At 37.4% G+C, this 57,671-nt stretch carries 53 protein-coding genes, 11 tRNA genes, 3 rRNA genes, 1 pseudogene and 2 riboswitches (2 of these 70 cut by a window edge); of the genes and pseudogenes, 14 read left to right on the top strand and 54 right to left on the bottom strand.

Annotated features, from left to right (window positions below):
* Window positions 1-29: the 3' portion of a hypothetical protein gene (locus AXY_RS02170; protein WP_015009137.1), read on the top strand. Its footprint begins 316 nt before the window's first position; only the last 29 of its 345 coding nucleotides appear in the window; its start codon lies beyond the left edge, outside the window; it ends in the stop codon at window positions 27-29.
* A gap of 102 nt (window positions 30-131) precedes the next feature.
* On the opposite strand, the gene AXY_RS02165 is transcribed toward AXY_RS02170, so the two are convergent.
* Window positions 132-983 (bottom strand): DUF72 domain-containing protein, encoded by an 852-nt coding sequence (locus AXY_RS02165; protein ID WP_015009136.1) that lies wholly within the window; start codon window positions 981-983, stop codon window positions 132-134.
* A 486-nt stretch (window positions 984-1,469) separates the two neighbouring features.
* On the opposite strand from AXY_RS02165, the gene AXY_RS02160 reads away from it, so the two are divergent.
* The 3 genes from AXY_RS02160 (at window position 1,470) to AXY_RS02150 (ending at window position 4,770) form a co-directional block, all read left to right on the top strand.
* Window positions 1,470-2,207, top strand: a complete 738-nt coding sequence (locus tag AXY_RS02160) for an SDR family NAD(P)-dependent oxidoreductase (protein ID WP_015009135.1) — start codon at window positions 1,470-1,472, stop codon at window positions 2,205-2,207.
* 216 nt (window positions 2,208-2,423) lie between these two features.
* Window positions 2,424-2,525: riboswitch (purine riboswitch) on the top strand.
* A gap of 111 nt (window positions 2,526-2,636) precedes the next feature.
* Entirely contained in the window at window positions 2,637-3,215 is a 579-nt protein-coding gene (locus AXY_RS02155; RefSeq protein WP_015009134.1) for a xanthine phosphoribosyltransferase, read from the top strand.
* Window positions 3,216-3,246: 31 nt separating this feature from the next.
* On the top strand, window positions 3,247-4,770 hold the full coding sequence (locus tag AXY_RS02150; protein ID WP_015009133.1) for a uracil permease: 1,524 nt from the start codon (window positions 3,247-3,249) through the stop codon (window positions 4,768-4,770).
* Between the two features lie 781 nt (window positions 4,771-5,551).
* On the opposite strand, the gene yfcE is transcribed toward AXY_RS02150, so the two are convergent.
* From yfcE to AXY_RS02115, 6 genes are all read right to left on the bottom strand, one after another.
* Complete coding sequence (yfcE, locus tag AXY_RS02145) at window positions 5,552-6,100, bottom strand: phosphodiesterase (protein WP_015009132.1); 549 nt, start codon at window positions 6,098-6,100, stop codon at window positions 5,552-5,554.
* 91 nt (window positions 6,101-6,191) lie between these two features.
* A complete protein-coding gene (guaA, locus tag AXY_RS02140) occupies window positions 6,192-7,727 on the bottom strand; it encodes a glutamine-hydrolyzing GMP synthase (protein WP_015009131.1) in 1,536 nt (511 codons plus the stop codon).
* 94 nt (window positions 7,728-7,821) lie between these two features.
* Window positions 7,822-7,923: riboswitch (purine riboswitch) on the bottom strand.
* Between the two features lie 30 nt (window positions 7,924-7,953).
* Window positions 7,954-10,158 (bottom strand): transglutaminase-like domain-containing protein, encoded by a 2,205-nt coding sequence (locus tag AXY_RS02130; RefSeq protein WP_015009129.1) that lies wholly within the window; start codon window positions 10,156-10,158, stop codon window positions 7,954-7,956.
* The gene (locus tag AXY_RS02125; protein WP_015009128.1) at window positions 10,158-11,405 is read right to left on the bottom strand and encodes a DUF58 domain-containing protein; all 1,248 of its coding nucleotides are present in this window, start codon (window positions 11,403-11,405) and stop codon (window positions 10,158-10,160) included. Before AXY_RS02125 ends, AXY_RS02130 begins: the two co-directional genes overlap by 1 nt.
* Window positions 11,405-12,355: an AAA family ATPase gene (locus AXY_RS02120; RefSeq protein WP_015009127.1), complete on the bottom strand. Its 951-nt coding sequence runs from the start codon at window positions 12,353-12,355 to the stop codon at window positions 11,405-11,407. The genes AXY_RS02125 and AXY_RS02120 overlap by 1 nt, the downstream gene beginning before the upstream one ends.
* A 128-nt stretch (window positions 12,356-12,483) precedes the next feature.
* Window positions 12,484-13,845 (bottom strand): TrkH family potassium uptake protein, encoded by a 1,362-nt coding sequence (locus AXY_RS02115; RefSeq protein ID WP_015009126.1) that lies wholly within the window; start codon window positions 13,843-13,845, stop codon window positions 12,484-12,486.
* A gap of 134 nt (window positions 13,846-13,979) precedes the next feature.
* On the opposite strand from AXY_RS02115, the gene AXY_RS02110 reads away from it, so the two are divergent.
* Window positions 13,980-14,741 carry a PAS domain-containing protein gene (locus tag AXY_RS02110; RefSeq protein ID WP_015009125.1) on the top strand — a complete coding sequence of 254 codons (762 nt, stop codon included), beginning with the start codon at window positions 13,980-13,982 and terminating at the stop codon, window positions 14,739-14,741.
* A 97-nt stretch (window positions 14,742-14,838) separates the two neighbouring features.
* Here AXY_RS02110 and AXY_RS02105 read toward each other — a convergent pair whose 3' ends face one another.
* From AXY_RS02105 to AXY_RS02090, 4 genes are read right to left on the bottom strand one after another with little or no spacing between them, the layout of a single operon-like run.
* Window positions 14,839-15,807 (bottom strand): sugar phosphate isomerase/epimerase family protein, encoded by a 969-nt coding sequence (locus AXY_RS02105; protein ID WP_015009124.1) that lies wholly within the window; start codon window positions 15,805-15,807, stop codon window positions 14,839-14,841.
* A gap of 22 nt (window positions 15,808-15,829) precedes the next feature.
* Window positions 15,830-16,861, bottom strand: coding sequence for a Gfo/Idh/MocA family protein (locus tag AXY_RS02100; protein ID WP_015009123.1), 1,032 nt, complete (start codon window positions 16,859-16,861; stop codon window positions 15,830-15,832).
* Window positions 16,858-17,589, bottom strand: coding sequence for a ThuA domain-containing protein (locus AXY_RS02095; protein ID WP_015009122.1), 732 nt, complete (start codon window positions 17,587-17,589; stop codon window positions 16,858-16,860). Before AXY_RS02095 ends, AXY_RS02100 begins: the two co-directional genes overlap by 4 nt.
* A 2-nt stretch (window positions 17,590-17,591) precedes the next feature.
* Complete coding sequence (locus AXY_RS02090) at window positions 17,592-18,635, bottom strand: Gfo/Idh/MocA family protein (protein WP_015009121.1); 1,044 nt, start codon at window positions 18,633-18,635, stop codon at window positions 17,592-17,594.
* Window positions 18,636-18,779: 144 nt separating this feature from the next.
* On the opposite strand from AXY_RS02090, the gene AXY_RS02085 reads away from it, so the two are divergent.
* Window positions 18,780-19,547 (top strand): helix-turn-helix domain-containing protein, encoded by a 768-nt coding sequence (locus AXY_RS02085; protein ID WP_015009120.1) that lies wholly within the window; start codon window positions 18,780-18,782, stop codon window positions 19,545-19,547.
* Window positions 19,548-19,601: 54 nt separating this feature from the next.
* Here AXY_RS02085 and AXY_RS02080 read toward each other — a convergent pair whose 3' ends face one another.
* The 3 genes from AXY_RS02080 to AXY_RS02070 all read right to left on the bottom strand — a co-directional run bounded on the left by AXY_RS02080 (window position 19,602) and on the right by AXY_RS02070 (window position 22,699).
* On the bottom strand, window positions 19,602-20,423 hold the full coding sequence (locus tag AXY_RS02080; protein WP_015009119.1) for a carbohydrate ABC transporter permease: 822 nt from the start codon (window positions 20,421-20,423) through the stop codon (window positions 19,602-19,604).
* On the bottom strand, window positions 20,423-21,283 hold the full coding sequence (locus AXY_RS02075; protein ID WP_015009118.1) for a carbohydrate ABC transporter permease: 861 nt from the start codon (window positions 21,281-21,283) through the stop codon (window positions 20,423-20,425). Before AXY_RS02075 ends, AXY_RS02080 begins: the two co-directional genes overlap by 1 nt.
* Window positions 21,284-21,403: 120 nt before the next feature.
* Complete coding sequence (locus tag AXY_RS02070; protein ID WP_015009117.1) at window positions 21,404-22,699, bottom strand: ABC transporter substrate-binding protein; 1,296 nt, start codon at window positions 22,697-22,699, stop codon at window positions 21,404-21,406.
* Window positions 22,700-23,281: 582 nt separating this feature from the next.
* Between AXY_RS02070 and AXY_RS02065 the strand changes: the two genes are divergently transcribed.
* Window positions 23,282-24,190 (top strand): aldo/keto reductase, encoded by a 909-nt coding sequence (locus tag AXY_RS02065; RefSeq protein WP_015009116.1) that lies wholly within the window; start codon window positions 23,282-23,284, stop codon window positions 24,188-24,190.
* A gap of 77 nt (window positions 24,191-24,267) precedes the next feature.
* On the opposite strand, the gene AXY_RS02060 is transcribed toward AXY_RS02065, so the two are convergent.
* Complete coding sequence (locus tag AXY_RS02060; protein WP_015009115.1) at window positions 24,268-24,729, bottom strand: 8-oxo-dGTP diphosphatase; 462 nt, start codon at window positions 24,727-24,729, stop codon at window positions 24,268-24,270.
* A 148-nt stretch (window positions 24,730-24,877) separates the two neighbouring features.
* Here AXY_RS02060 and AXY_RS02055 point away from each other — a divergent pair, with 148 nt between their 5' ends.
* Window positions 24,878-25,711 carry an amidohydrolase family protein gene (locus tag AXY_RS02055; protein WP_015009114.1) on the top strand — a complete coding sequence of 278 codons (834 nt, stop codon included), beginning with the start codon at window positions 24,878-24,880 and terminating at the stop codon, window positions 25,709-25,711.
* Between the two features lie 143 nt (window positions 25,712-25,854).
* Here AXY_RS02055 and AXY_RS02050 read toward each other — a convergent pair whose 3' ends face one another.
* Complete coding sequence (locus tag AXY_RS02050; protein WP_015009113.1) at window positions 25,855-26,661, bottom strand: histidinol-phosphatase; 807 nt, start codon at window positions 26,659-26,661, stop codon at window positions 25,855-25,857.
* A 295-nt stretch (window positions 26,662-26,956) separates the two neighbouring features.
* Between AXY_RS02050 and AXY_RS02045 the strand changes: the two genes are divergently transcribed.
* The 3 genes and pseudogenes from AXY_RS02045 (at window position 26,957) to AXY_RS02035 (ending at window position 28,972) form a co-directional block, all read left to right on the top strand.
* Window positions 26,957-27,343, top strand: a complete 387-nt coding sequence (locus AXY_RS02045) for a response regulator (protein WP_015009112.1) — start codon at window positions 26,957-26,959, stop codon at window positions 27,341-27,343.
* A gap of 116 nt (window positions 27,344-27,459) precedes the next feature.
* Window positions 27,460-28,383, top strand: a pseudogene (locus AXY_RS02040) (IS30 family transposase).
* Window positions 28,384-28,474: 91 nt separating this feature from the next.
* Window positions 28,475-28,972, top strand: coding sequence for a hypothetical protein (locus tag AXY_RS02035; RefSeq protein ID WP_015009109.1), 498 nt, complete (start codon window positions 28,475-28,477; stop codon window positions 28,970-28,972).
* Between the two features lie 277 nt (window positions 28,973-29,249).
* Here the strand turns inward: AXY_RS02035 and AXY_RS02030 are convergent, their stop codons facing one another.
* The 3 genes from AXY_RS02030 to groES all read right to left on the bottom strand — a co-directional run bounded on the left by AXY_RS02030 (window position 29,250) and on the right by groES (window position 31,578).
* Window positions 29,250-29,462, bottom strand: a complete 213-nt coding sequence (locus tag AXY_RS02030) for a hypothetical protein (RefSeq protein ID WP_197536011.1) — start codon at window positions 29,460-29,462, stop codon at window positions 29,250-29,252.
* A 159-nt stretch (window positions 29,463-29,621) separates the two neighbouring features.
* Window positions 29,622-31,247 (bottom strand): chaperonin GroEL, encoded by a 1,626-nt coding sequence (groL, locus tag AXY_RS02025; RefSeq protein WP_015009107.1) that lies wholly within the window; start codon window positions 31,245-31,247, stop codon window positions 29,622-29,624.
* Window positions 31,248-31,293: 46 nt separating this feature from the next.
* Window positions 31,294-31,578 (bottom strand): co-chaperone GroES, encoded by a 285-nt coding sequence (gene groES / locus AXY_RS02020; RefSeq protein WP_015009106.1) that lies wholly within the window; start codon window positions 31,576-31,578, stop codon window positions 31,294-31,296.
* 216 nt (window positions 31,579-31,794) lie between these two features.
* Between groES and AXY_RS02015 the strand changes: the two genes are divergently transcribed.
* Both AXY_RS02015 and AXY_RS02010 read left to right on the top strand, forming a co-directional pair.
* Window positions 31,795-32,490 (top strand): CPBP family intramembrane glutamic endopeptidase, encoded by a 696-nt coding sequence (locus AXY_RS02015; RefSeq protein WP_015009105.1) that lies wholly within the window; start codon window positions 31,795-31,797, stop codon window positions 32,488-32,490.
* Window positions 32,491-32,505: 15 nt separating this feature from the next.
* Window positions 32,506-32,709: a YdiK family protein gene (locus tag AXY_RS02010; protein ID WP_015009104.1), complete on the top strand. Its 204-nt coding sequence runs from the start codon at window positions 32,506-32,508 to the stop codon at window positions 32,707-32,709.
* 23 nt (window positions 32,710-32,732) lie between these two features.
* Here AXY_RS02010 and AXY_RS02005 read toward each other — a convergent pair whose 3' ends face one another.
* A complete protein-coding gene (locus AXY_RS02005) occupies window positions 32,733-33,377 on the bottom strand; it encodes a redox-sensing transcriptional repressor Rex (protein ID WP_015009103.1) in 645 nt (214 codons plus the stop codon).
* A gap of 174 nt (window positions 33,378-33,551) precedes the next feature.
* Between AXY_RS02005 and AXY_RS02000 the strand changes: the two genes are divergently transcribed.
* The gene (locus AXY_RS02000; RefSeq protein WP_015009102.1) at window positions 33,552-35,489 is read left to right on the top strand and encodes an ABC-F family ATP-binding cassette domain-containing protein; all 1,938 of its coding nucleotides are present in this window, start codon (window positions 33,552-33,554) and stop codon (window positions 35,487-35,489) included.
* A 234-nt stretch (window positions 35,490-35,723) separates the two neighbouring features.
* Here the strand turns inward: AXY_RS02000 and tsaD are convergent, their stop codons facing one another.
* From tsaD to AXY_RS01830, 34 genes are all read right to left on the bottom strand, one after another.
* Entirely contained in the window at window positions 35,724-36,755 is a 1,032-nt protein-coding gene (tsaD, locus tag AXY_RS01995; protein WP_081585479.1) for a tRNA (adenosine(37)-N6)-threonylcarbamoyltransferase complex transferase subunit TsaD, read from the bottom strand.
* Window positions 36,752-37,198, bottom strand: a complete 447-nt coding sequence (gene rimI, locus AXY_RS01990) for a ribosomal protein S18-alanine N-acetyltransferase (RefSeq protein ID WP_015009100.1) — start codon at window positions 37,196-37,198, stop codon at window positions 36,752-36,754. Before rimI ends, tsaD begins: the two co-directional genes overlap by 4 nt.
* Complete coding sequence (gene tsaB / locus AXY_RS01985; protein ID WP_015009099.1) at window positions 37,191-37,886, bottom strand: tRNA (adenosine(37)-N6)-threonylcarbamoyltransferase complex dimerization subunit type 1 TsaB; 696 nt, start codon at window positions 37,884-37,886, stop codon at window positions 37,191-37,193. Before tsaB ends, rimI begins: the two co-directional genes overlap by 8 nt.
* Window positions 37,883-38,332: a tRNA (adenosine(37)-N6)-threonylcarbamoyltransferase complex ATPase subunit type 1 TsaE gene (gene tsaE, locus AXY_RS01980; protein ID WP_015009098.1), complete on the bottom strand. Its 450-nt coding sequence runs from the start codon at window positions 38,330-38,332 to the stop codon at window positions 37,883-37,885. Before tsaE ends, tsaB begins: the two co-directional genes overlap by 4 nt.
* 9 nt (window positions 38,333-38,341) lie before the next feature.
* Window positions 38,342-39,313: a thiamine-phosphate kinase gene (gene thiL / locus AXY_RS01975; RefSeq protein WP_015009097.1), complete on the bottom strand. Its 972-nt coding sequence runs from the start codon at window positions 39,311-39,313 to the stop codon at window positions 38,342-38,344.
* A gap of 144 nt (window positions 39,314-39,457) precedes the next feature.
* Window positions 39,458-39,534, bottom strand: a tRNA-Asp gene (locus tag AXY_RS01970).
* Window positions 39,535-39,579: 45 nt separating this feature from the next.
* Window positions 39,580-39,656: transfer RNA gene (locus AXY_RS01965), tRNA-Met, on the bottom strand.
* A gap of 28 nt (window positions 39,657-39,684) precedes the next feature.
* Window positions 39,685-39,797: ribosomal RNA gene (gene rrf / locus AXY_RS01960) — 5S ribosomal RNA — on the bottom strand.
* A 90-nt stretch (window positions 39,798-39,887) separates the two neighbouring features.
* Window positions 39,888-42,810: ribosomal RNA gene (locus AXY_RS01955) — 23S ribosomal RNA — on the bottom strand.
* Window positions 42,811-43,299: 489 nt separating this feature from the next.
* Window positions 43,300-44,869: ribosomal RNA gene (locus AXY_RS01950) — 16S ribosomal RNA — on the bottom strand.
* The 16S, 23S and 5S rRNA genes sit together here with 11 tRNA genes alongside, the layout of an rRNA operon.
* 100 nt (window positions 44,870-44,969) lie before the next feature.
* Window positions 44,970-45,046: transfer RNA gene (locus tag AXY_RS01945), tRNA-Ile, on the bottom strand.
* Between the two features lie 6 nt (window positions 45,047-45,052).
* A tRNA-Gly gene (locus tag AXY_RS01940) sits at window positions 45,053-45,126 on the bottom strand.
* A gap of 116 nt (window positions 45,127-45,242) precedes the next feature.
* Window positions 45,243-45,326, bottom strand: a tRNA-Leu gene (locus AXY_RS01935).
* Between the two features lie 17 nt (window positions 45,327-45,343).
* A tRNA-Lys gene (locus tag AXY_RS01930) sits at window positions 45,344-45,416 on the bottom strand.
* 111 nt (window positions 45,417-45,527) lie between these two features.
* A tRNA-Gln gene (locus AXY_RS01925) sits at window positions 45,528-45,602 on the bottom strand.
* 8 nt (window positions 45,603-45,610) lie between these two features.
* A tRNA-Asp gene (locus tag AXY_RS01920) sits at window positions 45,611-45,687 on the bottom strand.
* A 32-nt stretch (window positions 45,688-45,719) separates the two neighbouring features.
* Window positions 45,720-45,794, bottom strand: a tRNA-Glu gene (locus tag AXY_RS01915).
* Window positions 45,795-45,807: 13 nt separating this feature from the next.
* Window positions 45,808-45,900: transfer RNA gene (locus AXY_RS01910), tRNA-Ser, on the bottom strand.
* Window position 45,901: 1 nt separating this feature from the next.
* Window positions 45,902-45,976: transfer RNA gene (locus AXY_RS01905), tRNA-Asn, on the bottom strand.
* Window positions 45,977-46,120: 144 nt separating this feature from the next.
* Entirely contained in the window at window positions 46,121-46,573 is a 453-nt protein-coding gene (locus AXY_RS01900) for a SprT family protein (RefSeq protein ID WP_015009096.1), read from the bottom strand.
* An 88-nt stretch (window positions 46,574-46,661) separates the two neighbouring features.
* Window positions 46,662-47,594 carry a carbamate kinase gene (gene arcC / locus AXY_RS01895; RefSeq protein WP_015009095.1) on the bottom strand — a complete coding sequence of 311 codons (933 nt, stop codon included), beginning with the start codon at window positions 47,592-47,594 and terminating at the stop codon, window positions 46,662-46,664.
* Window positions 47,595-47,810: 216 nt separating this feature from the next.
* Window positions 47,811-49,982 (bottom strand): Tex family protein, encoded by a 2,172-nt coding sequence (locus AXY_RS01890; protein WP_015009094.1) that lies wholly within the window; start codon window positions 49,980-49,982, stop codon window positions 47,811-47,813.
* 84 nt (window positions 49,983-50,066) lie between these two features.
* A complete protein-coding gene (locus AXY_RS01885) occupies window positions 50,067-50,660 on the bottom strand; it encodes a SpoIIE family protein phosphatase (RefSeq protein ID WP_015009093.1) in 594 nt (197 codons plus the stop codon).
* Window positions 50,660-51,448 carry an RNA polymerase sigma factor SigB gene (gene sigB, locus AXY_RS01880; RefSeq protein WP_015009092.1) on the bottom strand — a complete coding sequence of 263 codons (789 nt, stop codon included), beginning with the start codon at window positions 51,446-51,448 and terminating at the stop codon, window positions 50,660-50,662. Before sigB ends, AXY_RS01885 begins: the two co-directional genes overlap by 1 nt.
* A complete protein-coding gene (gene rsbW, locus AXY_RS01875) occupies window positions 51,423-51,896 on the bottom strand; it encodes an anti-sigma B factor RsbW (RefSeq protein ID WP_015009091.1) in 474 nt (157 codons plus the stop codon). Before rsbW ends, sigB begins: the two co-directional genes overlap by 26 nt.
* Window positions 51,893-52,231 carry an STAS domain-containing protein gene (locus AXY_RS01870; protein ID WP_015009090.1) on the bottom strand — a complete coding sequence of 113 codons (339 nt, stop codon included), beginning with the start codon at window positions 52,229-52,231 and terminating at the stop codon, window positions 51,893-51,895. Before AXY_RS01870 ends, rsbW begins: the two co-directional genes overlap by 4 nt.
* 58 nt (window positions 52,232-52,289) lie before the next feature.
* On the bottom strand, window positions 52,290-53,300 hold the full coding sequence (locus AXY_RS01865; protein ID WP_015009089.1) for a PP2C family protein-serine/threonine phosphatase: 1,011 nt from the start codon (window positions 53,298-53,300) through the stop codon (window positions 52,290-52,292).
* Window positions 53,301-53,317: 17 nt separating this feature from the next.
* The gene (locus AXY_RS01860; protein ID WP_015009088.1) at window positions 53,318-53,716 is read right to left on the bottom strand and encodes an anti-sigma regulatory factor; all 399 of its coding nucleotides are present in this window, start codon (window positions 53,714-53,716) and stop codon (window positions 53,318-53,320) included.
* Window positions 53,717-53,718: 2 nt separating this feature from the next.
* The gene (locus tag AXY_RS01855; protein WP_015009087.1) at window positions 53,719-54,075 is read right to left on the bottom strand and encodes an STAS domain-containing protein; all 357 of its coding nucleotides are present in this window, start codon (window positions 54,073-54,075) and stop codon (window positions 53,719-53,721) included.
* Between the two features lie 4 nt (window positions 54,076-54,079).
* Window positions 54,080-54,949, bottom strand: coding sequence for an RsbT co-antagonist protein RsbRA (locus AXY_RS01850; RefSeq protein WP_015009086.1), 870 nt, complete (start codon window positions 54,947-54,949; stop codon window positions 54,080-54,082).
* Window positions 54,950-55,133: 184 nt separating this feature from the next.
* Window positions 55,134-55,484, bottom strand: coding sequence for a type II toxin-antitoxin system PemK/MazF family toxin (locus tag AXY_RS01845; RefSeq protein WP_015009085.1), 351 nt, complete (start codon window positions 55,482-55,484; stop codon window positions 55,134-55,136).
* A 4-nt stretch (window positions 55,485-55,488) separates the two neighbouring features.
* On the bottom strand, window positions 55,489-55,752 hold the full coding sequence (locus tag AXY_RS01840) for a hypothetical protein (RefSeq protein WP_015009084.1): 264 nt from the start codon (window positions 55,750-55,752) through the stop codon (window positions 55,489-55,491).
* A gap of 134 nt (window positions 55,753-55,886) precedes the next feature.
* The gene (gene alr, locus AXY_RS01835) at window positions 55,887-57,023 is read right to left on the bottom strand and encodes an alanine racemase (RefSeq protein ID WP_015009083.1); all 1,137 of its coding nucleotides are present in this window, start codon (window positions 57,021-57,023) and stop codon (window positions 55,887-55,889) included.
* Between the two features lie 110 nt (window positions 57,024-57,133).
* Window positions 57,134-57,671 carry the 3' portion of a LolA family protein gene (locus AXY_RS01830; RefSeq protein WP_015009082.1) on the bottom strand. 485 nt of this gene lie beyond the right edge of the window, so the window shows 538 of its 1,023 coding nt (coding positions 486-1,023); its start codon lies beyond the right edge, outside the window; the stop codon is at window positions 57,134-57,136.

Here is a 57,671-nt window from a genome sequence, read left to right as displayed (position 1 = left end):
TCCGCAAAATAATACCAAGCCATACCTAATTTATGAATTATAGTAGATCAAAAAAGAACAAGGCGTTCAGTTTATACTGGATCCTTGTTCTTTTATAGGCATCACTTCTCAACTTATTAGTTAACTAATCATTAAAATAAACTAAGCTGTTTTGGCGATAATCCGTCATAGTCAATGTCTAACATTGCTTGTAATGTCTTCGCATTCCCAGCGGCATCTCCGCCTGAGTTATTATTGAACAGAATATACACATCCTTTGATTGTTTGGCAATTTGCAAAACCCGATCACGCCATTCCGTTAATTCAGCTTGATTATATTTGTATAGGTATCTAACTTCACGCCAATTGGTTTCTTTATCTTTTGGACGATTCCAACCATATACATTCCGACCATGAAATCGAATTAAAGTTTTCTCTGTATTTGTCACTACTGGAACAATTGGAATCGAGCCATCTCCTACTTGTGGTTCATCTACAATTGTATGAATCCAATTATCTTGCTTCATCAAATCAATTGTTTGCTGATAATTTTCTGCACTGTACCATGAACGATTTCTCAATTCAAGCGCAATCGGAATACCTCTCATCCTCTGAACACAGTAACGTAAATATACGATATGGTCTAAAGTACAATTAAACCATGGTGGAAATTGAAAGAGCACCATCCCTAATTTATTCGCCTCGATAAGTGGCTGAAGTGACATTTTAAACTGTTCAAACATCTCTGTCTTCGATTGATAAGGCTCGTTAGATTTCTTATGACCTGTCATGCCTTGATAAGCTTTCACGACAAAGCGAAAGATTTCTGGTGTATCTTTCACCCACTTTTCCATATTACGAATTGGTTGAATCGCATAGTATGACGCATCAAGCTCGACAATTGGAAAATGACTACTATATTCTAATAGACGCTGATGATTTTTAGTTTCTGCTGAGTAAAGTTCAGGATGATCACGCCATCCAGTAACACCAATGTAGATCAAATGAACCACCTACTTACTTTACATTTTTTCTTATTTTACCAAACAAGATACACATTGTCAGGTTAATAATTTTTCATAATATTATTGATATTGATTAATAAGTGAATGAATTTCATAATGACTTAATTGGCTATAAAACACGAACAATTGGGTTACAGGTGACGCGGTGATTTCCACTCTAGGCGGACGCTTTCCGCGGGATCGGCCTCAGCTAATTGATAAAAGCTTTTCAAGCTTTTATCACTGGATCTTCGGACACGATTGTTCCCGCTGGAGTCGCCGCCTGCCGTTCCAATCACTTGATTAGGCTTCTTTATTTACGTATTATATTGTATTTTCATTTGTAATTGTTCGTGTTCTTAACTAGATTTTTGTATTATGAAATTGACTCAAGTAGAATTTTATAATTGATTAATTACTTTTGTATTTATGCGAAGTGTTTCACATTTAAGAAGTGTACAATAAATATATTTGGAGGTTTCTGAGATGGGGAGAGTACAGGACAAAGTAGTTATTGTAACAGGTGGCTCACAGGGGATTGGAGAGGCAATCGTTCGTCGACTAGCTGAAGAAGGAGCTAAAGTTATCATTACTGACATTTCAGTCGATCAAGGTGAAAATTTAGCTAAAGAACTTGGCGAGAATACGACATTCATTAAGCACGATGTCTCAAATGTCGATGATTGGAAAAACGTTCTAAACAAAGTTGATGAAAAGTATGGAAAAGTGGATGTTTTAGTCAATAATGCCGGTATTTCTATCTTAGGATCCGTAGATGAAATGTCTGAAGAAGATTACATGAAAAACATAAATGTTAATCAACATTCAGTATTTTATGGCATGAAGCTAGTTAAGCCGTTAATGGATAAAGCCGGTGGCGGATCTATTATCAACCTATCTTCGATTGCTGGTATTATTGGTAGTCAAGGCGGAACAGGTTATAATGGATCTAAATTTGCAGTCCGCGGAATGACTAAAACTGCTGCATTAGACTATGCAAAAGATAATATTCGAGTTAATTCGATTCATCCAGGCCTTATCGAAACTCCTATTTTGAGCGTTCTTTCTGATGAATACAGGGAAATTCTAAACAATTCTATTCCTATGGGACGTATAGGTAAACCTGAAGAAATTGCTAACTTAACCTTATTCTTAGCCTCTGACGAATCAACTTATTGTACAGGTGCTGAATTTGTTGCAGATGGTGGATTTACTGTCCAGTAATTTTTAATACTTTTATTATGAGAAGTCGTGTAATAATCAACATTCGATTATTACATGGCTTTTTTTATTTATGAAAACTAATAATTTATGTCATCCTTTAAGTATGAGAAAAACATTAAAATACGAACATTTTTATTAAATTAGGTAATTTTGTTCGTAATATCAAAAAATAACACTTCACAAATCTACAAAATTGTTTTATACTTACTTTTGTACAAAAATAAAAAAATTATTACTCGTATAATCGTGGTGATATGGACCACAAGTTTCTACCGGGCTACCGTAAATAGCCTGACTATGAGTGAAGATTAGCATTGTTGCTTCAATATTTTGAAGGAACTAGTTTCGGATTGCCGAATGTTATGATCACTTATTAGTTATGAAGTGGTCTATACATTCGGTTTTTTAGTTTTTTAGGAGGATGTCAATTTGGAATCACTTAAGCAAGCCATTTTAGAGCGAGGAAAAGCATTATCTGATCAAGTATTAAAAGTAGATGCTTTTCTAAATCATCAAATCGATCCACAACTAATGATTCAAGTAGGTCAAGAATTTGCCGATCGTTTTAAAAATGATCAGATTACTAAAATTTTGACAATTGAATCATCTGGAATTGCCCCAAGCTTTACAACAGCGGTCGAGCTTGATATTCCACTCGTTTTTGCTCGAAAAAAGAAATCTCTAACAATGAGTGACAACGTATTTGTAAGTCAAGTTTATTCATTTACTAAAAAAGAAAGTAATACCATAACGGTCTCAAAGAATTTCATTGAAGAAGGCGATTGTGTTCTAATCATTGATGACTTTTTAGCAAATGGACAAGCAGCACTCGGTTTAATCGACATCGTCAAACAAGCTCAAGCATCAGTAGCGGGTGTTGGAATTGTAATCGAGAAATCATTTCAACCTGGTAGAAAACAGATTGAAGAATTGGGTTATCGCGTTGAGTCACTTGCCCGAATTAAATCACTTGATACAGGTCAAATCAGTTTTATAGAAGAAAATTAATCAATCAAAACTAAGGAAAAGAGGCAAAACCATGTCAAAAAAAGCATTCCACTACCCTTTATATAAAAAAGAAGATACTGACGCATTTTTTGCTTTATTTCAAAATAACCTCGCAAACTTTGTCGTCATAACAGTTACCATGCTCGGAATGGGCTTCCCATCTAGCATTGTCTTTGGTAAAGTTATTCCCGGTTCAGCAATTGCCGTAATGGTTGGTAATTTATATTATGCTTATATGGCTAAAAGACTTGCAGTAAAAGAAAAAAGAACTGATGTAACAGCACTATCATACGGGATTAGTACCCCTGTAATGTTCGTCTTCTTATTTGGCGTTTTAGCTCCTGCGCTTGCGATTACAAATGATCACGAACTTGCGTGGAAAATTGCAGTAGCAGCAGCATTTTTAAGCGGAGCAGTTGAAGCATCAGTAAGTATTATTGGTAATAAAGTGCGTAAGTTTTTACCACGTCCAGCTTTATTTGGCGCTCTTGCTGGTGTTGCCTTAACATTTGTTGCTGGTGAAATGCTATTTAACACTTTCGCAATCCCTGTTGTCGGTCTCGTTTCCTTAGCCATTATCCTTGTTGGTTTTATTGGTAAGTTAACAATGCCTTTTAAAATTCCTACATCACTTTTTGCTATTATTATTGGTACAATTCTTGCATTTGTCATGGGCTATCAATCGCCAGATTCAATTGCAGAAGGACTTAAGCATGTTGGTTTTTATCCGATTCTTCCTTCTTTAGCAGCATTTCAAGGTTTGGAGTATTTATTCGGTCCGTTAATTGGACTACTTGCTATATTAATTCCGATTACAATATATAACGCGATTGAAACAATGAATAATGTCGATGCAATGGAAGCAGTTGGAGATTCATATCATGTAGGGGAATGTCAGGCTGTAGATGGTATTGGCGCAATGATTGGTGCGCTATTCGGTGGTCCATTCCCAACAACAGTTTATATTGCAACTGTTGGATCCAAAGAAATGGGTGCAGGTCGCGGTTATAGTATCCTTAATGCCATTGTCTTTGGTATTACTGCAGTTACTGGGGTTATCGCAGCATTAGCCGCAATCATTCCACTTGCAGCAATTGCACCAATTCTTGTATTCACAGGAATGTCATTAATCGTTTCATCATTCTCTTCAAATGATAGGAAATACTATCCTGCCGTTGCTATTGCAATCTTGCCTTATCTAGCTAATTATATTATGACTCGTTTCAACAACAGTGCTGGAGAGGTTGTAGCTGGAATATCAGAAGGGATTGTCCCATTAGGAAATGGTGCGATGTTTACCGCTATTCTACTCGGTGCAATAACGGTTGCTATAATTGATAAAAACTTTAAACGAGCAAGCCTGTTTTCTATCATTGCAACAATTTTATCATTCGTCGGCTTTATGCATGCACCTTCACTAGCTCTTAATGCTGCACCTGATTATACGATTGGTTATTCAATTATTGCGCTTTTCTTTATCTATTGTGGCTATAAGGTAAAAGCATCAAATACGATCAGCCATGTCGACTTAAACATTAAAAAGATTGCTAGTTAAATAAATCATCTATAAATTCAGGAAGGGATAAACTCCTTCCTGATTTTTTATTTCCCTGGAAATCTACGGATTTTTACTCAAATTAAAATATCAACGACCTTGAATGTTTTTTCAATCAAAATAAAAATCACTACATTATTATGTTTTAAATAATGAAGTTAAGTGTATTTATGGGAACTTGTGTGTATTCTCGAAAACTTGTGTGCATTTCTGAAAACTTGTGTACATTTCACGGAACTTGTGTGTATTTTGCGGAACTTGTGTGCATTTCCGCGAACTTGTGTGTATTTTCGAAAACTTGTGTGCATTCTCGCGAACTTGTGTGTATTTTCGAAAACTTGTGTGCATTTCGCCGAACTTGTGTGTATTTCTAAAAACTTGTGTGCATTTCAATGAACTTGTGTGCATTTCACGGAACTTGTGTGTATTTCTGAAAACTTGTGTGCATTTCGCCGAACTTGTGTGTATTTCTAAAAACTTGTGTGCATTTCAATGAACTTGTGTGTATTTTGCGGAACTTGTGTGTATTTCCGCGAACTTGTGTACATTTCGCGGAACTTGTGTGTATTTCTGAAAACTTGTGTGCATTTCAATGAACTTGTGTGCATTTCGCAGAACTTGTGTGTATTCTCGAAAACTTGTGTGTATTTCTGTAAACTTGAATGCGTTTTGTAAAAGGTGATAATAGAAATAGACAAATAAAAAATGGCTTTAAACAATTTTTTGTTTAGAGCCATTTTCTATACTTTCTTGGTTAGTTATATCCTAGCCTCTTTATTCGCTATTGATTGAGTTTGATTTTCTTTATTGCCTGATGTCGATCCATATCCCACAAAATTATTTCATCATTTTCATAGTAAGCGTATGAGCGACTGCCATCTTTAGGAATGGTCGTACTCCCTGGATTGAGTACAATAATTCCATCTTTCTTTTCAAGAACTTTTACATGGGTGTGTCCGGAAATAACTACATGACAGCCAAGCGCTTTTGCCTGTTCAATTCGTTCTTCCTCTGTTTCCTCATAGCCATGTACTAAGTAAAAACGATATCCATCAAAAGTAATCACATCCGATTTCTTCGACAGATCATGTTCAATTACCATCTGATCAACATCTGCATCACAGTTACCACGAATATAGATAATATTATTCCGTGCTTTTAGCAACTCAGCTAATGCTTTAGGATTATAGCTTGCCGGAAGATCATTACGTGGCCCATGATAGAGTACATCACCAATATGAAGAATTTTTCCTGCATCTTTCAATTCTTCTAAAGCTTGAACCGTATCGTCTAACCCTCCGTGTGTATCACTAATCACACCTAATTTCATCCTTAATCACCTCAAAATTATTCTACTACATACCGAAAAAAATACAAAAGAGCTATAGCCCTTGATAAACTGGACTTAAGCTCTTTGTGATTTACTCCCACTCAATCGTTGAAGGTGGCTTGCTTGTAACGTCATACACGACGCGGTTAACATTCTGAACTTCACTTGTAATTCGTTGTGAGATTTTCTCTAATACATCCCATGGGATTTGTGCCCAATTTGATGTCATACCATCTACTGAATGAACTGCACGAATACCGACCGTATGATCATATGTTCTTTCACCATTCTTAACTCCAACGCTTTGGATACCTGGTAGAACAGCAAAGTACTGCCAAATATGACGATCAAGGCCTGCACCTGCAATTTCCTCACGTAAGATCGCATCTGCTTCTCGAACAATCTCTAGTTTCTCTTTTGTAACTTCACCAAGAACGCGAATACCTAAGCCTGGTCCTGGGAAAGGTTGACGCCAAACCAGTGTTTCCGGAAGACCTAGCTCAATACCAACTGCACGAACTTCATCTTTAAATAAACTCTTTAATGGCTCAAGTAATTTAAATTGCATATCCTCTGGCAATCCACCAACGTTATGGTGTGACTTCACCATTTTCCCATCTTCTGTACCTGATTCGATAACATCAGAGTAAATTGTTCCTTGCGCAAGGAATTCAATATCTTTTAATTTTGCAGCTTCATCATCGAATACGTAAATAAATTCATTTCCGATTATTTTTCGTTTTTGTTCTGGATCAGATACACCAGCTAACTTACTTAAAAATCTTTCTTCAGCATCTACTCTAATAATATTCATATTAAAGCCGTCTTTGAATGTTTTCATGACCAAATCGCCTTCATTTTTACGAAGTAGACCATGGTCAACAAAAATACATGTTAGTTGGTCACCAATCGCCTTATGAACAAGTCCAGCTACGACAGATGAATCGACACCGCCACTTAATGCAAGTAATACTTTCTTGTCGCCAACAGTTTGACGAATTTGCTCAATTTCCTTTTCAACAAAATAAGCAGCTGACCAATTAGCATCACACTGGCAAATTTCATGAAGGAATTTTTTCAAGATTGCTTGTCCATTTGTTGTCTCTTGTACTTCAGGATAGAACTGAATCGCAAAAATCGGCTTATCATGATGGCGAATGGCAACTACTTGTGAGTCATTTGTCGCTTCAATGGCAAAGCCTGGAGCGACCGTATCAATTTTATCGCGTTTACTTAACCAAACCGTTTCCTTAGCAGGTGCTGTAGGGAATAGCTGTGCAGCTTCTGCAACATCTACTTCTACTTGCGCATATTCTTGCAGATCAGATTGTTCAATTTTACCTCCGAATAGCTCATTAAGTGCGTGCATGGCATAACCAATTGCTAATACAGGAATGCCTAAATCAAAGATCCCTTCATTAATAGGCAATCGATCTGAATCAAATACACTTCGTTGGCCACCAGCCAACACGATTGCTTTCGGATTAATTTGCTTAATTTCATCAATTGTTAATCGATGGGAGTGTAACTCACTGTATACACCTAAATCCCGGATTCCTCTAGTCAGCGCTTGACTATGTTGACTGCCATAATCAAGAACTAAAATTAGTTCATTATCTGTTTTCACTCTTGCCAACTCCTCCGTCTAGCTAAAAATTTTAAGAAAACATTCATTAAGCCAAAACAAAAGCCTCTGTCAATAAAGACAGAGGCAGAATAATCTCCACTTATTCTGCCTCTATAGTCAGGAATTTTACGGATTCCCGGTAGAAACTCTCGGTCCTTATCACCGAGGATATACAGAGGTGCTAGGTTTAATAATGTTACTATTTTATCAATCGTCACTTTATCGGTCAAGTTATGACTCGCTTAATGAGTTGCTGGTAACAATCATACAAACTAGCTAAATCTGTCAATTGATATCCTTTACGATAAATCAGTTGAGCATATTCATTCGTCAATTGTGTCATTGAATCCATCTGCAACACTTTATCAACTTCTTTCGCAAATTGATGGAGTGTTTGCTCTGGTTTTCGCTTTAGTTGCTTGAATCTTAATAACATCATTAAGCTACGGTATGCCTTTGTAAAATCAGCAGCTGTTTCAAAAGGTCGATGATAGAAAAAGATTAGCTTTGTTAAAATTAACTTCCACTTAACCATTCCCATTATCACTAAAATTAATGTCACAATAATGATAATAAATGATGGAGAAATTAATAAAGCTTTTGATGAGCTCGGCGGATCAACTTCATGATCAGGACTATCCTGATCACTGTCTAATTCATCTTCTTCCAATAACTCATGTTCCTCTTCTGTTGTTTGTTGATCTTGTTCATCCAACTCATCTACTTCAGCTTGAGCATCGTCATGATCAGTAAACTCACTTCCACTAAAGCCTATCGTCGGTTCAAATGGTATCCATCCTATTTGCGGAAAATATACCTCAACCCATGAATGGGCATTACTATCTGTAATTTGATAACGATATAGGTCTTGATCTACTGTTGATAGATCTTCAACAATTGTACCACTTGTAAAGCCCTTAACCCATCTCGCTGGAATACCAACTGTTCTTAATAAGACGACCATTGCCGTTGAGAAATTGTCACAATAGCCATACTGTGTTTCAAATAAAAATTGATCAACATAATCTTGATCTAGAGCAGGATAAGGTACATCCTCAATCTGATAACGGAAATGACCACTAGAAAAATAATTTTCAATCGCAACTGCTCGATCATAGCGTGACTCAATTCCCTCTACAATTTCTGATCCGAGCTGATAGACACGATCAGGTAGTGTATTTGGGAGTTGTAAGTATTGTGATGCAATTTTATGCGGAATCGCTCCATTTGCTGCTCTTAGTTGATCATCAGATACATTTGGATACGCATACGTGAGCTCAAACGGTTCATTATAGACTAATTGAAGATCTTGCTCCGCTAATTTAATTTTCCCTGTTATTGATTCATATTCCATCATATCAACGTGCGGATGACTAATATCTGATACCCCATAAGGATAAATGACATTAGCAAAATTAATTTTGTCTGTATATTGAACCTTTGCATGAGTTAATTCATTTGTAGAGTTGAACTCGGTCAATTCTAAGGCCCCAGCATCGTATGCTTGATATCGCATCGGATGATTCGCTTTCCACCCCTTCCCTGTATAAAAATCTTTCGATTCAATGCGCCAATAATGTTCAAGCGACGTTTCAGTATAAAGTATTGGCGTGTCGTCCATCTGAAATGTCCCGCCAAGTCGACTATCATCTTCACTATAACCGAATTTTCCACCTTGACTAGACTGATCGCTATCCGTAATTTGCTCACCTACTTTAACAATAAATGGGACAGGATCCGGCCAAATCGGACGTGACTTTGGTGCAAAATAACCGATTGCCAAGATCGTCACCATCGTCAATGTTAATGGTAATCCAACTCTAATCATCCATCTCGACAAATTTATTGTTAGTTGTTTTTCAGTGATCCGTTTTAAATACGTGTTAAGTGCAAGTATTAAAATACTCAGGATTGCTAGCCGAATAATCGCTTGATTGGCCTGATAATCTGTAAATGTATCCATTACAGTCACATACAAAACAGTTAGACCAATATAAACTAGTACTCGTTTCATTTGCACAAGCCAGAAATACAATAAATAACTGACTAACGCAATAATAATTAAGAAGATAATCGTTTGAAATAAGTCAGTAAATTGATGCCAATTTCGAGCAACGATTGCAGCTGAATTAACCTGGATTTCACTTTCAATAAAATTTCGCCAAGCATCACCAAAAACCGGCTCTGGTAAGAATATCAGTTGAACAATCACAATTATAACAACTGCTTTTATCATTGCCGTTATCCAACTTGGTAGGTTAACGATCATAATGAAAAAGCAAAACACAGCGAAAATAATAAATAGATAGAGATAATCAAAGCCGACAATTTGATTTAAAGAATATACCCATTCAAAGAACATCGCTAAACCAAGAAAATAGATAATCGTAGACAAGACTTTAAAAGTAGTTGTTTCTTGCTTGTGGTTCATTAAATCGTCACCACCCCTCGCTGTTGCTTAATTTCTGCTTCAGACATCGAGTAGACATTTATACGAGCATTCCTTAATTCTAATTCTAATCTTGCCTCATCGCCCATTTTTCCATTTCGAGTACGTGTAACATATATAGTCAATTTTCTTTGTTGTGTAGATAGGAGCTTAAGTTGACGAACGATTTGATCTGTCAATCGATCAGTAAATACGACAATAAACGTTCCTTTATCATAAGTGCTTTGATAACGATCAAATACTGATTGGACGATTGACTCTGTCGCACCTGCCTTTAACTGAGTAAAAAAGTCAGTTAAACTCTCATGACTGCTTCCATTTGACAATGATACTGATTTGTCCCCTCCAAATAGACAATCTACGCGTAAGTTTTTTAGCTTCATTATTGATAAAAGCATTTGACATACGGATAAATTCCATTCGAACGCTGGGTGATTATTAAAACCAAACAACAAAATGGTACCATCACAATTAAATTCCTGATCAAAATCCTTAGTCATCAATGAAGCTGTTTTAGCTGTAGCCTTCCAGTGAATTGACGAAAGTCGATCTCCTGGCATATAAGGTCTAGCACCAGAAATAAGATTTGACCGATTTGCGTGCATTGTCGATACATGCTTATCGCCTAATTCTTGTCTATATGTACTAAAATCCAGCTGTACATTTATTTTTTTCGGTGTAACATAAAACGTTGTTTGAACAGGAAGCTCTACTGTCTTTTTAATAAAGCCAAATATATCTGAAACGGTAATCGAGACAAATTGCATCGTATGTATACCCCGAGGTAAGTTCGTTAATTGATACTGATAAGATAAATGCTTACGAAAATTAGGATATAAAAGATGTCGCTCATTCATATCACGCTTATTAAATTGACCTTGTGTTAATATCTCCGACCAATGGTATGGATTAAAGACATGACTCAACGATTTTGGCACAGTTTCTTCAATGATTAAGTATGAGATTGGAAATCGTAAGCGGCGCTTGAAATTTAGTGTAACTCGAATTGAATTTCCCGCTTCAATTTTTTCATCATTGAGAATGCGCTCCACTTGCCAATCCCTAATCGGGTAAAAGATAAAACAGAGAAAATAAACTAAGAATGGAACAGATATATAAAATAGAAACCAGCTAGTAAAACCACCTTGAAACATCGCATAGCTAAAAAAGCTTAACGATAAAATGATGAGAATCATTAACTTCATCAGCAAATAGACCACTCGTCGCATTAATATATTTCCTTTCGAACAGGTACCTCAACTTGTCCCAAAATTGACTCAATAATTTGCTCTGGTGAGCTTCCATCATATTTAGCAGATTGTGTTAAGATTAGTCGATGCTTAAGTACAAATGGTGCTAAATATATAATATCGTCTGGAATACAATAATCGCGACCATTAATGTACGCATACGCTTTTGCCGCTTTCATCAGACCAATTGCCCCACGTGGACTAACGCCTAAATGAACTTGCGGATGTTCACGTGTCGTTCGAACAATCTTGACAATAAATGCTTGGATTACCCGATCTAAATATACTTGATTTACCTCTTCTTGCATCGTGACAATCGATTGGCGATCGACCACAGATGTCAGTGTTTCAATCGGATGAACCCCTCCTGTTAACTCTAACATCTCAACTTCTTCACTTTCAGTTGGATAGCCCATGTTTAATTTTAATAAAAACCGATCAATCTGAGCTTCTGGCAAAGGATATGTCCCTTCATACTCGATTGGATTTTGTGTAGCCATAACAAAAAACGGATGATCAATTACAATCGTTTGTCCATCTACTGTTACACTGTTCTCTTCCATTGCCTCTAATAAAGCAGATTGCGTTTTTGGAGAGGTACGATTGATCTCATCCGCTAGAATAATATCACCAACAATAGGACCTGGCTTATATTCGAATTGATGCTTTTGCGGATGATAAATTGACACACCTGTCACGTCAGACGGTAATAAATCAGGAGTAAATTGAATTCGACTAAAAGAACAATTCATTGATTTAGCTAATGCACGAACTAGCATTGTTTTCCCTACCCCTGGAATATCCTCGAGTAAAACATGTCCTCGTGCTAATAATGCAGTTAAAGACAAAATAACCGTATCTTCTTTTCCGATTATGACTTTATTTATATTATTAAGTAATTTATTTATTTTCAGCTGATGATCATTCATATCAGAGAAAAACCTCCTTATTTGTCAACTATTTCTCTTATCTTCTATACTATAGATTTTATCTATAAAAATAAACATATAACAACAAGAAAAGACGTTTTCTAATGAAAACGTCTCTGTTTGTCCGACTAGCCGATTAACATTCGCGCTTTTGGATAACTATAGCGATCTTTTGTTGGTGGGCTACTGATTAAGAATAGGAATGAGAAAATGCCAATTCTTCCGATAAACATCATCATCATAATGACAATGCGCCCAATTACCGAAAGCTCTGAAGTAATCCCTAAGCTTAAGCCTGTCGTTCCAAAAGCAGAAAATACTTCAAAGGTAATTTCTAAAATTGAATGAGATTCCGTGATTGCTAAAATAAAGATTGAGATAAACGTAAGTGCAATAGCTGTTGTTAAGACAACAAACGACCGAATCGTATCTTGATGACTAATTTCTCTGCGGAATATTTTTATCGACTGTCTACCTTTTGCATAGTTATAGACAGCTAATAACATAACCGCAAAAGTCGTCGTTCTAATTCCACCGCCCGCACTACTTGGCGAAGCACCAATAAACATTAAAAACGCCATAATAATTAATGTTGCGGTAGAATAGTTTGCAATATCAATTGTAACTTGTCCCCCACTCCTTGTCGAAACCGATTGAAATAAGCTTGAAAATAAAGCCTGATACCATGGTTGATTAGCAAACATATGATTATTCTCTAATAGAAATATGACAATTGTACCAAAAATAAGTAAAATGAAGTAAGTTGACACAGTTAACTTCATAAATGTTGTAAAACGAAAATGACTATTTCCACTTTTTCTATTCTTCAGCCATTGTTGAAGCTCGATTAAGACAGGAAAACCGATCGCTCCTAATATCATCAAAATGATATGAACGAATTGAACGAAATAATCATCAGCAAATAAAGCGAGTGACGTGCCTGTTATGTGGAACCCCGCATTCGTCGTCGCACTCACTGAGGCAAAATACCCTTGTAATAAAGCCTCTTGCCAAGTATCAAAATAATTGAGGTAATAAATACTTAGAACAATCATACCTACCAGTTCAATTGTCAAAATTGTCTTTAAAATCTTTTTTGTCAATCGAACAAGACCAGATAGCGTTGCTTGATTATGATCAACTGATATAAGTTGTCGCTCGCGAATGCCTATTTTCTTACCGATCAGCATATAGATAGCAGTTCCTAAAGTCATAATGCCAATACCACCGAGCTGAAAAATAAAAGACAGCACGAAATAACCTGCTGTATTGAATACTTCATCAATGGCAACAACAGATAGACCAGTTACACTAATCGCGCTAATTGAGGTAAATAGACCATCAAATACTGTCACCGACTGTCCTTCTCGCCAAAATATTGGCATGTTTAGTAGAGCAGTTGAAATAATGATCGCTAAAAAATAAAATAAAACAATTAACTTAACCGGTGATATGGCATGTTTATTATGCACTCGATAGATCAAGCTCATATAATTATCTCCCTTATCATTACGATGTGTATTATTATATATTAGAGATTTCAAGAGAACAATTGATTTAGAGTGTTCCTCAATCACTTACAGTCTAAAACTTATTATTGATTATTTAAGGAGTGATATATTCAATGGTGACACAATTAAATGATGCATTTTTTAGAGAAGCACTTAATCATACAAATGTTGGTCTTATTATAACAGATCCGAACCAAGATCATCATCCAATCATATTTGCGAATAAAGGTTATGCTAATTTGACTGGTTATGAGATTGACGAAGTAATCGGAAAAAATGGTCGACTACTTCAAGGAGAAGAAACTGATCCTAAAGTAATCAATACCTTAAAGCAAGCAATTAAAGCAGAACAGTCAATTACAGTTGAAATTTATAATTACAAGAAAAACGGTGAGGGGTTTTGGAATAAGCTCACGATTGATCCAATGTGGGTTGATGGGAAATTGTATTACGTCGGTGTTCAAAAAGACATTACAGAGACAAAGCGAAAGGAAAAGCTGTTACAAGAGGCACTAACTGAACTTGAGGAGCTATCAACGCCAATTGTGCCAATTGACGACCATATCGTTGCCTTGCCATTGATAGGCAAAATTAGCCAGAGACGCTTTGAATTATTGACAGAGAAAATTTCAAACTTTCTATCTTTAAATAAAAATGATTACCTCATATTAGATTTATCCGGCCTACTTAATATTGAACCAGAAGTTGTCGATTCATTTTTAAAACTGCAAGATCTCACTCAAATTATCGGCACACAATTAGTGATTACTGGTGTGAGACCTGATCTCGCATTAAAAGCACGTCATTTTACGCATCAACTCATCGGCTTAAAAACTTACTTAACGATTCAAGATGCCATTAAGGCCCTATCTTAAAAAGAAAAGACTTTCATCAATTTTGTTCTGATGAAAGTCTTTTCTGTTAAAGTTATGATCCATATGATCTTTTTACTTTAGATCACTTTTTATTACTTTAAACCCACCACATATCAGCGGCTTTTTCTGAAATATTAATACTCTTTAAATTTTGAACAGCTTTCTTGAAGCCTTCTTCAACTGACATGATCGGATCCTCATGCTCAATACTAATAACATAATCATAACCATAAGTTCTTAATGCGCTAACAATGTCAGTCCAAACTTGCATACTGTGACCATATCCAACTGAGCGGAACGTCCATGCACGTGTCTGAACATGATCGTACGGTTGCATATCAGTTAAGCCATACATATTAACATTATCTTGATCAATATACGTATCTTTAGCATGGAAGTGATGAATCGCGCCTGCCTTTCCTAAAATTTTAATTGCAGCTACAGGATCAATTCCTTGCCACCAAAGGTGACTTGGATCAAGGTTCGCTCCAATTGCCGGTCCAGTTGCTTCACGTAATTTTAACATCGTATACGGTGTATGAACGAGGAATCCTGCATGTAGCTCAATCCCAATCTTCACATTATTTTCTTCAGCTAGTTGGTTGATTTCTTTCCAGTAAGGAATGAGTTTTTCTTCCCATTGCCACTTCAAAATATCACTATATTCGTTTGGCCATGGTGTGACAGGCCAGTTTGGATATTTAGCATTTTCACTATCTCCTGCCGTACCAGAGAATGTATTAACAACTGGAACACCCATAAGGCCAGCTAATTTAATTGTTTTACGTAAAACTTCATCTGATCTACGAGCATATTCTTTATCCGGTGAAATCGGGTTATCATGACAACTGAATGCACTGATCGTCAAACCACGTTCCTTAACTTTAGCTAAATACGCTTCACGTTCAGATTCACTAGCTAATAGTTGATCAAGCTTAGCGTGTGCATCACCTGGGTTACCCCCTGTCCCAATTTCAATTGCTTCTAGTCCTGCATCACTTACATAATCAAGCATTTCTTCAAATGATTTTTCTCCAAATAGAACGGTAAAAACACCTAATTTCATTGAAATATCCTCCTTTATGATTTTACTGTTTAATTTTTATTCTCTTGCCTGTCTCACTAGATTCTAAAGCTGCTAGAATAATATTTAATGATTTTAGTCCTTCCTCACCTGTAATGAGTGGATCACGATCTGCTTGAATTGATTCGATAAAGTGATCAATCACGTGAGAAGTCGTCTGTCCACCAGCGTCATTAGATTGAATTTGGCCTAACTCATATTTAACAGTTTGTCCGTTTGTATAGCTTGCAATTAGACTATAATCTGGGTCATCTTCAAGACGTAGTGTTGCTTTCTCACCATAGATAACTGTTGAGTTGTCTTCACTTGAATTGTAAGCCCAGCTAGCAGTTAACGTTCCAATGATACCTGACTCACTTCTTAGTAAACAAACGGCATTATCATCAACGTCTGAGTCAGTCTTTGCATTCCCTTCAACAATTGCTGCTACTTCAGTAAATTCTTCACCTAATATATAACGAATTAAGTCTGATTTATGGACGCCTAAATCACCCATTGCACCGATAAATGCTTGATCCTTTTTAAAGAACCAGCTATCTTTACCATCAATGCTCCATCCTTCTGGACCACCATGACCAAATGCTGTTCTAAAACTATAAATCTTACCTAATTCTCCAGCTTCAATTAAATCTTTTGCTTTCTGGTGTGAAGCTACAAAGCGTTGGTTATGTGCGATCATTAATTTACGATTATTTTCCTTTGCTGCCTTAATCATTGCTTCACCTTCTTCAGCTGATGTCGCCATAGGCTTTTCACAAAGAACGTGCGCTCCTGCTTCTAATGCAGCGATTGATACAGGTGCGTGTAGATAGTTTGGTAAACAAACACTAACAATGTCAGGTTTAACTTGATCAAGTAATTCTTGATAATCTGTAAATGCTTTTGCACCATATTGAGCTGCAGTTTCTTCTACACGCTCAGGTACAATATCACAGACAGCCACAATCTCAACATGCGGATTTGCCTGATACTCAGGTAAATGACGCATTCTTGCAATACTTCCTACTCCGATAACAGCTACACGATACTTTTTCATGATAATGACTCCTTTTTCACGATATTTTCAAGTGGTTCAGCTTGGCCATATTGATGCTGAGGTCCTTTTGATGACACAACCCAATTGACTGCGTTTTTAATTACTTTTTGAATATTTTCATTATGATATGTTGGATATGTTTCATGACCTGGTCGGAAATAGAAGATCTTTCCGTTTCCTCGTCGATACGTTACACCGCTTCTGAAGACTTCTCCACCTTCAAACCAACTAACAAAAATTAATTCATCTGGAACTGGCACATCAAAATGCTCACCATACATTTCTTCTTGTTCAAGTTCAAAATATGAATCAAGTCCAGATACAATTGGATGTGTCGGGTCAATTACCCATAAACGTTCACGTTCGCCGACTTCACGCCATTTTAAATCACAGCCGGTTCCCATTAGTTGCTTGAATATTTTTGAAAAATGACCAGAGTGTAAAACGATTAAGCCCATTCCATCTAAAACACGTTGGTGAACTTTATCAACTATTTCTTGTTTGACTTCATCGTGCGCAAGATGTCCCCACCAAATCAGGACGTCCGCTTCTTTGAGGACTTGATCTGTCAAGCCATGATCTGGTTCATCTAAAGTTGCTGTCGTTACTGTATGACCGGCATAACTTAAAAAATCAGCAATCGCACCATGAATGCCTTTTGGATAAATTTCAGCTACTCTAGGATTTAATTTTTCGTGACGATTCTCATTCCAAACGACTATATTCATGCTTAATCACTCTCTCTATTGAAATTGATTCTACGCTTTTCTTTACCTGATTGATAAATCGCATTAATCATTTGTTGTGTCTTTAATGCTTCTTCTGCTGGTATATCTAATACTGCTTTTCCACTCAACGTATCATAGAAGTTATTAATCTGTTTAACATGACTTACGCCCCAATAACCCTTCACACCGTCTTCATAAGTAAATGTTTCTAATGGATTATTATCAGCAATAAACGTTTGGCCATTATTTAAAGTAACGGTTGCTTGATCAGCAAGCATTTTAGCAATACCATTTTCACAATGTAACTCTATTTCAACTGGCGCATCATACGTATAATAGTTAATCGCGTGGAATGCTGTAACTACACCATTTTGATACGCGATAACACCTTCCGCCGCATCTTCAACCTCAATAATTTCATGTGCTCGATTACTAATTGAGGCATCAACATATTTTAAATCACTATCGACAAACCAGCGCATTAAATCTAATGTGTGAATGGCCTGGTCAATGACGACACCACCGCCTTCTTTATCCCAAGTTCCTTTCCAATCGCTTTGTAAGTAATACTGATCTGAACGATCCCAAGTTACCGAGAGCTTACCAGACTTAATTGCCCCTAATTCACCATTTTCAAGCATGCGTTTAATTAATCGTGAACCTGGATTGTATCGATTTTGGAAGATAACCCCCAAAGTGACGCCTGCTTCCTTAGCAGCGTCAATCATATCAACAGCATCCTGATAATGAATTGCCATTGGCTTTTCAGTCATCACATGAATCTTATGCTTAGCCGCTTCAATCGCAACAGGTGCATGAAGATGATGCGGTAAACAAATATGAATCACATCTAGATTTTCCTGAGCAAACATTTCTAAATAGTCATAGTATGCTCGACATTGATATAGTTCAGCCTTTTGATCAGCACGATCTTTCTTTATATCACAAACTGCTACCAATTCTGCATCTTCACGTGCTACGACAGAAGCTGCATGCATTGGAAATACATTTCCGCAGCCAATAATTCCTACTCTTAATTGTGTCATTTGACTCACCCCTTATATTTACGCTTATAAATAAACAATTTGATTGATAGATTTTTTATACACTTATATAATAATGATATATCAACAAAATTTATATAGATGATTTTATAAAAACATATACTATTTTGCTAAAGGGGTTTTAAAATGTGGATCGGGCACTGTGGTTTTTCTTATCACTTACAAGGATATGAAGAAACTAGAGAAACAGGTTATGACTCGTTTTTATTAAGACTACAAACAGAAGGATTTGCGAAATCAAAAATTGAAGATCAGCATTATCCTCTTGAATATGGCGACATCATTCTCGTCCCACCAGGAAGCTATTATCAGTTAGAAATAGATCCTAGTACTCCTAGTGGCGATTTCCACCTGTTTGCTAAAGGGAACTGGATTGAACAATGGTGGAATGAACTAAATCAGCCATTTCACGTAAAAATTAGTGAAGTTAAACAAATTACCACGCTATGGAACTTCCTTTCAACAGAAACGAGACGACCAAAAACAGAGCAAAACCAAGCGTTAATTAAGTACTTTTTCAAAATAATTTGCTTGTTAATTCAACAAGAAACGGTTGCTCGTTCTGCAGTTGAACGTCCATATGTTGTTACTGAAATGATGCGTTATATTGAAGAACACGCGCTTGAAACATTTAAGGTTGAGGATGTTGCCAAAAGTGTTGATTTAAGTGTCTCAAGATCTGTTCACCTTTTTAAAGAACATACAGGAAAAACGATGATTGAATATGCTCAAGACATCCGCCTAACTGCCGCTCTAAACCAAATGAAATATACAAATCTAACACTCGATCATATTGCTGAAAACTGTGGTTTTGGTAATTACCCATATTTCCACCGTGTCTTTAAGAAAATGTACGGCACACCCCCAGGTAAATACAGACAAACATTAAGATAACTATATAGAACGATTAAAGGCCTGACTCAAATGTCGGGCCTTTATATTATTTCGCTACTTCACAGCGCCCTCAGCTACTCCTTCAATAATCTCTTTTTGGGCAAAGAAATATAGTATGATGACTGGGATTATCGCTAATGTCAAACCAGCTAGAGCTAAATGCCATTGCTTTGTATATTGACCGAAGAAGAAGAACATCCTTAACGGAATAGTGGCATACCTTTGACTTAAAACCAGGGATGGTAATAAGTAGTCATTCCAAATCCAGATAACATTTAAGATCATGACTGTTACCGTAACTGGCTTTAACATTGGGAAAATAATTCGCCAGAAAATTTGCCAACGCGAAGCACCATCAATCATCGCTGCCTCATCTAGTGAAGCAGGGATCCCCTTGACTGCACCATGATAGAGAAATATTGATAAGCTTGACCCAAAGCCTAAGTACATATAAATTAAACCAGATGTATTTAACATATCTAACTGGCCAAAAATTGAAATGAGTGGAATCATAACTGATTGAAACGGAATTAACATCGCCGCAACAAACACTAAAAATATCACACCACTTAATCTGCTTTTATTTCTCGCTAGAGCGTAAGCCGCCATTGATGAAAAGACGATAATAATCAAGATGCTTAAGAAAGTTACAATAAATGAGTTAGCTAATGAATTTAAAAAATCCAAATCATTAAACGCCTGGATAAAGTTTTCAAACTGCCACTCACTTGGTAAGCTCAAAACACTTGAAAAAATATCAAACTTTGACTTAAATGCATTTACTATCATTAAATAAAATGGTGACAACCAAATTAGAGCTAAAGCCGAACTAGTTATCGTCAATAATATTTTTGTTCGAAGCTTATTGCTAGTCATTATAATTCCACCTCACGCTTCTTATTGAGATATACTTGTGTTAATGCCACAATAGCAACCAGAATAAAGAAGATAACTGCTTTTGCTTGTGCATAAGCCATATCATAACGACTAAAAGCGGTATTATAAATTTCCATAGCTAGCATTTCTGTTGATCCGTACGGTCCCCCATTAGTCAACGCTAAGTTTTGATCATAAAGTTTAAATGCATTTGACAAAGTTAAGAAAAGACTAATCGTAAATGCCGGAGCGACTAACGGAAACTTAACTCGCCAAAAGCGTTGAAATCCATTTGCACCATCGATTTCAGCAGCTTCAATTAGCTCCTGCGGTATTCCTTGTAAATATGAAATATAGATAATCATGATATATCCGGCGTATTGCCAAACATTTAAAATCACTAAGCCCCAAAAGCCAGTCTCAGCTGTTGATAACCATCCTTGTAGAAAATTAAGATTTAGGAGTTTTCCAACTGCATCAAATCCACTAATGAAGATAAACTGCCAAATAAAGCCCAAAATTAAACCACCAATTAAATTGGGCATAAAGAACACTGTTCTTAAGCCATTACTAATTTTTAGTTTTTGTGTCACTAGAACAGCTAACGAAAGGCCAACTACATTAACAATGACAATTGAAGTCACTGCAAATTTAATTGTAAAGATTAACGAATCAATAAATCGTTGATCACTAAATATTGCTAAGTAATTTTCCAGTCCTAAAAAAGTTGTTGCACTTAGTCCATTCCAGTCAGTAAAGGTATAAATAAAGCCATAGAGGAACGGAAAAAAGACTACAGTCGTTAAGGCGAATAAAGCTGGTGTAATAAAGAGCCAAAAAGAAAGATTTCGGTTATTCATTGACAAAGCCCCCTCGTCACTAAATCCAAGTTAGTTGTCTTTTATTTTAGTAGGATTTCACCATGGATTAGTAAAGCGACTAACGATCACCTATTGTCCTGTTAGTCGCTTATCATCCCGTTACTTCCTAGCATTCTCCCATTCTTGTTTCGACGTTGATAGCACTTCTTCCCATGTCACTTCACCAACTAAATATTTTTGGAATTCTGTTGCCAAGATGTCTTCATTCCAACCGACAGGAGTTGCCATAAACGTCCAGCCAATCGTTTTCTCATCTAATGAATATTGATACACTGTTTTCGATAATGGATCTGCTATCCGATCTGCATCGTAACCATCATAAGCAGGAATAAATTTAAACTTATCTAAGACAAAATCTTTTCCTTGATCTGATGTATACATCCAATCTAAGAAGTCTTTAGCCGCTTTAACTTGTTCATCTGATGCATTTTTATTAACGACCCAATATTGCGGGACACCAACTGGTAAGTGATCTGAGAATTCACCATCAAAAGGCATTGGTATTAAACCAATTCCATTTTCAGCAAAATCTTTATCCATCTGTTCCACCGTTGGATAAATCCAGTTACCCTGTTGAATAACAGCAACCTTCCCTGTTGAAAATAGTTGCTCCACTTGCATTGAATAATCTAGACTGAGAACAGGTTGAACAGAATATTGACTTTGTAAATCTAGCATTTTCTTCATCTGATCACTATATGTGAAATTAATTGTTTCCGATTCAAACGCACCAATAATATCACTATTAAACTCAGGCGCAATGTAATGGTTAGCTAAGTGATTTCCCATTACCCATAGCTCCGATGCCGGGAAGGCGACTACAGCTTCAAGGCCCAGTGCTTCTTTCTGCTCATCAATTTTTGCAAATGCAGCTTCTAATGCAGCAAAACTCGTTAACGTATTTGGATCAACACCTGCTTGATCAAAAATTTCTTTATTATAAATTAATCCATAACCTTCAAGCGCGAACGGTAACCCTAAGATTTCTCCACCTTCTTCAATACCATTTAAAGTCCCATCCAGCGCTAAGGAAGCAGCCTGAGTATCAGATAAGTCGGCTAGATAATCGCGATACTCATTTAACTCTGTTGGCCCACCAATATTAAATATTACCGGTTCATTTCCAGAGGCCATTTCTGCTTTTAGTGAAGCAGCATAATCACTTCCCCCTCCAACAGTTTGGACTGATAAATTCACATGTTCGTTCTCTTTCATATACAATTCTACTAATTCCTCAAATTGATCTTTAAATTCTACTTTAAACTGAAAAACATTAACATCTACTGAATCTTTAGAGCTAGAAGATCGGTTATCAACTGAATCTGACGCACAACCCGACAATACTAAAACGAAGACTGCCAACAACGCTAAGATAAACCCAATTCTCTTACGCATAAAACCGCTCCTTTTTTAATGTTTTCTTCTATCGCACGTGTGCAATCGCTTGCATCAAAGTCGTAATTTAAACATGATTTTAGTTAAAGTTATAGATTTTTACTAAAATCATGTTATTAAAGGGGAAACTTAATAAACTACAACACGAATGAAAGCGATTGCATCATGCAATTTCATCTTAACAATAGTGTCAATACTTTGCAATAGTTTTTGGTAAATTAAACAATTTAATAAATAACTTTTATTTCAAAAACACGACCTAGACAGTCTGCATTTATATCTTTATATCTGTTGATTCAAAATTTACAATTAACTTTGTTTTCCTGATAACGATTGCACATTTCCGTTAAATATGTCGATTTATTTTTCTCGAATTATCTATATTAGTTGATGATTCGCGAAATTTCACAAGATTAATTACACTAATGTGAAATACGTTTATGCGAGGGTATGATTCGAAAATACAATAATTAGAGGGGCTTTTATGTCGATTAAGATATGTTATGATAGCTTCAAAATCATATGCTCTTAATACAACTTTAAAAATTATTAGAATGATAGCCATTGATTGGAGTGACTGAATTGAAATATAGAAAACTAAAAAATATTGATATGGATGTGTCTATCTTAAGCTATGGTGCTTCCTCATTAGGTTCAGTTTTTAAGGAGATTAATGAATCAGAGGGGATTAGAACAGTACATGAAGCCATTGACCTTGGTATTAATTTAATTGATGTCTCACCTTATTACGGCTTGACTAAAGCTGAAAATGTACTTGGTAAAGCATTACAAGACATACCTAGAGACAAATACTTTCTATCCTCAAAAGCGGGACGATATGGTGAACATGACTTTGATTTTTCAAGAAAAAGTATCTTAACGAGTGTTGAAGATAGTCTAAAGCGATTAAATACCGACTATCTAGATATTCTTCTATTACATGATATTGAATTTGGTTCATTTGATGAGGTTATGGAAGAGGGTATTCCAGCATTGCATGAATTGAAAAAAGCAGGGAAAATTCGATACTTCGGTGTATCTGCATATCCATTAGAAATTTTTAAAAGAGTGCTGGCGCAGACTGATCTTGATCTGATTTTATCTTACTGTCACTATTCATTAAATGATCAATCACTACTTGATCTTATTCCGTTTCTAGAGGAAAAGAAGGTAGATTTAATTAATGCATCTCCTCTCTCGATGGGGTTACTTAGTTCTCGAGGTGGACCACCAGAATGGCATCCAGCTGATGATGAAATAAAGAGGGTTTGTCAGGAAGCGGCTAATTACTGTAAAGAGCAAGGTGCCGATATTGCAAAACTTGCGATCCAATTTGCTGTAAGTAACGAGCTAATTCCAACAACATTAGTTAGTACAGCTAACCCTACAAATATGCGTCATAATATTCAGTGGGCAACTGAACCGATTGATGAGCAATTATTGCATGCTGTCTTGACAATCTTAAAACCGATCCACAATAAAACGTGGTAATCAAAAATTAAACCATCATACGGGACAAAATTAGAATCGTTCAATTTTGTCCCGATTTCTTTTGTGGCTAACTACATTTAAAGCAACTTTAAGTTCCAGTGATCTCCTTCACGGTAATAATAAAACTCACTTAATTCATCAGACTCAAACACCTGAAGCATCTGTTCAAAGTCAGGAGCAAGCTGATAGTTTAATAATTGCTCACGCTCAATCCAAAAAACTTCACCTTCATCAGATGATTTTAATTCACCCTCAAACTGATCTGTTTTATACAATAAGACGACATAGCGTTCGTCACGTTTTGTTTGGAACTGCTTAATTCCACATAGAACAGGTGACTTAATTAATAAACCAGTTTCTTCCCAAACCTCTCTAATAACCGATTTAGTAAACGATTCCCCCTGATCTACATGCCCACCTGGAAATGTCACTCCTGGCCAATTCTTGCTAATTCGGTCTTGAACGAGTATCCGACCGTTATCGTCAAAAACCATGCACATATTGGTAAAAATAGCTTGTTCACTTTTACTAATTGTCATCACCTCTTGTCATTAAATTAATCATATTCTACCATAACTTCTAGCTTTCAAAATAGTTTGAGTAGCAAACTTGGTAGAAAGTCGCTATCATAGTAGTAATCATTAATAGAATTTTTGTTCCTAAAAAATATTGGGAGGATGATTTTCTATGCGACTAGATGCACATCAACATTATTGGAGAATTAATCGAGGTGACTATGGTTGGATTACACCTGATGTAACGACGCTTTATCGAGATTATTTACCCGAAGATCTCTTACCTCATTTAAACAGACATAAGATTGATCAGACGATTCTTGTCCAAGCAGCACCAACAATTGAAGAGAGTCAGTTCTTATTAGAGCTTAGCGACAAGTATGATTCAATTGCAGGGGTTGTTGGTTGGATCGATTTAGATCAGCCTAACTACCTTGAACAGTTTAATGAACTTGCCAAGCATCCAAAGTTTTTAGGTTTTCGCTTAAACATTCAAGATATGACTGATGAGACTACTGCCTTAAAAGACCATTACATTGAAGCACTCCGTTATTTTGCTAAGGAGGATGTACCGGTTGATTTATTATTTGTCCATCATCAATTCCCAACAGTGCTTAAATTACTTGAACAAGTGCCTAACTTAAGAGGTGTCGTTGATCATCTTGGTAAACCTGATATAGCCTCACAAAAATTCGAGCCTTGGAATGAACACATCAAAGAAATTGCATCGTATGAAAATATTTATTGTAAGTTGTCCGGTATGGTTACAGAAGCTAATCATGATCACTGGAATAAGGATGATTTTGTTCAATATATTCAGCATATCCTCGACACATTTGGGATTGACCGAGTCATGTTCGGTAGTGACTGGCCAGTTTGCCTGCTAGCAGGAACGTATGATGAGGTTGTTGAAGTGTTAAAGCATGGATTACAGCATCGACTTTCAGACAACGATTTAGCTAAGCTATTCGGACTTAATGCAAAGCGCTTTTATAAGTTAACATAACAAGCACCACCACGATTATATTCACAAAAAAACTTAGCGCGTATTTCACAGACTGATCTCTTATAAAAAACACAAGCTTGTAGACAGAACTGATTAATTATCCATTCTATCTATTAAGCTTGTGTTTTAATTTGATTACTAATTTAGAACGTTACAATTTTTCTTTCCTTCTCCACATAGTAGACCATCTCGTTATAACCAATTGCTTTTAGCGTTTGCTGCACAAGTTCAAATTCATCGCCAATTCTTTCAGGAACATGGGCATCTGAACCAAATGTAATATCTACCCCATAATGGAAAGCACGCTCAAGAATCTCATGAGATGGATACCATCCTCCACAGTCCTTTGTTTTGCCTGATGTATTCACTTCTATCGCAACACCCGCTTCAGCTATTACTTTCAAGGTATTTTCGATAATAGGCGTTTCAATCCTTGTGAATTCAGGATAAAAACCTTTCATTGCATCAATATGACCTAACACTTGGAAGAGACCACTTTTAGCTGATTTCTGTATCAATTGATAGTATCGCTCTTTTTCTGCGATTCGTTCCTGCTCATTAAGCCCATCCCAACGGCCGCGTTCAAAAATATTTTTGCCATTAACATGGTGTACAGATCCAATCACATAATCAAATGGGTATTGATTATAAACATTTCGATAGAGTTCCTCATGCTCTGGGAAATAGTCACTTTCAACTCCCAATAAGACATGGATTTTACCCTCATATTTCTTCTTTAATTCAAGCACTTCATTAACATAGTTAGGAAATTCACTTTTCGCCATCGCAACGCCCGGATGCAAACGATCCTCTTCACTATAAAAATACGGTGAATGATCAGCAATACCAATATAGCTTAGACCACGATCAATCGCTGACTTAATATAGTCTTCAATATTACCTTCTGCATGACCACAACGATAGTGGTGATTATGTAAATCAAATTTCATATTTATCCCTCCTGATGTTGACACTCAGTTCTCACTGCCTATTATAGTAGGGTTAAATAAGTGACATGTCAACAGAAAAAGAAAGCGTTTTCCCTAATAAACTATCAGTAACGCATCTTTTCTATCGTTTTACTAAAGAACTCTCTAAAAGTGATAGATTATTAACAGATTTTCTCTGTTGCCTTGCAATTTTAATGTATAGTAAAATCAGGGTATCGAGATGTATGCTCGAAACTAAGTTATATATTACATAAATAGGTCATTTATACTTTCCTACGGAAGGAGATACTCGAGCATGTTCGCAGATGAAAAGATTAATCTATTAATCGTAGATAAACTTAACAAAACTCAATTTATAATCGAGTCTGTTATTAACCAAGAAAAATATAACTTAGTTAGAGCGAGTACTAGTGAAGAAGCCATTCAGTATATTGTTAATCATAATTTCGCTCTTATCTTGCTTGACGATCAAACTATAGGTGTAGATAGCTATACAACTGTAAAAGTTATTAGAGCAATCGATAAAACGAAGGACATACCAATTCTTTTTATTAATACTGATACTTCTCAAACAAAATATATGATGAATTATTTTGATGGATCAATGGACTACATTTTAAAACCAGTTGATCCATTAATTTTAAAACATAAAATAGATCATTTTATTAAACGTAGATTGTAAAATTAAGCTAGACAACTAAAAAAGTCATTTATGATACACTCTTACTATACTTCCACCACGAAGAATAGGAGTGATCATAAATGACCTACACCCATCTTACCACGGATGAATGAGTAATGATAGAAGCTTATTATCATCAAAATATTTCAGTTGCGATTATCGCTGAACGCTTAAAACGTTCGCGTCAACCCATTTATAACGTCATTAACTTTTTGAAGCAGGGTCACTCAGCGATCAATTACTACAAACGCTACAAGGAAAACAAAAGGCGATGCGGTAGACGTAAGATCTCCTTGCCTAAAAAAGAGCAGGAATACGTCAAGGAAAAGGTTTCCCTTGGATGGACGCCGGACGTTATTATTGGGCGTGCTGAACAGCCCATCAGTTGTTCAATGAGAACTTTATATCGTCGCTTTGAGGACGGTTACTTTGATAGAACAACGCTCCCTATGAAGGGCATAAGAAAACCAAATGGACACAACGAACGACGTGGAAAGCAAGCTTTCAAACGACATATCTCTGAAAGAGATAAAGACTATCCTCTATTTAAAGATGAATTTGGTTACATTGAAGGTGACACAATCGTTGGTGCTCATCATAAAAGCGCAGTTATCACATTGGTGGAACGTCTATCTAAAGCTATCATCACTTTAAAGCCAGAAGGTAGAAAAGCAAGTGACATTGAAACAACGCTAACACAGTGGTTTCAATCTATTCCAAGAAATCTGTTTAAGTCTTTCACATTTGATAATGGGAAAGAATTTAGTAATTGGAAATCGTTGTCCAACCAACATGATGTCTCAATCTACTTTGCAGACCCAGGAACACCTTCACAACGTGGCTTAAATGAACAATCAAATGGCTTACTTTGAAAAGATGGTTTGCCAAAAGAAATGGACTTCAACGAAGTCGATCAGAACTTTGTGTCCGCAGTAGCTGACAAGAGAAATAAAATCCCTAGAAAATCACTAAATTATCGAACGCCTTTGGAAGTGTTTTTGAGTTACATCGATGAATCACATTTGTCTAGCTTAAATTGACAAATCAAATGATAATATATTCAATTGGCTTACTAACCACAGTTTTGGTGAGAGAAGAACGCTAGATAGTTATAAGAGCTATTCTCAAAAGTTGTTCTTACCATTAATCTCAAAATATAAATGTCTGTCAGAAAAAGAAGAACTATCTGAAATTGAAAGTGAGTTTCTAAGGAACATATTTTATACTGGACAAATATTTCGCATTCATCCTTACAGTAAAACAACAAGAAAATTTGTATTTCCTACAAAGTATTATAGTCACTGGTCCCGTAATCTTGAAGGCATCCAATATATTAAAAACAATGGAATCTGGGTACTTCTAATCGGTGAAGTAACCGAAGATAATCCTGGTATTGATATTTTTAGACTACTAACTTTTATTTTTGAATATAATGATATCCGTACTATGATTTCATCTCGAGGTCCTCGTCAATTGCTTAGGTACGAAAACGAAAATGAGATTGCAGCAGTTCTGAGCAAAGAAATAATAAAAGATATACGTATCATTGATATGAGTGACGAAACTGACTACAGAATAATAGGAAAATCGGTACCTCAAAATAAATGGTATCGAAAAACCATGCTTTAGCAGGTTATATTAGAACAATAAATGCACTCAACACCTGTCTGCTGAGTGCATTTATCTACTTTCTAACATGAACTTATAGCCAACTAATGGCGATTTATAGAACGGAATTCCTTTATTTCGATAATTGAAAGTACCCCACAATAAATTTCTAATGTTCCTCACGTTTCCACCACCTTTACATTTTACCAAAGACTAGTCACTCACTAGCTGAGAGGTAAAGATCACCTCCTAAAAAAGAGCATAAAAATAACACCTACTAATTTTACTTAGTAAATACCTAGTCTATAATCTCTATACTCTTTATCTCATTTTCATACAACTCATATGAGAAGCCAGCACCTGGTTGAGTAACAACCCCGATACTCGCTATTTCTGGATCATTATCAAGAGCTTGAGTGTAATCGATGCAGTCGCCTTCAAATACTTGTCCATCTATATCAATCACTCTTACTCTTTTTCCTGCATATTCCCAAAGCTCCAATACTCTCACCTCAAAGTCTCCATGTAACAAAAGAAATAAAAAAAGAGGCCTCCATTAAATTTTCAAAATTAATGAATGACCTCTAATTTGTAAAATGTTACCCCAATGTTACCCCTACACACATATCCAGTGTAGAAACATTGATTTAACAGGCTTTATGACGCCTGATTACATCATGCCCGGCATTCCGCCCATGCCACCCATATCAGGTGTGCCTGACTTATCTTCTGGGATATCTGCAACAACCGCTTCAGTTGTTAAGAACATAGCTGCAACAGATGCTGCGTTTTGTAGAGCAGAACGAGTAACTTTAGTTGGGTCAACGATACCAGCTTCAATCATGTTTACCCACTCGCCAGTAGCTGCGTTGAATCCAACACCAATTTCTTCTCCTTTTAGACGCTCAGCAACGATTGATCCTTCTAGACCAGCGTTAGTTGCAATTTGACGTACAGGCTCTTCTAGTGCACGTAGAACGATGCTTGCACCAGTTGCTTCGTCGCCTTCAAGCTCAATTCCAGCAACTTTTGAGTAAATGTTCATTAGTGCTGTACCACCACCAGAAACAATACCTTCTTCAACAGCTGCACGTGTTGAGTTTAAAGCATCTTCAATACGAAGCTTACGCTCTTTAAGTTCTGTTTCAGTTGCAGCACCAACTTTAACAACTGCAACACCACCAGATAACTTAGCTAAGCGCTCTTGTAATTTTTCTTTATCAAATTCAGATGTTGTTTCTTCGATTTGAGCACGGATTTGTTGTACACGTGCTGAAATTGTTTCAGGATTTCCTGCTCCATCAACAATTGTTGTGTTTTCTTTTGTAACAACAACTTTAGCTGCGCGACCAAGTTGCTCAATTGATGAAGACTTAAGATCAAGACCTAGATCTTCAGTAATCACTTCTGCACCTGTAAGTGTCGCAATATCTTCAAGCATTGCCTTACGACGGTCACCAAATCCTGGTGCTTTTACAGCTACTGCATTAAATGTTCCACGAAGTTTGTTTACAACCAATGTTGCAAGTGCTTCACCTTCAACATCTTCAGCAATAATTAATAGTGGCTTGCTTTGTTGTACAACTTGCTCAAGTACTGGTAATACATCTTGAATGTTGTTAATTTTCTTATCTGTTACTAAAATATATGGATCTTCAAGCACTGCTTCCATCTTATCTTGGTCAGATACCATATATGGTGAAGTATATCCGCGGTCAAATTGCATACCTTCTACTACTTCAAGTTCAGTGCTGAATCCTCTTGATTCTTCAACAGTAATTACACCATCATTACCAACGCGCTCCATTGCTTCAGCGATTAATTGACCTACTTCTTCGTCATTTGCTGAAATAGCTGCAACTTGAGCGATTGATTCTTTATCTTCAACTGTTTGTGAAATTTTTCTAAGCTCGTCTACTGCAACTTCAACAGCTTTTTCAATTCCACGGCGAACACCGACAGGGTTTGCTCCAGAAGCAACGTTTTTCAATCCTTCTTTAATCATTGCTTGTGCTAAAACTGTTGCTGTTGTCGTTCCGTCTCCTGCAACATCGTTAGTTTGTGAAGCTACTTCTGAAACAAGTTGTGCTCCCATATTTTCGAAACGATCTTGTAATTCGATTTCTTTAGCAATTGTAACACCATCGTTTGTAATTAATGGTGAACCAAAGCTTTTATCTAAAACAACGTTACGACCTTTAGGTCCTAATGTTACTTTTACAGCATTTGCTAATGTATCTACACCGCGAAGCATTGCTTGACGTGCATCTTCACTGAATTTAATGTTTTTTGCCATTGATAAATCCTCCTATTAACTAAGTATTTATTTAATCTGCTTTTAATTATCCAATTACAGCTAAAATATCATCTTCACGTAGAATTAAGTAATCTTTACCTTCATACTTTAATTCTGTACCTGCATATTTAGCAAAAATAACAAGGTTCCCTTCTTCTACTTCTGGAGTAATTTTGGAACCGTTATCTGCTACTCGACCTGATCCAACTGAAACTACTCGGCCTTGTTGTGGCTTTTCCTTTGCTGTGTCAGGTAACACAATACCACTTGCTGTTTTTTCTTCTTCTTCTACAAGTTCAATAATGATACGATCTCCTAATGGTTTTAACATACTAAAAACCCTCCTCCATTGAATTAAACGTTTTTTAGCACTCGCCAACATTGAGTGCTAACACCACTATTATAATAATAAATTTATTTTCAATATGCAAGCAAAGTGATAATTTTTTTATTAATTAATTTTACTTATAACATGTTGGTGTTAATTGTCTAGTTATTTTGTGTTAGAATACGTATATTGGTGTTTTTGAAAGGAAGGAGTATATCTATGACTAAACGTTATTTGGGAATTATCTTTACTTATCTATTTGCCCAGTTATCTCCGGTACTTGTAGCAAAATTATTACTACCTTTTGACCTTGATGCAGATAGTCATAATCAGATTATAATGAACTGGCAGGTATTTATCTTTTTAGTTGCCGTATTTGTGTCAATTCTTCTATTGAATAAGAAAGATCAAATAAGTGATCAAAGTCGTTCTAGTGATACGATGACTTTTGTTTGGATTGTAATAGGATTCTTTATGGCACTATTTGGTCAAGCGCTAGGTAACTTACTGTATATGCTAATATTTGGGTCTGTTGAACAATCACAAAATACAGCTCAGATTATGGAAATTGCTCGTGCTTATCCGATCTTCATTATCATCGTAGCAATCGTCGGTCCGATTCTTGAAGAAATTATCTTTCGAAAAATTATCTTCGGTGAGCTCTATAAACGCTCAAACTTTTGGATTGCTGGGGTCATTTCTGGATTAATTTTCGCAGTTATACATAACGACTTTACCCACATTCACCTTTACTTTATAATGGCTTTTGTGTTTGCATTTGTATATGTAAAATCAAAGCGAATTATTGTGCCGATAATGGCACACGTCTTGATGAATACATTTGTTGTCATTGTGCAACTGACATTACCACCAAATGTTATTGAACAAGTCAACTTTATTCAGATGTTTTTATAGGAGGATAATCTAGTTATGCGAATTGTTTCACCATTAAGGGGGGCAATGTTTCATTTTATTATGGGAGCATTATTTATTTATTTTGCTTACCATTCTATTACTGAAACAGTTCTCGATCCTTTAACGCTATTTTTAAGCGTTCTAGCAACGCTAGAAGTAGGAATAGGGATTCGATTATTGCAATTTTATTTAAAAATTAAGCGAAATCAAAAAAAATAAACAACAAGCATAGGACTTGTTGTTTATTTCTTTTCAAGTGGATAATGTTCAACAAAATAAAGTAGTGATTGAAGCTCCACTGTTAAATCAATATGATGGACGCGAACATCTGCAGGAACTGTAAGTCGCGCAGGAGTAAAGTTCAATATTCCTTTTACGCCTGCTTTAACTATTACGTCAGTAACACTTTGTGCTACATGTCCAGGAACAGTTAATATGGCTACGTCAATGTCGGATTCGGATAGTGATTGGTCTAACTTTTCAACATCTTCTACCATTACATGACCAACCTCTTTACCGATTAAATCAGGATTAGCATCATATGCTTTAGCAATTTTCGTATTATTGCTTTTTGAAAAATTGTAGTGTAAAAATGCAGTACCTAAGTTTCCGACCCCGATTAAAGCGACATTTGATTCATTGTCTTGATTTAATGTCTTACGGAAAAATTCTAATAAGTACTCAACGTTATAACCATAACCCTTTCTTCCTAAAGCACCGAAATAGGAAAAGTCTCGTCTAATTGTTGCCGAGTCAACTTTAACTGCTTCGCTTAATTCTTTAGATGATACTCTTGTTTTACCCTGTAGATGAAGATTATTAAGAAAACGATAGTATAACGGTAATCTTTTTGCCGTAGCTTGAGGGATATTGTTATTAATTTCCATTACTTAGACTCCTTCTTTAATATAATCTTTGTTCACTGTTGATCATAGTCTCTATAATTAGTGTAACAAATTATTGATCGAAAGTCTTATAAAATTATTTTTTATTATTACATAGATTTTGCTTACTCTTTCAGCAAATGATACGATAAATTGAGATAGATGAGGTGAATTGCTATGATTTTATTACAAATTAACCAATTAGTAAAACGATTTGGTGCTGAAACTATTTTAAACAATATTAAGTTAGAAGTGAAGGCCAATGATAGAATTGCTATAGTTGGCCGAAACGGATCTGGTAAATCAACATTACTAAAAATTATCGCCGGTATTTTGCCCTATGATGAAGGAACAATTCATCGTTCAAAAGATGTCACGATGGGTTACTTAGATCAACATACGGGACTTGAAACAAAAGAGACAATCTGGAATGAGATGAAGAGTGTCTTTAATGAGTTAATTGAAGAAGAAAAAGCTTTACGTGAAATGGAAGCAAAAATGGGTGATCCTGATTTATTAAATGATCCATCACGTTATCAACAATTACTTAATCAATATGATAATAGACTACAAAGTTTTAAAGATAATGGCGGCTATCAATATGAATCTGACATAAAAACGATTTTAAATGGCTTAAATTTTGCAGATTTTGATTTTAATACGCCAATATATGAATTAAGTGGCGGGCAAAAGACTCGTCTTGCTTTAGCAAAGCTATTGTTATCTAAACCTGATTTATTAATATTAGACGAACCGACAAACCATTTAGATATTACTACATTATCATGGTTAGAGCAATTTTTACGTAGTTACCATGGTGCTATCGTCATTGTATCTCACGACCGTTATTTCCTTGATCATACAGTTGATATTATATATGAAATTGCACATCAACAGTCGAAAAAATATCACGGAAATTATACAAAATACTTAGAACAAAAAGCACTCGATTATGAGCGTGAATTTAAAGCATATGAAAAACAACAGTCTGAGATTCAGCGTATGGAAGAGTTTGTTCAGCGCAACTTAGTGAGAGCATCAACGACAAAAAGAGCACAAAGTAGACGTAAACAGCTGGAAAAAATGAATCGATTAGATAAGCCTAAAGGTGAAGAGGGACAGGCTTCATTTAGCTTTGATATAAAACAGCGCAGTGGTAATAATGTGTTAAAGGTAGAGAACTTATCATTTAGATATCCTAATGAGGAAAAAAATATTTTTTCTAACTTGAACTTTACTGTTAACCGCCAGGATCGTATTGCTCTAGTGGGTCCTAATGGTGTCGGTAAGACAACATTGTTAAAAACATTAATTTCAGAGCATCAAGCAACTACTGGTTCATTAACTTTTGGGACCAATGTTGAAGTAGGCTATTACGATCAGGAGCTTGCAAGGCTTGATTCACGAAAAACAGTACTGATGGAATTATGGGATGAGTTCCCGCACGTAAATGAACAAGAGATTCGGACTGTTTTAGGGAATTTCTTATTTTCTGGTGAAGACGTACTTAGCCCTGTCGCGACATTAAGTGGTGGAGAAAAAGCACGTCTAGCATTAGCAAAGCTGATGATGAAGCAATCTAATTTGCTTATTCTTGATGAGCCGACAAACCATTTAGACTTAACGAGTAAAGAAATCTTAGAAGCTGCACTAATTGATTTCCCTGGTACAATTATTTTTGTTTCTCACGATCGATACTTTATTAACGAGATTGCAACACATGTTTATGAATTAAGTCATGATGGCATAACAGTATACTTAGGTGATTATGATTACTATGTATCGAAAAAACAAGAACAAGAAGAAATAGAAGCATTAAATCAAGAAAAAGTTAACACAAAATCGGTAACACCTGAACCAAAGACTAATTACCATGAAGAAAAGCAGCGAAAGCAATTAGAACGCAAACGATTAAGACGGATCGAAGAAATTGAGATAGAAATTGAAGCATTAGAAGAAAAAATTGCTGAAAATGAGTTAGAGCTTATCAAACCTGAAGTTTATCAGGATCATGAAAAAGCATTAGAACTAACTACCGCTAATCAAGAATTAACTGATAAGATTGAAGAACTCATGCAAGAGTGGGAAGCTTTACATGAGCATTCAGAAATTTAAAACTAAAAAAGAGATTATTTGAAGGTCATTATTCATTCATCACCTTCAAATAATCTCTTTTTATTTTATCCACAATTTCAGCCTTGATAATTCAATACATTAACATAGTTATCAACATTATCCACAGATTTTTCATTAGTTATCCACTGATTATGTGCACAGATTAGTTATTAATAGATCTGACTTTGAAAGAGTTATGCACATACCTGTAGATAACTTGTGTATAATTCATACCTAGCGAGCACCATACATTTCTAAATCTAGGGCTGGATTTGCGTTCATTGACCAATCTGTATTTAATCCTTTTTCATAATCAATCATTGCGGCAGCACCAATCATTGCTGCATTATCTGTACATAAAGCAAGTGGTGGGATTGATAATTTAATTAATTGATCATTGAATCTTTCTTTTAGTGCTGTTCTTAAACCTTGATTTGCTGCAACACCACCAGCAACAATCACGTGTTTAACTTGATACTTTTCAGCTGCTTTATACGTTTTTTCAACTAGAACTTCCACAACACTTGCTTGAAAGCTTGCTGCGATATCTTTTCGATCTAGTTCAATACCTTTTTGATTGGCATTATGAAGCGTGTTAATAACAGCTGACTTTAATCCACTAAAACTAAAATCAAATGAATCTTCTTCTAACCATGCTCTAGGGAAATTCAAGTTATCCTCACCTAATTGGGCAAGGCGATCAATTTCCGGTCCACCTGGATACGGTAAATCCATTGTTCGCGCTACTTTATCATAGGCTTCACCAGCAGCATCATCTCTTGTCTCTCCAATCACTTCAAAGTGTCCATGCTCTTTCATTAAGATCAACTCTGTATGTCCACCCGAGACGACTAAAGCCAGTAATGGGAATTGAAACTCCTCGACTAGACGGTTAGCATAAATATGACCAGCAATATGATGGACGCCTATCAATGGTTTATTATGAGTAAATGCCAGTGCTTTTGCTGTACTTACACCTACTAATAAAGCACCAACTAATCCTGGGCCTTCAGTTACGGCAATCGCATCAATTTCTTCTAAAGTTAACTCTGCTTGATTAAAAGTTTCTTCTAATACATAAGTCATTTGCTCAACATGATGTCTCGAGGCTATTTCGGGTACTACGCCACCAAATCTTTTGTGACTTTCTATTTGGGACGCTACAACATTTGCTACTATCTCTGTTCCATTTTTAATAATGGCAGCAGCTGTCTCATCACAGCTTGTTTCGATTGCTAATATATACGTGTTTTTTTCTTGTTTCATAATCTCACCCACATTACAATAGCATCCTCATTATTATCTGTATAATAATTTTTTCGAATGCCTGCTTTTTCTAAACCGAATTTTTGATATAACCTTTGTGCCGTATAGTTTGAATATCTGACTTCTAAAGACAAATTTGTTGCTCCTCTTGTCATTGCATGGTTTAACATATATTGAAATAACATGGCACCATAGCCCTGTCCACGATATTGAGGATCAACCGCAATATTTGTAACTTGCGCTTCGTCCAGTACGAGCCAAAGACCACAAAATCCAATTAACTTATCATCTTTCTCAATTACAAAATAGTAAGCAAAATGATTTTCAAGTAATTCTTTTTTGTATAAATTTTTTGTCCAAACCGAGGTAAATGACTTTCTTTCAATTTCTTCGACTTGGTCTAGATCTTTGAGTTCCATTGGGCGAATAACAATATTACTCATTGGATTGCTCCTTTTGACTTGCTAGCCAATTTGCTTCAGCTTCAACAAGTCGTAAATAACTTGGTACAAGCTCGTGAACATTGTCTCCTTCTAAATCTGCCCCGAAAAGGGCTAATAAGCCGGCTCTGACAGTATTTAATCCTTCTGGAAGAAATACAGCCTGATCTTTTAATTCTTTTGTAATCATTGATTGAAATGCTCCTAGATCAGGACTTAAAAAGATTATTGGTTGCTCTACTTTTTTTAACTGCTCGAGCCAATCCGTCATTAAGCAATTTTGATCTTGAATGACAGGTTCAATATGTTCATTATATAATCCTGTATAAACTAGGTCCCTTCTTGCATCAAAGAAAGGACAGATCAATGCGCCTCTATCTCTTGCTTGTAGAGATAATGCGGCTAAGCTAGAAACTCCGACAACTGGTATATTTAGCGACCAAGCCATCGTTTTAGCTGTTGATAATCCGATCCTTATCCCTGTATATGACCCAGGTCCTTTACCAACGACAATTTTCGTTAAGTCTTGTGGCTTTACTTGAGCATCCTCTAATAATTGAACAATTGCTGGCATTAACCGCTTTGAATGTTTATTTTTGCTGCTTGTGCTATAGTCAGCAATTATCTTCCCATCTTGTGATAGCGCAATGGCTAATGTCTCACTCGATGTATCAATTGCTAATATTGTCATCTTACTAGCTCCTCACACACTTTTTCATAATATGAACCAATTGGATTAAGTTTAAATAATCGTGATTCTTCATCTAACCGCTCAATTGATATGTCTAACCTCTCTTTAGGTAAAAACGAGTCAATAAATTGTGGCCACTCAATAACAGTAATCGCTTGGTCAGAGAAATAATCATCGAAGCCAATATCTTCTTCACTATCCTCTAGTCTATAGGCATCAATATGATGTAAAGGTATCTCCGCATGATAACTCTTAACTATCGTAAATGTCGGACTATTAATTGTCCGCTTAATACCTAGAGCTTCACCTAGTCCTTTTGTAAAGGTTGTTTTACCAACTCCTAGGTCACCAGTTAGCGTAATAACACTATTTGGTCGTAAAAGTTGAGCAAGTTTACTTGCTAATGTTTTCGTTTCAAATTCAGACATAACTTTTATAGTTTGCATTTTATCACCTTAGTTTTTATGAACATATCCACTAGATTGTAACTTAATATATGTTTCATTTCTTTTAATCCAGACAGTTCCGTTATTTTTTAATTCATCTTTAACTTCCCCTATTTTTGCAATGGGAGTATTAGTTTGTTCTGCCGCATCACGAACTAAACGCCAATATTCAGGTGAGACAGCTCCAATCAATTCAAAGTCTTCTCCACCACTTAAACTATAATCCAACTGTTGAGCTCGTGGAAATTGCTTTAATTCTTTAGATAATGGTAATTTTCCCTCATCAAGATAGATTGTTAATCTAGAGGCTTGAGCAAGTTCATTCGCTTCACTTGCAATTCCATCACTAATATCATTTAAAGCTAACCTTTCAATATTAGCTAATTGTGAGGCAAATTCTACTCTTGGTGTCGGCATACGGTGACGATTAATTAAATAGTCTGCACCAAAGTCTACCGATTGTTTATCAAGTAATATATTTAATCCAGCAGCAGCGTCACCTAATGTTCCTGTCACAAAAATAATATCACCTGGACGCATTAAATCACGATACCGTGCCTTTCCAGCTAAAACAGCTCCATTTACTGTGACAGATAGTACAAGTTGCTCTCCTGTAACCGTATCGCCACCAATTAAGTCAACTTGATGCTTTTTAGCTAATGTTTCTAATCCATGATAAATTTCTTGTAGATCGTAATTGGAATAGTTCTTTGGTACAACGATTGATACTAAATATGAAATGGGGTTTGCGCCCATCGCAGCCATATCGCTAAGATTAGCTGCCAAAGATCGATAACCAACATGAAAAGGTTTCATCGTTTCTTTTGAAAAATGAATGCCATCGACAAGCGTATCGACAGAGGTGACGATATCATGATATGGAAGACGAAAAACTGCCGCATCATCTCCAATACCTTTTATCGTAGTATTATTTCGATAATAAGATTGTTTTATTGAATTAATAAATTTAAATTCATTCACCCTGTTGGCCATCCTTTCATGAACTACTCCTATCATAGCAAAAATTAATCATAATAGAAATGATCGACAAACCTTGTAATCAAAAAAACTGTTTTTTCTATTTGGTGATAGAAAAAACAGTTTAAATATTCTTCATAAAATAAATGGCGGTCCGGACGGGACTCGAACCCGCGACCTCCTGCGTGACAGGCAGGCATTCTAACCAACTGAACTACCGGACCACTTAATATTAAATTAGATTACATTAAAATATGTAAAACAAAATTTGGTTGCGGGGGCAGGATTTGAACCTACGGCCTCCGGGTTATGAGCCCGACGAGCTACCAGACTGCTCCACCCCGCGACAATAAAATATTTAATTAAATAGGTTGGCTTAGCGACGTCCTACTCTCGCAGGGAAAACCCAACTACCATCGGCGCTGAAGAGCTTAACTTCTGTGTTCGGTATGGGAACAGGTGTGACCTCTTCGCTATTGTCACTAAACCTACAGGTTATATACCCTGAAAACTAGATAAGAAATGCACCTGACAAGTGTCATCAAATTCAATTTTGTACGTTTACGTACGTTTTAATTTAGTTAAGTCCTCGATCGATTAGTATTCGTCAGCTTCACATGTCACCATGCTTCCACCTCGAACCTATCTACCTCATCGTCTCTGAGGGATCTTACTCTAAAAGATGGGAAGTCTCATCTTGAGGGAGGCTTCATGCTTAGATGCTTTCAGCACTTATCCTTTCCATACGTAGCTACCCAGCCATGCTCCTGGCGGAACAACTGGTGCACCAGCGGTATGTCCATCCCGGTCCTCTCGTACTAAGGACAGCTCCTCTCAAACTTCCAAACGCCCACGACGGATAGGGACCGAACTGTCTCACGACGTTCTGAACCCAGCTCGCGTACCGCTTTAATGGGCGAACAGCCCAACCCTTGGGACCGACTACAGCCCCAGGATGCGATGAGCCGACATCGAGGTGCCAAACCTCCCCGTCGATGTGGACTCTTGGGGGAGATAAGCCTGTTATCCCCGGGGTAGCTTTTATCCGTTGAGCGATGGCCCTTCCATGCGGAACCACCGGATCACTAAGCCCGACTTTCGTCCCTGCTCGACTTGTAGGTCTCGCAGTCAAGCTCCCTTCTGCCTTTACACTCTATGAATGATTTCCAACCATTCTGAGGGAACCTTTGGGCGCCTCCGTTACTCTTTAGGAGGCGACCGCCCCAGTCAAACTGCCTGCCTGACACTGTCTCCGAACCGGATAACGGTCCTGGGTTAGAAGGTCAACACCATCAGGGTGGTATCCCACCGGCGCCTCCACGTAAGCTAGCGCTCACGCTTCTTTGGCTCCCACCTATCCTGTACAAATGGCATCAACATTCAATATCAAGCTACAGTAAAGCTCCACGGGGTCTTTCCGTCCTGTCGCGGGTAATGCGCATTTTCACGCATAGTATAATTTCACCGGGTCTCTCGTTGAGACAGTGCCCAAGTCGTTGCACCTTTCGTGCGGGTCGGAACTTACCCGACAAGGAATTTCGCTACCTTAGGACCGTTATAGTTACGGCCGCCGTTCACTGGGGCTTCAGTTCAACGCTTCGTACCAAAGGTACTAACGCATTCCCTTAACCTTCCAGCACCGGGCAGGTGTCAGCCCCTATACTTCGCCTTGCGGCTTCGCAGAGACCTGTGTTTTTGCTAAACAGTCGCTTGGGCCTTTTCACTGCGGCTTCTTCTAAAAGAAGCACCCCTTCTCCCGAAGTTACGGGGTCATTTTGCCGAGTTCCTTAACGAGAGTTCTCCCGCTCACCTTAGAATTCTCATCTCGCCTACCTGTGTCGGTTTGCGGTACAGGCACCTGTGTCCTGGCTAGAGGCTTTTCTTGGCAGTGTGGAATCAGAAACTTCGGTACTATATTTCCCTCCCCATCACAGCTCATGATTAATATCAGACGGATTTGCCTATCTGACTCACTCACTGATTGGGCGTGCATTTCCATCAGCACGCTTTTCTTATCCTCCTGCGTCCCCCCTTCGCTCGTAACGGTCACGAGGTGGTACAGGAATATCAACCTGTCATCCATCGCCTACGCCCTTCGGCCTCGGCTTAGGTCCTGACTAACCCTGAGTGGACGAGCCTTCCTCAGGAAACCTTAGGCATTCGGTGAAGAAGATTCTCACTTCTTTTTCGCTACTCATACCGGCATTCTCACTTCTAAGCGCTCCACCAGTCCTCTCGGTCTGACTTCTCTGCACTTACAACGCTCTCCTACCATTGATCGAAGATCAATCCGTAGCTTCGGTGATACGTTTAGCCCCGGTACATTTTCGGCGCAGCGTCACTCGACCAGTGAGCTATTACGCACTCTTTAAATGGTGGCTGCTTCTAAGCCAACATCCTGGTTGTCTGTGCAACGCCACATCCTTTTCCACTTAACGTATACTTTGGGACCTTAGCTGACGGTCTGGGTTGTTTCCCTCTCGACTATGAACCTTATCACCCATAGTCTGACTCCCAAGTCTATATCTCTGGCATTCGGAGTTTGACTGAATTCGGTAACCCGATGAGGGCCCCTAGTTCAATCAGTGCTCTACCTCCAGGATACGTATCTTGAGGCTAGCCCTAAAGCTATTTCGGAGAGAACCAGCTATCTCCGTGTTCGATTGGCTTTTCACCCCTACCCACACCTCATCCCCGCATTTTTCAACATACGTGGGTTCGGGCCTCCAGTCAGTGTTACCTGACCTTCACCCTGGACATGGGTAGATCACACGGTTTCGGGTCTACGACCTTCTACTATATTCGCCCGTTTCAGACTCGCTTTCGCTGCGGCTTCACCTTTTCTGGTTTAACCTTGCAGAAAATCGTAACTCGCCGGTCCATTCTACAAAAGGTACGCCGTCACCCATTAACGGGCTCCGACTACTTGTAAGCACACGGTTTCAGGTACTATTTCACTCCCCTCCCGGGGTGCTTTTCACCTTTCCCTCACGGTACTGGTTCACTATCGGTCACTAGGGAGTATTTAGCCTTGGGAGATGGTCCTCCCGGATTCCAACGGAATTTCACGTGTTCCGTCGTACTCAGGATACACATCGGAGGTGATGATCTTTCCACTACAGGGCTGTTACCTTGTATCGCGGACCTTTCCAGATCGCTTCGTGTAAATCGTCACTTTGTAACTCCTAATGATGTGTCCTACAACCCCAGTAAGCAAGCTTACTGGTTTGGGCTAATTCCGTTTCGCTCGCCGCTACTCAGGAAATCGCTTTTGCTTTCTCTTCCTCTGGGTACTTAGATGTTTCAGTTCCCCAGGTCTGCCTCATTTAACCTATGGATTCAGTTAAATGTACTACTCCATTACGAGTAGTGGGTTCCCCCATTCGGAAATTCCCGGATCAATGCTTACGTACAGCTCCCCGAGACATATCGGTGTTTGTCCCGTCCTTCGTCGGCTCCTAGTGCCAAGGCATCCACCGTGCGCTCTTTCTTACTTAACTAAAGTTGAACTTTTTATTGCTTCACAGTAAAAAAGACTTTTGGTCTTACTTTGTTTAAAAGTTTGATTTGATGTCTTGTCATACAGCTCGTGTTCAATCCTCATAAATAAGGAATGTTCACTTACTGTTTATTCTTATCTAGTTTTCAAGGTACGCTTCCACACGGATGTGGTGACTTCTGTGTTGTCACAAATGTTTTCGATGGGGCGAGTAATCGCAGTCCCACGGATGTGACGATTTTAACAGAAGATCCTTTGAGAGATTGATCTCTCAAAACTGAACCAAACAACTGAATTGTTAAGTCAGCCCATAGGGCTGTTCCTAGATCAGTCTAGCTCCGACGCCTTATCGACTAGCAGATTTCGAATGCCTTCCTACGATAAGTCAATATCGATTCACTTACGTTCATCGTATTTCCTTTATCTCGTCAGGCCTTCTCCAATCTGTACGTCGATGAGCAAGGCGTCTCCACTTCCTGATTTTCCTTAGAAAGGAGGTGATCCAGCCGCACCTTCCGATACGGCTACCTTGTTACGACTTCACCCCAATCATTGGCCCCACCTTCGGCGGCTGGCTCGCTAAAAGCGTTACCTCACCGACTTCGGGTGTTGCTAACTCTCGTGGTGTGACGGGCGGTGTGTACAAGACCCGGGAACGTATTCACCGCGGCATTCTGATCCGCGATTACTAGCGATTCCGGCTTCATGTAGGCGAGTTGCAGCCTACAATCCGAACTGAAAATGGTTTTATGGGATTGGCTCCACCTCGCGGTTTCGCAGCCCTTTGTACCATCCATTGTAGCACGTGTGTAGCCCAGGTCATAAGGGGCATGATGATTTGACGTCATCCCAACCTTCCTCCGGTTTGTCACCGGCAGTCAACTTAGAGTGCCCAACTAAATGCTGGCAACTAAGTTCAAGGGTTGCGCTCGTTGCGGGACTTAACCCAACATCTCACGACACGAGCTGACGACAACCATGCACCACCTGTCACCGCTGTCCCCGAAGGGAAAGCTATGTCTCCATAGCGGTCAGCGGGATGTCAAGACCTGGTAAGGTTCTTCGCGTTGCTTCGAATTAAACCACATGCTCCACCGCTTGTGCGGGTCCCCGTCAATTCTTTTGAGTTTCAGCCTTGCGGCCGTACTCCCCAGGCGGAGTGCTTAATGCGTTAACGCCAGCACTAAGGGGCGGAAACCCCCTAACACCTAGCACTCATCGTTTACGGCGTGGACTACCAGGGTATCTAATCCTGTTCGCTACCCACGCTTTCGCGCCTCAGCGTCAGTTACAGACCAGAGAGTCGCCTTCGCCACTGGTGTTCCTCCACATCTCTACGCATTTCACCGCTACACGTGGAATTCCACTCTCCTCTTCTGTCCTCAAGTTCTCCAGTTTCCAATGACCGCTTGCGGTTGAGCCGCAAGATTTCACATCAGACTTAAAGAACCGCCTGCGCGCGCTTTACGCCCAATAATTCCGGACAACGCTTGCCCCCTACGTATTACCGCGGCTGCTGGCACGTAGTTAGCCGGGGCTTTCTCGTTAGGTACCGTCAAGGTACCACCCTATTCGAATGGTACGTGTTCTTCCCTAACAACAGAACTTTACGATCCGAAGACCTTCTTCGTTCACGCGGCGTTGCTCCGTCAGACTTTCGTCCATTGCGGAAGATTCCCTACTGCTGCCTCCCGTAGGAGTCTGGGCCGTGTCTCAGTCCCAGTGTGGCCGATCACCCTCTCAGGTCGGCTACGCATCGTTGCCTTGGTGAGCTTTTATCTCACCAACTAGCTAATGCGCCGCGGGCCCATCTATAAGTGATAGCTTGCGCCATCTTTTATCCTCTTGTCAGGAGACAAAAGGTTTTATCCGGTATTAGCTCACGTTTCCGTAAGTTATCCCAGTCTTATAGGCAGGTTGCCCACGTGTTACTCACCCATCCGCCGCTCGATCCATTAAACGTCACTCCGAAGAGATCTGTTTAATTTCACGCGCTCGACTTGCATGTATTAGGCACGCCGCCAGCGTTCATCCTGAGCCAAGATCAAACTCTCAATAAAATTGATAGAGTTACGATTAACTCAATTTTGAAGCACTAGCTTCTTCTTACTTGTTTTTCTTAACATCTTTCGTTGTTTGGATTCAGTTTTCAAAGATCAATGGTGGGCCTAAGTGGACTCGAACCACCGACCTCACGCTTATCAGGCGTGCGCTCTAACCAGCTGAGCTATAGGCCCATTGTTTGGAGCGGGTGAAGAGAATCGAACTCTCGTCATCAGCTTGGAAGGCTGAGGTTTTACCATTAAACTACACCCGCAAATAATAAGTAGAATAAAGTGTATTAACTTTTTAAATGTTGTTATCGCTCTAACAAGCGACATCCTTGATTATAACACTGATCATTTTTGTTTGTCAACACTTTTTTTGAAAAAGTGCGGTCGAGAGGACTTGAACCTCCACCGAGTAAACCCCGACTAGGCCCTCAACCTAGCGCGTCTGCCATTCCGCCACGACCGCCTAATAAGAATGAAAAGTGAGCCATGAAGGATTCGAACCTTCGACCCTCTGATTAAAAGTCAGATGCTCTACCGACTGAGCTAATGGCTCATAATTAATAGCTTAAAACTAAGTTGGTCTACATTTTCAGTAGAAAACCCTTTAAAACAGACTGTTTTAAGGGTATCCTTATCGAAGTTATAAATGATCGAAAAAAGAAAATGGCTGGGCTAGCTGGATTCGAACCAACGCATGACGGAACCAAAAACCGTTGCCTTACCGCTTGGCGATAGCCCAATAAACAATGGCGGTCCGGACGGGACTCGAACCCGCGACCTCCTGCGTGACAGGCAGGCATTCTAACCAACTGAACTACCGGACCAATTTATTGTGTATGTTTTAATTAAATTGTAATGGTGACCCGTACGGGATTCGAACCCGTGTTACCGCCGTGAAAGGGCGGTGTCTTAACCGCTTGACCAACGGGCCAACTTTTAGAAAGTGGCGGAGAAGGAGGGATTTGAACCCTCGCGCCGGCAAATACCGACCTACACCCTTAGCAGGGGCGCCTCTTCAGCCTCTTGAGTACTTCTCCATGGCTCCACAGGTAGGATTCGAACCTACGACCGATCGGTTAACAGCCGATTGCTCTACCACTGAGCTACTGTGGAATATTTTTTGTTATTAGCGACGTTAAAAAATATACTACAATTCTTTTTCGCTGTCAACACATTTTCTCAAAAAAATTATTATCAAAATCACATACCTATAGTTTACTCGGTTTTATATACTTTGGTCAAGGGGTTCTCCATAATTTATTGGACAAGTTTTATTTTCCCTTTGCAAACCCCACAACTATACTTATTAATGTTTACTTTTCTTTTTCTTTTATACAGTTGTCCGCATTGTATACATTCATAATGATGTAAGTCGACTATCTTCTGTTGTTCAGAAGGTAGAGGGCGACAATACCGTGGAGATTTGGTGTTTGCTAATAAAGCTTTAAATTCTGCACTACCATGTCCGTATGGTTTTCCTTCTATGTGTAAGTGATAATGACAAAGTTCATGTTTAATGATTCCGATCAACTCTGATTTACCTAATTCTAATAAGTACTTTCGATTAATTTCAATCTTACGTTGTTTTGGGAGGTAACGACCACCCACAGTTCTTAATCTAGAATTGAAACAGGCTTGATCATAAAAAGGTTTATTGAAATATTCGATCGAGATTTCGGCTACAAGTTCTTGCAATTGATTATCATCCATCTTCTCAATCCCTTTTTCTGTACTAAACGAATTATAAACATTTTTTAAAATAAATCAAGCCCATAAAATAAATTATGAGCTGACTTTATTAATAAATACGTGTTCCGATATCTGTTGTAAAAATATTAGCGACATTATCTAAAGATGTAATGATGGCCTGCTTTGTACGATTTGAATGTTCAACAAATCTTATAGCTGCTTCAACCTTTGGTAACATACTACCCGAAGCAAAATGGCCTTTATCAATATGTTGTTTCAGTTCTTCTACAGATATAGTTTTAATTTGCTTTTGATTTGGTTGATTATAATCAAGATACGCATGATCTACAGCCGTTAATATAATTAATAGATCTGCTTTAATTTGTTCTGCTAATTTCTCTGAAGCAAAATCTTTATCAATTACAGCTTCTACACCTGATACTTCCCCATTGTCCTCTACAACAGGAATACCACCGCCACCTGCAGCGATTGTGATCGCACCCATTTCAACGAGTTTCTCGATTAATGGTGCTTCTGTCACACTTATCGGCTTAGGAGATGGAACTACTTTACGCCATCCTCGACCGGAATCTTCTATATAGATATCCTGGTCATTTTTTCGATTTTTTTCTTCTTCTGATAAGAATGGTCCCACTGGCTTCGTTGGGTGACTAAAAGCAGGATCGTCTTTACTCACTATTACTTGCGTCAACAAAGTGATGACTTCTTTGTTTATCCCTGCTTCCTTTAGTGTCTCTCTTAAAACAAGTTGCAACCAATAACCGATACTCCCTTGTGTCATGGCTACACATGTATCCAATGGTAATGCCGGATTTTCCTTAGAATCTGCAGCGCTTTGTTGTAAAAGCAGATTACCTACTTGAGGACCATTCCCATGAGAGATAATTAACTCATGGCCTTGTTCGATTAATGGAACAAGCTTCTTGGCTGTGCTTCTTAATGCCAATTGTTGCGCTTTTGCACTTGGATCCTTTGTTAGAATGGCGTTGCCACCTAATGCTATCACAATTCTCTTTTTCATTTGCTTCATCCACCTCGCTCGGTAATTTGAAAAATTATGGTGCAACCTTGAATATTATTACGTTTTTTCTATTTGTTATTGTATATTTATACAGCTTATCCGTAAAGTTTTTTTGCTCTATTTTTAATTTTTAGATAATTTGAACTAGCTCCCTAGAAAAAAATCCCCTATAAATAAGTTAAGCCAACTTATCTATAGGGGAAGCTTTGTTAATTTCTAGTCCTCTTTTATCATTGATAAAGCAATTCGTTCTTTTTGGAGATCAATATCAATCACCCAAACGGTAATGACGTCTCCAACAGCAACAAGATCTTTCGGATGTTTAACATATTGTTTTGACATTTTTGATATATGGACTAAGCCGTCTTGTTTTACACCGATATCAACAAAGATACCAAAGTCAACGACATTTCTTACCGTCCCTTGAAGCTCAATACCTGGTTTGAGGTCTTCCATTGATAAGACATTCTTCTTAAGCAATGGCTTAGGTAAATCATCACGTAAATCTCGTGATGGGCGGCTAAGTGCTTCAACGATATCACGAAGAGTAGGTTCACCAATCTGAAGTTCATCTGCAACTTCAGCAATATTTAATTTAATTAACTTATCTTGCAATGTTGCCGTTCCAAGATCAGTCTTTTGACAATCAATCATCTTAAGAAGTTTTTCTGTCACTTTGTAACTTTCAGGGTGAATTGGTGTACGATCTAATGGCTCAGTTCCATCATTGATTCGCAGAAAACCAATACTTTGCTGATAAGTCTTTTTACCAAGTCGAGGAATATCCTCAAGTTGTTTTCTATTACTGAAAAACCCTAGTTCTTCTCGCTTTTTCACAATATTATTAGCCACCGTTTTACTTAGACCTGATACATACTGCAGCAATGAAACAGATGCCGTATTTACATTAACACCAACTTGGTTAACTGCTGTTTCGACTACGAACGTTAAAGAGTCAGCTAATTTCTTCTGACTAACATCATGCTGATATTGACCAACGCCAATTGACTTTGGATCAATTTTCACAAGCTCTGCAAGAGGATCTTGGACACGTCTAGCAATTGAGACTGCACTTCGTTCTTCTACTTGTAAATCCGGAAATTCTTCACGGGCTAATTTAGAAGCTGAGTAGACACTTGCACCCGATTCATTAACAATTAAATATGAGACATTTAACTGTTCATCATTAATAAAGTCAGCAATAAATTGTTCAGTCTCTCGTGATGCCGTTCCATTTCCAATAGCAATTAGTTGAACTTGGTAATCGTTTATCATACGTCCAACTACTTTTCTTGCACCTTTAATATCATTTTTAGGTGCTGTTGGATAAATGACATCAACAGCTAATACTTTTCCTGTCTCATCTATAACAGCTAATTTACATCCTGTTCTAAAGGCAGGATCAACTCCAAGTATTGTTTGTCTTTTGAGTGGGGGTTGTAGTAATAAATGACGTAAATTCATTGAGAAAATATCAATAGCTTGTTCTTCCGCTTGTTCAGTTAATGTTGATCGAATTTCACGTTCTATCGATGGTTGAATTAAGCGCTTATAACTATCAGCAATTGCTGCTTGTAGAAATTCACGTACTTGTTGATCAGTCGTCGGTTTAATAATTTGCCGTTCTAGGTAGTTTTGAATGTGCTCAATCGATACATTAATACTAACTCGAATAACATCTTCTTTCTCCGCACGATTCATCGCTAAAATACGGTGAGACACAACTGTTTTGATCGGTTCTGTATAATCGTAGTACATTTGGTAGACGTGTTTTTCGTCTAATGATTCATCTTTAACAGTTGCATTAATTTGTCCTTGGTTAAAAGTTTGATTCCTTATGTAATCTCGATAAGTCGCATCATCAGAGATCCATTCAGCAATAATATCATTTGCACCATTCAATACATCTTCTATCGTTGCTAAATCATTTTCTTCTGATATATAGGCTTTAGCTTCAGTACTAATATCCTTGCTTTCTTGCTCCCAAATTAATTGCGCTAGTGGCTCTAACCCTTTTTCCTTAGCAATCGTTGCTCTTGTTCTCCGTTTCTGCTTGTATGGTCGATAAAGATCTTCAAGTCGTTGGAGCTGATCCGCTGCTAATATATCTTTCCTTAATTCGTCAGTAAGCTTTCCTTGTTCATCAATCAGTCGAATCACTTCTTGTTTTCGATTAGCTAATTGTACAGTGTAGGACCATTGATCTTCAATCGCCTTAATCTGAACCTCATCTAAGCCACCTGTCTGTTCTTTTCGATATCGGGCAATAAACGGTACTGTATTACCTTCCTCTAAAAGACCAATGACTTGTTTCACGACATTTGGTTTAAGTGCGATTTTCTTCGCTACGTCACCTATCAATTCTGATTGATTAAATGTTTCGTCCATGTTAGTTCCTCCATTCTTCTTCAGTTCATTTTAACAAAAAAAATGAAAAAGCTCTATGATATCTGGCGATGTAATCATAGAGCTTTAAATATATTTCATAACTGCAAGTGTTGTATCATCATCTCGTGTTGGTTCCATTTTTGAAGCAAATGCTTCAGTAATCTCATAGACGCTTTGCTTATCAAATAATCGATCGGTTAATTCATGAGCTAACACACCATCAGAGAACATAATAAAGATCGTATCAGTTTTAAAAGTACCGTTTATGACCTTTGCTTTTGGCAAGTAGCCACCTAAATAGCCTGACATTGGTATGTTTCTTCTTTTTCTCCCGTCCGAATTAATTGTCATTAAGCCAATATTACCGATAGAGGAATAAGTAAATTGTTCAGTTTTTAAATTTAGTTGTAATATTCCTAATACGACTCCGCGTTTACCAATCAAGGCATGGTTGCTTAATCTAATCATTTCAGTAATTGACATAAATGGATTAGATTTAATCACATTAACAACCGCTTGTGATGATTCATTTGCAAGTGTTCCACTACCAAGACCGTCAACGATCACACAGATAAAATAATCGCCCTCTTGATAGTAGAAATAACTATCACCACAATCAACATTACCGTGTTTAACTTTTTGAAAAACTGAGATATCTATATGTTTTGTTCGAATCATTAGTCTATAACACCTATTCCATCTGCTTGTAAAGCTTCTCTTAATTTTAATAACGCTCGACGTTGGATACGCGAAACATGCATTTGTGAGATGTCAAGGAGATCTCCAGCCTCTTTTTGACTCATATTATCAAAATAAGTATATTGCAAAATCTTCTGTTCTCGTTCTGACAATATAGGTAATACTTTTTCTAACAAAAGTCGTAAATCAGTTCTTTCAAAATTATCATCCTGATCTCCAATCAAATCAAGAATTGACACTGTACTGCCGTCAGAGTTAGCCTCAATTTTCTTATCGACTGATAATGCTTTATAGCTTTGCCCCATCTCCATTGTTTCAAGCACTTCTTCTTCTGAGACGTCTAAATAATCTGCTATTTCCGCAACAGTAGGAGACCTTTGATACATAACAGTTAATTCTTCTGTCGCTCTCTTAATTCTTGGACCTAGTTCCTTTATTCGGCGTGGTACGTGGACACTCCACGTTTTGTCACGGATAAATCGTTTAATTTCACCAATAATGGTTGGAATTGCGAATGATTCAAAGGATTTACCTAATGTAGAATCATACCTTCTTATTGCAGCTAACAACCCTAGCATTCCTACCTGGACGAGATCTTCGTGGATAGAGCTGTTTTTTGCATATTTTCTTGCAATCGAACGAACTAAATTTTGATAGGTTAGGACGATTTTTTCTTGAGTTTTCTCATCTTTAGGGTTTTCCTGAAGGTACTCAATCCATTGGTAAACCTCATCCTCACGACTATTGTGTGGTTGAGATTTCGTCATCTATTTCCACCTCATTTGTGGGGAGCTTTTTTGTCATTAAAACTATGACACCAAAACTATTATTAATTTCAACCTTATCCATCAATGCATCAATAAGGAAAAGACCAAACCCTCCTTCTCGAAGATTCTCGATCTTTTCATTTTGTTGATAAGGTCCAATATGTTGCTTCACTTCGTCTAGGTCAAAACTTCCACCACGATCAGCAACCATAATTTCTAATCGATCTGGATAAATCCCAAATCCAATCGTGACTTCCCCTTCTTCTCCGTCATCGTATGCATGCGTCGTTGCATTTGTCATAGCTTCAGAAATAGCCACTTTAAGGTCTTCTATATCTTCATAAGAAAATCCCATTCGATTGGCAATACCAGAAACACTTAAACGAACTACACCGACATATTCCGGTTTTGCCGGTAGTCTCATCTCCACAAAGTCAAATTCCCTCATTTATTACCACCCCGTAGTGAGTTTTCAATTGTCATGATCTTATCTAAACTCGTAATCTTAAATAATCGTTCTACCCGCTCTTGAAGGTTAATCAGTTTAAATGATGAATTATGCTCTTTTGAAGATTTTAATGCACTTATGAAGACACCTAAACCTGTACTATCCATATATTTCACATTTTCTAAATCAACAATAACTTCTTTCCCTGTTTCTTTAGTCAATGGTAATAATGCTTCTTTTAATTTCGGTGCTGTATACGCATCAATTTCTCCTGATAATAGCAGTTTTTTTGATAATTGATCATCAATTATCTCAAGATCTAAATTAATGTTCATTCAACCTCTTCCCTTCTACCTGTACAATTAAATTATGTAATTCCCCATTAGACTTTTGTTAAACCTCTTTTTTAATAATCAGTAGTGTGAAATCATCACGTAACTGAAAATCTTGAAGTGCTTCAAAATGGCGAAATACTTTTTCGACAGCTTCTTGTGCTGGTAAGTGAATATAACTTTGAATAACTTTAAGAATTTGTTCCCGCTCAATAAAGTGATCACCTAAGCGACACTCCGTCACACCGTCTGTTAATAAAACCAAACAATCACCCTCGTCAATCTTGCGACTAAATTGTTGGTACTTTGTATCATCTTTGACACCAAGAACTAAGCCAGGCGCATGAATTTCCTCAAATTCCTGCTGCTTAGCATGATAATAAAAGCATGGCTCATGGCCAGCTGATGCGTAAGAGAATGTCTCAGTTTTTGGATTATAGAGTCCATAAAACATGGTAATAAACATACTTGGATCAACATTTCGCTCCACGACTCGGTTCAAGTTTTCTAAAATCATTTTCGGTTCTTGATAACTCTCTGTGAAACTATCCATCGAGTATTTAATCATCGACATCGCTAGGGCAGCTGGTATCCCTTTACCGATTACATCTGCCAGTGCAATACCTAATTGATCTTCTTTGTTTGTGACAAAGTGGTAATAGTCACCGTTCATCGTACTTGCTGGCACACTAATGGCACCAATATCTAAACCTTTGATTACAGGCTTTACTGTCGATAGTAATGTCTTCTGCATGTCAGCAGCAACGGAAATTTCTGATTCTAGTTTGGATTGCTTTTCTCTTAAAAACTGGTTTTCTTGTAGTGCTAGTCCATATGAAATCATTGCCTCTAACAAGAAATATAGTGAATCTTTTATTTCTCTAGGTAAATCCGGGTACAAATCTTGAAGTGCCTCGATATGAATTTGAATCATTTCTTCCGGTGAAATATTATGTTTAACTGATAGTCGACTAAATTGTTCAGCTTGATATAGGGCTGTTTCATCATTAGTTAATAAATAATCTTTTAATAATTGCCGATAATTATGCAAATCAAAATGAGCTGTCTCCATACGAACGCTTCACCCCATTATCTAACCCATTTTATAACTTCAATCCTCGTCCCATCTTGGTCTGATTGGATATTAAATTGATCCATTAGTCTTTTCACACCTGGCAAACCCGCTCCAAGACCACCAGATGTCGAATACCCATCCTGCATCACTTGGCCAATATCCTGAATCCCCGGGCCATTATCAATTGCACAGATCTTCAAACCTTTTCGGTTAATTTGATCAATGACGTCAAAACATACTTTTCCTGATTTAGCATATAAATAAATATTTCTAGTTAACTCTGAAATTGCTGTTGCGATTCGTGCTTGGTCAACCGTATTAAACCCCAATTGCTTCGCATATTGTCTACCTAATTGTCGAGCCCCCACAATATCAATTTCCTGATGAATATTAACACAGGGTTTGAATTCCATCATCACCCCTCCAATTCCTGGCGAAGTTTAATCAAACCTTGCTCTAGGTTTAATGCTGTTTGAACGTCTTGCATATGGATGCCTAACTCAATCAGCGTCATCGCCACTGCAGGTTGAATACCAGTTAAAACCACTTTTGCCCCCATTAGATCTGACATAGTAACGACATCACCAAGAACTTTCGCAATGAAAGAATCTATGATGTCCACAGAAGTTAAATCAATTACAACACCTTTTGCACCACTCTTATAAATTTGGTTTAGTAAATCTTCTTGAAATTGAATAGCGGTTTTGTCATCTAATTCTACTTGAATTGAAATAAGCAAATAATTCTGTAATTTCAGAATAGGGATACGCAAGAGATCACTCCTTTTCTATTGATTTCATAATATCTTCGATCATTTCTTTACTTTTATCTTCTTTAATAATCTTTCTTCCGGTCATTTCAAGGGCTGTCTCAAAACCTTTTCTTAAAGAAGATCGTGTCGGGAACCTTGATAGATCAATACCTAAATTAACAATTGTCTGTGCAATTTCAGGGCGAATACCTACCAATATACAATTTGCTCCAATTAATCTGACTGCTTCTGCTGCTTGGATCAAGTGATGCGCAACCATAGTATCCACTACTGGTACACCTGTAATATCAATTAAAACAACTTCAGCATTATGCTTGATAACACCTTGAAGTAAGTTTTCCATAATGAGTTTTGCGCGTTCTGTATCGATAGTTCCAATTAAAGGCATAATCGTGATGTTCCTCATCACAGGAATTAACGGTGCAGATAACTCTTGCAAAGCTACTCTTTGTAATGAAACAGTATGCTCCCAATTTCCTGAATACTCGTCAACAAGCTTATTAATAATTGGATCTACCCAACCATTCACTTTATCAATAATAATTGAAAAATAATCACTATCAATCTTTTGACTTTGACTTAAGATAAAATCAAATACAACACGTCTAAATGTCGTTAATCCATCCGTTAAATAAGATAGCGGCCAACCTAAGTGGACTAATCTTTCAGAAAACGTCTCAATTTCACTCGTTAAACGATCTTCATCTAGACTTTTAAAAATAACATTTACAAATTCTCGATTAGTGCTGTGGAATAAATCTTCTGAGATTGATGTCGTATACTCATCAATCCGTTTTTCAGAAACTATCTTCAACCAATTTTTGATAATAATATCACTGTTGTTAATAATGATTTGATTAACTCGCTTTGGCAAAGTACTAACCACCTTTATTATTAATTGTAAACGTATTCGATAATATCTTTAATTTAACATTAAATGCAGTTAAAAACTATAAGATTACTCTATTTTAATTAAATATTTTAAAAAAAGTAAACAAAAAGCCCTTGTCAGTACAAACAAGTGCTTCTTCCGTCATCTAGTAAAAATTATTTATCTATTAAATATGAGTTAAACCTAAACTTATTTCAAGTGCTTGATCAATTTTATCCATCATCTGACCATCTAACTGCGTGATTTTATCAGTCAATCGCTGTTTATCTATAGTTCGGATTTGTTCAAGCAAAATTACCGAATCACGTTCGAATCCGTATTTTTCCGCTTCAATTTCAACATGCGTTGGCAATTTTGCCTTTTGAATTTGAGCAGTGATCGCAGCTACAATAACGGTCGGGCTAAATCGATTGCCGATGTTATTTTGAATCACTAGTACCGGACGAACGCCACCTTGCTCAGAACCAACAACTGGTGACAGGTCAGCGAAATAAACTTCGCCTCTTTTTACGATCAAACTATCACACCCCGCTCACTAAGCGTTCTAAGGTGATTTCGGCCTCCTCTTCAACTAAAAAAGATTCTGCAGCGATGTTAAGGTTAATCTTTGCCATTTCCATATATCCGCGTTGCATATATTCTCGTATGTGTTGTTCTTTTTTATCATTTACATAAGATTTTGCCGCTTGGATCAGCAGATCACTTAATTCTTTATCTTCTTCTACCAAGAGTCCATTCACCTCTTTTAATAGGTTTTCAGGTAACTTTACAACAACTTCTTTCATGCTACTTGACAAAACCTCCACCTCCACACAATTATAAGCCATATAAATTCTCTCTTATCATACCATTGTCCACTATAGTTTTAAAGGTGTTTTTACTAGTTTTTTTATTTAAATATGTCAAATATATCAACTTTCTATTCTGTAGCTTTTTCATTTAAATACATACGTGGTAGTCGATCTGTCAATAAGCAAGCAACTTCATAATTAATAGTATCCAAATGCGTTGCAATTTCCTCCAAATAAATCGATTCTTTACCTTGCTGCCCAATAAAAGTAACTTCTGTACCAATAGGATATGCTTGATCTAGCCGAACCATACATTGATCCATACAAATTCGCCCAACTAGCGGCATTCTTTTTCCATCAATTAAAACTTCAAAATTTTGCCACCTTCTTTGAATCCCGTCACCATATCCGATTGGAATCGTTCCTATCCACTCATGTTTCTCCGCTTTATATGTTGTACCATAACTAATTGACTCACCGGGATTTACCCTTTTCACGTGTGAGAGTTGCGTCTTTAATGATAAAGCTGGTACGAGATCAAATGGACGATTTTCTTTTAAATAAGTTGATGGATATAACCCGTACATTCCAATACCAAATCGAACAGCATGATACAGGTGATTCAGATGTCTGAGTGAAACCGCACTATTACCGATATGAATTGTTAAATCCTGTTTTACTGATTGTTTGATTATTTCTAATAAAGGCTCAAATCGACTCACTTGGAATTCGTAATAATCTGTATCCTCTTCATCTGCTGTTGCAAAATGGGTGTATACACCAGTAACATTGATTCGACTTTGATCTAGTTTTCCAAGAAAGTCATTGAGTTCTGATTCTTCCCTTATCCCGATTCTTCCCATCCCAGTATCTAACTTAATGTGGATTGGGAGTTTGGCTGTTGAATTTGATAATTGATAATATGATTCTAGCCAGCTCGCTTGGAAAACTGTTAGAGTGATCCCATATTCGTTAGCTATGTCAGCAAATTCTGGTGCCACCCAGCCCATCACTAGTATCGGGGCAGCTATTCCTGATTCACGTAATTTAATCGCTTCTTCTAATAATGCGACAGCAAGTCCAGTTGCTCCTGCTTCTAATGCAGCCCTTGCTACTTGAACATCCCCATGTCCATAGCCATTTGCTTTAACTACTGCAATGATGTCTGTTTGTGGTTCTAACGTTGCTTGTAGTGAATGAATATTTTTTCTAATTGCTGATAAGTCTATTTCTATTTGTGCTGGTCGGTATTTTACTGACTTCATCTTCGACCTCCAGATATCCTCTTTTGTTTATTATCTTTTTTTATCAACATACTGTCAAATGCTTATCCAAATAAAAAACAGACCCTAGTTTAGGATCTGCTTAGCAATTGTTATTTTTCCATTTGTACCGCGAGAGATTGGGCTACTTCAATCATTTCATCGACTGAAAGTGTGTCACTAGCTAGATAATAATCGATTCCATTTTCTGACCATGATAGTGAGTGATCTGTTAAAGCACCAATCGTTGATCCAACAAGCACTGGTTCACCTAATGCACTTTCAGGCTGTCGATAAGCAACCATTTCAGAAGTTTTTGCTTCTTGTACAATTGTAAAGTCACGGTTTCCCTGATACGTTAAAACAACACGTCTACCGTCCTCTATTTCAAATTCAGATGTATCCGTTAATTGGCTATCGTAAGTAACTGATGGATACCTAATTGAAAAATCAGTTTGATCCATTTGTTCTTCCATGGTGCTAACAGGTAAACTAAATAATTGGCTTGTTAAATTAGCATCAACATCGAAGTATCCTTCGTCAAACTCAATATTTAATTCAAACGGTTCAAACATTACTTCCACTACAAGATTATAATCAGCATCATAGATTTTAACTAATTGAGGTGTTAATGTCTTTTGATCTAAATAA

The sequence above is a fragment of the Amphibacillus xylanus NBRC 15112 genome, from assembly GCF_000307165.1.
GTDB lineage: Bacteria > Bacillota > Bacilli > Bacillales > Amphibacillaceae > Amphibacillus > Amphibacillus xylanus.
The sequence above is the reverse complement of the archived record's forward strand: the minus strand, read 5'-3'. Positions and strand labels throughout refer to the sequence as shown.

What these genes read in the sequence shown, in the direction of transcription:
- AXY_RS02150 (WP_015009133.1), top strand. Translation starts at nt 3,247, where the DNA reads ATGTCAAAAAAAGCATTCCACTACCCTTTATATAAAAAAGAAGATACT.
- AXY_RS02105 (WP_015009124.1), bottom strand. Translation starts at nt 15,807, where the DNA reads ATGAAATTAGGTGTTTTTACCGTTCTATTTGGAGAAAAATCATTTGAA.
- AXY_RS01865 (WP_015009089.1), bottom strand. Translation starts at nt 53,300, where the DNA reads ATGGAGACAGCTCATTTTGATTTGCATAATTATCGGCAATTATTAAAA.
- AXY_RS02130 (WP_015009129.1), bottom strand. Translation starts at nt 10,158, where the DNA reads ATGAACCACAAGCAAGAAACAACTACTTTTAAAGTCTTGTCTACGATT.
- tsaB (WP_015009099.1), bottom strand. Translation starts at nt 37,886, where the DNA reads ATGACAATATTAGCAATTGATACATCGAGTGAGACATTAGCCATTGCG.
- AXY_RS01890 (WP_015009094.1), bottom strand. Translation starts at nt 49,982, where the DNA reads ATGGACGAAACATTTAATCAATCAGAATTGATAGGTGACGTAGCGAAG.
- AXY_RS02090 (WP_015009121.1), bottom strand. Translation starts at nt 18,635, where the DNA reads ATGACACAATTAAGAGTAGGAATTATTGGCTGCGGAAATGTATTTCCA.
- tsaD (WP_081585479.1), bottom strand. Translation starts at nt 36,755, where the DNA reads ATGAAACAAGAAAAAAACACGTATATATTAGCAATCGAAACAAGCTGT.
- groL (WP_015009107.1), bottom strand. Translation starts at nt 31,247, where the DNA reads ATGGCAAAAAACATTAAATTCAGTGAAGATGCACGTCAAGCAATGCTT.
- AXY_RS01885 (WP_015009093.1), bottom strand. Translation starts at nt 50,660, where the DNA reads ATGATTCGAACAAAACATATAGATATCTCAGTTTTTCAAAAAGTTAAA.
- sigB (WP_015009092.1), bottom strand. Translation starts at nt 51,448, where the DNA reads ATGACGAAATCTCAACCACACAATAGTCGTGAGGATGAGGTTTACCAA.
- AXY_RS02085 (WP_015009120.1), top strand. Translation starts at nt 18,780, where the DNA reads ATGTGGATCGGGCACTGTGGTTTTTCTTATCACTTACAAGGATATGAA.
- AXY_RS02115 (WP_015009126.1), bottom strand. Translation starts at nt 13,845, where the DNA reads ATGAGCTTGATCTATCGAGTGCATAATAAACATGCCATATCACCGGTT.
- AXY_RS01840 (WP_015009084.1), bottom strand. Translation starts at nt 55,752, where the DNA reads ATGAAAGAAGTTGTTGTAAAGTTACCTGAAAACCTATTAAAAGAGGTG.
- AXY_RS02010 (WP_015009104.1), top strand. Translation starts at nt 32,506, where the DNA reads ATGCGAATTGTTTCACCATTAAGGGGGGCAATGTTTCATTTTATTATG.
- AXY_RS02050 (WP_015009113.1), bottom strand. Translation starts at nt 26,661, where the DNA reads ATGAAATTTGATTTACATAATCACCACTATCGTTGTGGTCATGCAGAA.
- AXY_RS01900 (WP_015009096.1), bottom strand. Translation starts at nt 46,573, where the DNA reads ATGGATGATAATCAATTGCAAGAACTTGTAGCCGAAATCTCGATCGAA.
- rimI (WP_015009100.1), bottom strand. Translation starts at nt 37,198, where the DNA reads ATGAGTAATATTGTTATTCGCCCAATGGAACTCAAAGATCTAGACCAA.
- AXY_RS02120 (WP_015009127.1), bottom strand. Translation starts at nt 12,355, where the DNA reads ATGAATGATCATCAGCTGAAAATAAATAAATTACTTAATAATATAAAT.
- groES (WP_015009106.1), bottom strand. Translation starts at nt 31,578, where the DNA reads ATGTTAAAACCATTAGGAGATCGTATCATTATTGAACTTGTAGAAGAA.
- arcC (WP_015009095.1), bottom strand. Translation starts at nt 47,594, where the DNA reads ATGAAAAAGAGAATTGTGATAGCATTAGGTGGCAACGCCATTCTAACA.
- AXY_RS02005 (WP_015009103.1), bottom strand. Translation starts at nt 33,377, where the DNA reads ATGGAAATTAATAACAATATCCCTCAAGCTACGGCAAAAAGATTACCG.
- AXY_RS02000 (WP_015009102.1), top strand. Translation starts at nt 33,552, where the DNA reads ATGATTTTATTACAAATTAACCAATTAGTAAAACGATTTGGTGCTGAA.
- rsbW (WP_015009091.1), bottom strand. Translation starts at nt 51,896, where the DNA reads ATGAGGGAATTTGACTTTGTGGAGATGAGACTACCGGCAAAACCGGAA.
- AXY_RS02110 (WP_015009125.1), top strand. Translation starts at nt 13,980, where the DNA reads ATGGTGACACAATTAAATGATGCATTTTTTAGAGAAGCACTTAATCAT.
- AXY_RS02080 (WP_015009119.1), bottom strand. Translation starts at nt 20,423, where the DNA reads ATGACTAGCAATAAGCTTCGAACAAAAATATTATTGACGATAACTAGT.
- AXY_RS02045 (WP_015009112.1), top strand. Translation starts at nt 26,957, where the DNA reads ATGTTCGCAGATGAAAAGATTAATCTATTAATCGTAGATAAACTTAAC.
- AXY_RS01870 (WP_015009090.1), bottom strand. Translation starts at nt 52,231, where the DNA reads ATGAACATTAATTTAGATCTTGAGATAATTGATGATCAATTATCAAAA.
- yfcE (WP_015009132.1), bottom strand. Translation starts at nt 6,100, where the DNA reads ATGAAATTAGGTGTGATTAGTGATACACACGGAGGGTTAGACGATACG.
- AXY_RS02095 (WP_015009122.1), bottom strand. Translation starts at nt 17,589, where the DNA reads ATGAATATAGTCGTTTGGAATGAGAATCGTCACGAAAAATTAAATCCT.
- tsaE (WP_015009098.1), bottom strand. Translation starts at nt 38,332, where the DNA reads ATGCAAACTATAAAAGTTATGTCTGAATTTGAAACGAAAACATTAGCA.
- AXY_RS02160 (WP_015009135.1), top strand. Translation starts at nt 1,470, where the DNA reads ATGGGGAGAGTACAGGACAAAGTAGTTATTGTAACAGGTGGCTCACAG.
- AXY_RS02070 (WP_015009117.1), bottom strand. Translation starts at nt 22,699, where the DNA reads ATGCGTAAGAGAATTGGGTTTATCTTAGCGTTGTTGGCAGTCTTCGTT.
- AXY_RS02055 (WP_015009114.1), top strand. Translation starts at nt 24,878, where the DNA reads ATGCGACTAGATGCACATCAACATTATTGGAGAATTAATCGAGGTGAC.
- AXY_RS02015 (WP_015009105.1), top strand. Translation starts at nt 31,795, where the DNA reads ATGACTAAACGTTATTTGGGAATTATCTTTACTTATCTATTTGCCCAG.
- AXY_RS01860 (WP_015009088.1), bottom strand. Translation starts at nt 53,716, where the DNA reads ATGGAATTCAAACCCTGTGTTAATATTCATCAGGAAATTGATATTGTG.
- alr (WP_015009083.1), bottom strand. Translation starts at nt 57,023, where the DNA reads ATGAAGTCAGTAAAATACCGACCAGCACAAATAGAAATAGACTTATCA.
- AXY_RS02075 (WP_015009118.1), bottom strand. Translation starts at nt 21,283, where the DNA reads ATGAATAACCGAAATCTTTCTTTTTGGCTCTTTATTACACCAGCTTTA.
- AXY_RS02060 (WP_015009115.1), bottom strand. Translation starts at nt 24,729, where the DNA reads ATGACAATTAGTAAAAGTGAACAAGCTATTTTTACCAATATGTGCATG.
- AXY_RS02125 (WP_015009128.1), bottom strand. Translation starts at nt 11,405, where the DNA reads ATGCGACGAGTGGTCTATTTGCTGATGAAGTTAATGATTCTCATCATT.
- AXY_RS02100 (WP_015009123.1), bottom strand. Translation starts at nt 16,861, where the DNA reads ATGAAAAAGTATCGTGTAGCTGTTATCGGAGTAGGAAGTATTGCAAGA.